The following is a 56,080-nucleotide window of genomic DNA, read 5'->3' on the forward strand; positions in this document are numbered from 1 at the left end:
AAAAAAGTGATCAACCGAATCAAACGAGTTGAAGGCCAGTTAAGAGGCGTCGTTCGAATGATGGAAGAGGGAAAGAGCTGTGAAGAGATTGTTACACAACTTTCTGCAACGAGGTCAGGAATCGATCGTTCCATAGGTCTCATCGTTGGATCGAACTTAGAGCAGTGCCTTCTAGAGCAGCTTGAACAAGGAAATTCAACAGAAGATACAGTGAAAGAAGCAGTTCAACTGTTAGTTAAAAGTAGATAAAAAATTTTAAAAACAAATATACCCCTGTTGGTATAGAGGAGGAAATAAAGATGAATGAAACAAAATCAACAAACATTGTCCTTTTTAGTGGTGATTACGATAAAGCGATGGCAGCTTATATTATTGCAAATGGTGCAGCTGCTTATGATCATAAAGTAACGATCTTCCATACGTTCTGGGGTCTGAACGCCCTTCGAAAAGATGAGCATGTTAAAACGGATAAAGGTTTTCTTGAAAAAATGTTCGGTAAAATGATGCCTCGTGGTGCAGATAAGATGGGTATTTCAAAGATGAATTACGCAGGTATGGGGCAGAAGATGATTAAGAATGTAATCAAGAAGCACAATGCGATGGAATTGCCACAATTGATTGAGATGGCTCAAGAACAAGACGTTGAGCTTGTTGCTTGTACGATGACGATGGATCTACTTGGTCTACAAAAAGAAGAGCTCTTAGATGAGATCGAGTATGCTGGCGTAGCAGCTTACCTTGGTGATGCAGAAGACGGTAACGTAAACCTGTTTATTTAATTGGAGGGGTAAGATGGAATTCCTAATTGTTATAGCGATTGTGTTAATAGGTTCAATCCTTTTGAAAAGAAGTGGAAAAGGCGTTCATACTATTAGTACCGAACAAGCAAAATCGAAGTTTGGAAATCGTGATGTACAGTTCATCGATGTAAGAACGCCGATGGAATACAAAGGCAACAAAGTGAAGGAATTTAAGAATATGCCTCTCGATCAGCTTAGTAAGCGAGGCAAAGAGCTTGATCCAAAGAAGGAAACTGTCGTGCTTTGTCAGAGTGGCATGAGAAGTGCCCGTGCATGTAAGGTGTTAAAGAAGCAAGGGTTTACCGATCTTTATAATGTTCGCGGTGGGTTAAACGCGTGGAGATAAAGGAGGAAGGTCATATGTCAGGATATGTGAAAGATATTACGCCAGACGAATTGAACGAGATGTTAGCGAAAGGCAAAAAGATGAGCATCGTTGATGTTCGTGGTCCGGGAGAGGTTGCAACAGGTAAAATTCCTGGGGCTTACAACATTCCTGTGAATGACATTCAGTCTAGAATGAGCGAACTCGACAAAGAAACAGAGCATATCATCGTTTGTCAATCTGGTGGAAGAAGTAGTATGGCATCGATGGTATTAAAGTCCAACGGCTATAACGTCTTGAACATGACAGGCGGAATGTCGGAGTGGACCGGTGCAACAGAATAACCAAACATTCAGGAGGTATCGTTATGATTCAAACAGATCACGTATTAGATGCTAAAGGGCTTGCTTGTCCTATGCCGATTGTCAAAACGAAAAAAATGATGAAAGATCTAGACCCTGGAGTTGTTCTCGAAATTCAGGCAACAGACAAAGGCTCAAAAGCTGATATCAAAGCATGGGCTGAGAAAGTAGGGCATCATTATCTGGGAACTGTAGAAGAAGATGATGTGTTGATCCATTATTTACGCAAAGCTTCTGATCATGAAACGGTTCCAGAACAAAAGCATCCTCACGTTATCTTAAATGAGGAGTTAACTGGATTACTTTCTGAGGATGGTTACACCCTCTTAGATGTTCGTGAACCAGCTGAATATGCGTTTAGTCATATTCCTAATGCGATTTCTATGCCACTTGGAGAAATCGAAGATAAGATGAATGAACTTAATCGTGATAAGAAAGTACTCGTTATCTGCCGTACCGGGTCAAGAAGCGATCTAGCTGCTCAAAAACTAGCTAACAGTGGTTTTGAGGCGATTAATGTGATGCCTGGTATGTCAGGTTGGACTGGCGAAACAACGTCAAAAGTATAATTTTTTTTACTAACAAAAATACGGTTGGGGGTATAAAAGATGAGCTTGAAAAAGATGCATGCAAGTGAAGTAGCATCTAGAATTATTAATAAAAACGATCTCTTTATTCTTGATGTACGAAATGAGGATGCATACGCAGACTGGAAAATTGAAGGTGAGTCTGTAAAAAGTATGAACGTCCCTTACTTTGACTTGATCGATGGAGTAGAGGAGATTCTTGAAGATCTTCCTAAAGATAAAGACATCTTGGTTGTTTGTGCAAAAGAGGGGTCTTCTATCTTTGTAGGGGAAGAATTAGTAGAAGCAGGTGTTCAAAACGTTTCTTACCTACCTGGTGGAATGAAGGCTTGGAGTGAATACCTTGAACCTGTAAAAGTAGGTGATCTTCCAGGAGGAGCACTCTATCAATTTGTGAGACTCGGTAAAGGTTGCCTTTCTTATATGATCGAATCAAATGGGGAAGCTGCAGTGGTTGATGCGAACCGTATGATCGAGAACTACACATCTTTTGCAGAAAAGAAAGGCCTGAAGATTAAAGCTACGTTTGATACTCATCTTCACGCGGATCATATTTCTGGAGGTAGAGAATTAGCTGATCAAATGAACGCGTCCTACTATCTTCCTGAAGAAGATGCAGGAGAAGTCACGTTTGAATACACGCCTCTAAAAGAGGGAGATGTATTTACAATTGGAGAAGTAAAGCTCGAGCCACTCTATTCGCCAGGTCATACGATTGGAAGCACGTCCTTCATCGTTCAAGATCAGTTCCTACTAACAGGAGATATTTTGTTTGTTCATTCGATCGGACGTCCTGACCTTGCTGGTAAAGCAGAGGATTGGGTTGGCGATTTAAGAGAGACGCTGTATAACCGATATAAAGACATGGCGGGCGAATTAACAGTGTTGCCAGCACACTTTTCAAAGATTGAAGAACTTGGTGAAAATGGTGAAGTGTCAGCGCAACTCGATGAACTTTATCGTGTGAATGACGGGTTAAACGTAGAAAAAGAGGAAGATTTCCGCACGATGGTAACTGAAAACCTTCCTCCTCAGCCAAATGCTTATCAAGAAATTCGCGAAACAAATATGGGTAAAATCAGCCCTGATGAAGAAGCGCAAAGAGAAATGGAAATTGGACCAAACCGCTGTGCGGTAAAATAATTAGGAGGTTATTAACATGAATGCACAAAAAACATTAGACGCAAAAGGACTAGCTTGTCCAATGCCAATCGTTAAAACAAAGAAAGCAATGAAGGAAATCGAATCAGGAGAGATTCTTGAGATTCAAGCAACAGATAAAGGTGCAAAAAGTGACTTGACTGCATGGGCAAAATCTGGAGGACATGAACTTCTTAAGTCAGAAGAAGAAGACGGCGTATTCTCTTTCTGGATTAAAAAGGCGTAAGTTAAGATATGGGGTACTGTTCAGTGCCCCTTCTTTATTGTGAGGTGAGTGCATATGGATTTTGGTTTTATTATTACAATATTTTTAATTGGATTTGTAGGCTCATATATATCAGGTATGGTTGGGATCGGTGGATCGATCATCAAATATCCGATGCTCCTGTACATTCCAGCACTTCTCGGTTTTACAGCATTTAGTGCTCATGAAGTTTCAGGAATCAGTGCTGTTCAGGTGTTCTTCGCTACCATCGGAGGTGTGTTTGCATACCGTAAAGGTGGATACCTCAATAAACAGCTCATTCTATATATGGGAGTAAGTATACTGATCGGAAGCTTTATCGGTGGTTATGGATCTAACTTAATGTCAGAACAAGGCATCAACGTTGTCTATGGCTTATTAGCAGCGATTGCAGCGGTCATGATGTTTATTCCTAAAAAAGGCATCGATGATATTCCACTAGATCAAGTGAAGTTTAACAGATGGTTATCTGCAAGCCTGGCGTTTATCGTTGGGATCGGTGCAGGCATCGTAGGAGCAGCCGGTGCATTTCTATTAGTTCCGATTATGCTTGTTGTTCTTAAGATTCCAACAAGGATGACGATTGCATCATCACTTGCAATCACGTTTATTTCTTCAATCGGATCAACTGTAGGAAAGCTAGCGACAGGACAGGTTCTGTTGTTGCCAGCGGCGATCATGATCATCGCTAGTCTAATCGCAGCGCCTCTTGGTGCAAACGCTGGAAAAAAAGTGAACACTAAGATCCTTCAATGGCTGCTTGCAGCTCTAATTCTAGGAACGTCGATCAAAATATGGGTGGATCTTCTAATGTAAAAACAGCTGACTCGTGTCAGCTGTTTTTTCTAGGATTGTTTTGCTCTAATCTCAACTTCTTTTACTTGATGGCCATCGATTTCCAATACTTTAAACTCATAATCCTCGAAGGTTAACGTTGTTCCTTGAACGGGTTCCATGTCATGTGTAAGCACCCATCCTCCGATCGTGTCCACTTCGTCATCTTCAATCGTTAAGCCGAGATACTCATTTATATCACTTATAAGGGCTTTACCATCAACGATAATACGACCGTTTTCTTCTTTACGAATCGGTGGTTTTTCATCAGAATCAAATTCATCTTGGATTTCCCCAACGATTTCTTCAAGGATATCTTCTACTGTAACGAGACCAGCTGTACCTCCGTACTCATCCACCACGATCGCGATGTGACTATGTGTTTTTTGCATCTTTGCAAGTAACTTTTTAATAGGAGTCGACTCGATCACATGATGAATCGGATGAATGTAATCTTCTAATGAAAGGTCCTCTCCCCACTTGTATTGAGTAAGTACTTCTTTTATATTGACGACACCTACAATCTTATCTTTATCGCCATCCGCAATAGGGTAGCGGGTATACTTTCCACTTTTCATGATCGAGAGGTTCTCTTCTGTTGTGTTATCAAGGAATAAGCAAGTCATTTCGGTTCTCGGTATCATGATTTCTTTTGCTAATCGTTCATCAAATTCAAAGATGTTATTGACAAACTCCATCTCTGATTGATTAATTTCGCCACTCTTGTAGCTCTCTGACAAGATGATGCGAAGTTCTTCTTCCGAATGGGCTTGTTCATGTTCATTGGCAGGGGGTAACCCAAGAGCTCGAACGATCCATCGAGCAGATCCGTTCAATGTCCAGATGAATGGATACATGATCCAGTAAAACCAAATGAGAGGTCTAGCCGTTAGTAAACTAACCTTCTCAGCTTTTTGAATGGCGAACGTTTTTGGTGCTAGTTCTCCAAGGACGACGTGGAGGAATGTGATGATAATGAATGCGATTACGACCGAAATCGTACCAACCATTGCTGGAGGAAGTTCGATCAGTTCAAAAACAGGGTGCAGGAGATGCTCAACAGTTGATTCCCCTAGCCAACCTAATGCAAGGGCTGTAATCGTGATTCCTAGCTGACATGCAGAAAGGTAACCATCAAGATTTCCTAATACTTTTTGAACGGATTTCGCTTTTTTATTTCCTTCTAGTGCTAAAGAGTCGATTTTGGTTTTGCGTACTTTTACAATAGCGAACTCAGATGCAACAAAGAAAGCTGTCAACAAGATCAAAATAATAACGACAATAATTTTTATGATTTCCAATAGAGCCCTTACTAACGTGTAAGGGTTCACCTCCTATACAATGGGTTACATCATTTATTATAATTTTCCTTATTAATGTGATGTTTAAACACCAAGTTACTCTATAGTTTCTTCAGAAATATGTTATTTATCAGTGATGGCTTTTGTTAGCCTTCATTCTTCATAGTGATGTATGATGAAGCATAACCAAAGTAAAGGAGAGAAAGCGAAATGGCTAAAGTAATCGTGATCTATAAGAAACCTACTGATGAAGCGAAATTCAGACAATACTATGAACAAGAGCATATTAAGCTTGTTCAGCAAGTTCCTTACATCCAGAAGGCCGATTTAAATTATGTGACGGCAGCATTGAATACAGAAGAGTCTTATTACCTTGCTGCTACGATTGAGTTTGAATCGAAGCAACGAATAAGTGAAGCGTTGCAATCTCCTGAATGGGCAAAAGTTACGGAAGACGCTGAAAATATGATGGAGTTTTTGTCTGAGCCACCATTAGTGCTCATCACAGAATAAGAGCCTAAAGGCACATCCTGGTTTCCACAGGGTGTGTTTTTTGTTTATTTTCTCTTATTAGAAGGGAATGGTGGACTATAAAATTCGATTGATTTAAGAGAGGAGTTATCGAATTGAAGGCACTTTTTCTTAATTGCTCACTAAAGAATAGTAATGAACCTTCAAACACGGATGCGCTCTATAAAGAAGCAGAGTCGATCTTTCATGAAGAAGGGGTGGAGTCAGAGACAATAAGGGCTGCTGATTATAACATTTCATACGGAATTTCAGAAGATGAAGGAGATGGCGACGAGTGGCCCATCATTTTTGAAAAAGTGAAAGCGGCAGACATCGTAATAATCGGAACGCCACTCTGGCTAGGTGAGAAAAGCAGTGTAGCTACTCTTGTTATCGAACGGTTGTATGGCGGAAGTGGAATAACGAATGAGAAGGGGCAATCGGTCTATTACAACAAAGTTGGGGGTGTCGTCATCACTGGTAATGAAGATGGAGCAAAAAACGCGGCAAGATCCATCTTATATGCATTTTCACATATAGGATTTACCGTTCCTCCTAATGTTGATACGTACTGGGTCGGTGAAGCAGGACCAGGTGCTTCATATATTGAAGCGAATGGGCATAAGAACGATTTCTCTGTCGGTCATGCCAAAACGATGGCTCATAACCTCATTCACTTTGCAAACATGTTTCAAAAACATCCAATTCCTGCCGAAGGAAACACAATGGAATAAGTATTAAAAAGTCCTCATACGCTGAGGGCTTTTTTTCATGGTGAAAGAAAGGTCTCACTCTTCAATTCAAATCTTCATATTCTATTTATACAAAATGTATGGGGGGAACTTTTATGGATGAACTGATTATCTTTCTAATCCTATTTATTCTCCTAGTTATCATTTTGCTTTTTGTAGCGGATGTGTTCTGAGCACGTGAAGGTATATAAATCTTGCTAAATATGGTTAGATGCCCATCCCTTACATTCAATTTGCACATATAGTATTAGTAACCTTCGAGGAAAGGGGGTTTTCAAATGAGCGGTGGAAAAGAAAACGTGCGCCCTGCTGGATACGGTAAAGGGTTCGCATTGATCGTAGTATTGTTTATCCTTCTAATTATTGTTGGTGCAGCGGCAGTAGGAGGAGCTAATACAGGACCATGCTGCTATGGAAAAGGTGGTTATGGCGGTTACGGCGGTTACGGCTACTAAACCTTTCTTATATCTCGATTAGAAGGGAGGTTTTTTTATGAGCTATGGATGTGGTCAAGGTTTCGCGCTAATCGTTGTTTTGTTCATTCTATTGATTATCGTAGGAGCAGTTTGGGCTTACTAATATAATGAGGGCACCCTATAATGGGGTGCTTTTTCTACTGCTCCATTTACTTATAATTACTTAATTATTTTCCTGTATTACTTAAAAATATTGATTTAATCATTACATAGACTTATAATGGTAGTGAATGGAAGTGGGGGTTGCCGATGTTTCAAGAAGAGCGCATGCTATCGATTCTTGAATATCTTAAGAAGAACGAAAGGATTTCAGTCGAACAGATCTGTGAGCTATTTCAAATTTCTAGAGATACTGCAAGGAGAGATCTTGTTCGATTGGAAGAAGAGGGTGCCGTAACGCGTACGAGGGGTGGAGCAGTATTGCCCCAATTACGTCACGAAATAAAATCCTATCAAGACCGACTTTCTCTAGTGACCAATGAAAAACATCTTATAGGGAAAAAGGCAGCAGAAACTATAAAACCTGGTGATATCGTTATTCTAGATGCTTCAACTACTGTACAAGCTTGTGCTGAATACTTGATTGAAAAGCGCGCTGTTATCCTTACAAATTCGATTCATCAAGCTGACATCCTCTCTAGAGGAGAAAACCTCGACATTCACCTTCTAGGTGGGAAGCTTGAAAAGGAGCACTTCTTTCTTTATGGATCGAGTGTTGTTGAAAAGCTAGCGTCATATAATGCAGATGTAGCATTTATAGGTGTGGTTGGGATCACAGAGCAAGGCCTGACCATTGCTCATGAAGAGGATGGCATGGTGAAGCGGAAGATGATTGATCAAGCGAAACATGTCGTCGTTCTTGCTGATTCGACGAAGTTTGGACAATCAGAGTTTTTTACATTTGCGAAGCTTGAAGATATCGATGTGATCATTACTGATAAGATGCCAGAACGGATGTATCAGCAAATGCTCGAGAATCATGGTGTTGAAATAGTAATTGCTGAAAGCACATCCTAGCTAGGCTCTATAAATAAACTGGACCGGCGTAACCTAACGGGCGTGACGGTCCGTTTGTTTTTTTAAGCAAATTTATTGGAGAGAATACAAACACCTGTTATGATTTAACTGTAATAATTTATTTTACAAATCGAGGAGATCGTTATATATGAAATTAAGCGTTTTGGATCAATCCCCAGTCTCAAAAAATAAAACAGCGGTCGAAGCTTTAAAAGAAACTACGGAACTTGCGAAAGAAACTGAGAAGCTTGGTTACCATCGATTTTGGGTATCTGAGCACCATAGTACAAAAAGTCTTGCGGGCTCTAGTCCCGAAGTGTTGATCGCTCACCTCGCAGCGAACACGAGTCATATGAAGATTGGATCTGGAGGGGTGTTGTTGCCCCATTATAGTTCGTATAAAGTGGCGGAGAATTTTAGGATGCTTGAATCTTTAAACCCCGGTCGTATCGACCTAGGTTTAGGTCGTGCACCAGGCGGTATGCCGAACGTTACAAGAGCATTAGCAGACGGCAACCGTAGAGATATCGACCGGTATCCTGAACAAATCGATGAGCTTACGAATTACTTAAATGGGCGTGCTTCTTCTTATCATGTTCATGCGACACCACTAGGAGATACGAAACCTGATATTTGGTTACTAGGATCAAGCGGTGGTAGCGCAAGAATCGCTGCGAATAAAGGATTAGCATTTTCGTTTGCTCATTTTATTAACGGGAATGGTGGAAGCAGCGTAGTCGATAAATACATGGAGCGTTTTTCACCATCAGAGTATAACGACACACCAAAGACAAACGTAGCCGTTTTTGTTGTATGCGGCGAAACAGAGGAAGAAGCAGAGTATTTAGCTTCTAGTCTTGATCTTGCTATATTATTAATCGAACAAGGAAAATCAGGTACTGGCTTCCCATCACCGGACGAAGCGCTGCAATATCCATACTCTGTGTTTGATAAAGCAAGAATCAGGGAAAACAGAAATCGTATAATCGTTGGCGACCCTAAGCAAGTAAGACAGCAAATCGAAGAGTTAGGTAACATGTATCAAACCAATGAGGTCATCGTAAATACGATAACGTATGATTTTAACGCGAGACTGAAATCGTATCGTTTACTTGCAGAAGAGTTCGGTCTTTGATCGAAGCTCTTGACAAATCTAACTGTAATATTTATTATTACATTATGCGATGACGCAGTTGGAACACGATAATCTTCCATAAGGAGGGAGAATAATGATGAACCAACTTCATCAACAATCTCAATTTACTAAAGGTGAATGGGTGAAAGGCAAATCAGTTCACGATGAGTTAGTGAAAGGATTTGTAGATTCAGTAAATGATTATCTAGGAACGATCAAAATATATGTGCATGAATGTGATAACCCAGAGACAGTCGGAAAGGTTATCGAGACATTTCAAAATAGGGTTTCATTGTTGGAAAAGCAGGATTTTGAGCATGACGAAACGTATCTTTTAAACCTTATCGATCTAGCTCTTATTACAAAAGATAAGAAATGGTTTTTAGAACTTTCGGCGCAGCTCAACGCTGTACGAAATAAGTCAAAAGAAGCGGTTGCCTGTTAAAATTTTCTTGCAAGGTACAAAAGGAGTACGATAGGATGGAATTGAAGAAAGTGTTAGGGGGCGCTAAAATTGAATAGTGATTTTACTCTTGCAGTGCATAGTCTGGCTTTATTAGCGATTAAGCCTGGACAAATGTCAACAAGTGACTACCTTGCTGGCAGTGCATCCGTCCATCCTGTACGTATGAGAAAAATTCTTAGTTTATTAAAGAAAAACGGATACATCGTCTCTAAAGAAGGTGCTGGTGGCGGCTTTACATTAGCATGCAAAGTCGAAGATGTTACGCTTGATAAGATCTACTCGTTAACGTCGATCGGTTCATTGAAACCTAAGTGTACCGACGCAAATCAGTATTGTCTTGTGGGAGCGAATTTATCAGAAGTCCTTGGTGACATCTTCACCGATGCTGAGGATCATTTGACATCATTTTTGAAGAAATACACCATTCGTGATATTATACAAAGCCTGAAGCAAAAACAATTATAATAATTGTTTTTGTTTTTGGGATAACTGTAACAAAATAAATTCTAATTATTCGGGGGTGAGCGAACATGGTAAGTTTGGCATTGAACAAAAGTGAAACGAAGTTTGAAACAAAGGATTGGAATAAGTTAGAGCGATCCGGGAGAAAGTTGAAGCGGAATGAAGGAAGGTTCTTAATTCGACCTAAACATACGAATCGTGATGTCTATATCATTCGCCAAGGAAACGTAGCGATTTATCAGCAAGACGAAAAAACGCCACTTGCAGTTCTTGGACCGAATGATGTACTTGGGAACAGATCGATCTTTGTGCATCAAAACCTTTATGCCAAAGCTATAACTGATGTTGAGCTCATTCAACTCGATCAAGCATCTTATCGCTCTTTGTACCTAGCATATCCAGAGCTTGCAATTAAGCTTACGACAGAGCTTTCAAAATTAAAGTTAAAGCTTGATTTTCCAGATCAACTACCAAAGTCGATTTTTGCAGTGTTGAAAAGGAATACAAAATCCTTGCTGAACAAAGCTCCGACTAAAAAAGGTAGATACTGCCACAACTGCTAAACAATGATGTTTTATAACTGTAATAAAATATGTTACATTATAATAGATAAGAAACTTAGAGATAAATGGATTGGAAAGGGAGAGAACAGATGACAACACAAGTTGAACAAAAGCTAGATGCTCTTGAAGTAATGAAAGAGCGTCATTCCGTAAGAAAGTATGAAAAAGGGGTTAAGATCCCTGATGAAGATATGAATGAAATTCTAAATGCGACGATTGAAGCTCCATCATCTTGGAACCTTCAACACTGGAAGTTTCTCGTGATTGAAGATAATGAGAAAAAAGAAAAACTTCTTCCGATCGCTTTTAATCAGCAACAAGTTGTAGATAGCTCTGCTACCATCGTAATTCTTGGAGATACAGAAGCAAATCTTCATGCAGAAGAAATCTACGGTCAAGCTGTAGAGAATGGTTTTATGGATAATGCAGTCAAGGAAACACTGGTTTCTCAAATCAATGGAGCATATGAAAGAGAAGGCTTCGCATACAGTGAGGCAGTAAAAAATAGTTCCCTAGCTGCTATGCAGCTTATGCTTGCAGCGAAAGCAAAGGGATACGATACGATTCCGATGGGCGGCTTTAATCCACAAGCTCTTATCGACGAATTCAATATCCCATCCAGATATGTCCCTGTTATGCTGATCTCAATCGGCAAAGCAGCGGCTGAAGCACATGCATCTGCTCGTTTCCCAGTAGAGCGCGTAGTGATCAAAGATAGCTTCTAATAGAACCGATTAAGAAAAGCGGCACCCAACTGGGTGCCGCTTTTTTGTGAATGATCACATGCTTTGAGATTGAGCTTCTCGTTTTTCTTCTTTTACTTTTTCAAGGAAACGTTTCGTTTCGGCAACGACGACTCCAGAAAGACCTAATAGTCCGATCAAGTTTGGTAAAGCCATCAAGCCGTTAAAGATATCAGCGAGCAGCCATACGACATTAAGCTTAAGTGTTGTTCCAACAAATACAGCTAGAACAAAAACGAAACGGTAATATTTGATCGAACGTTCCCCAAACAGATAAGAGAAGCACTTTTCCCCGTAATAAGACCATCCCAATACTGTTGAGTATGCAAAAAGAATCAAACCGACCGTTACGATTAATGCACCAGGTACTCCTAGGAACTTCTCGAAAGTAGCCGTTGTAAGTGCAGCACCGTTAAGATCGCCCATATAGAGGTCACCCATTACAAGAGCGATCCCTGTAATGGAACAAACAACGATCGTATCGATGAATACTTGGGTCATGGATACGAGTGCCTGGCGACCAGGGTAGTCCGTTTTAGCAGCAGCTGCAGCGATTGGAGCGGAGCCTAGGCCAGCTTCATTCGAGAAGACTCCACGAGCTACACCATAACGGATTACAGCACCAATAGCTCCCCCTGCTACAGCTTCACCAGTGAAAGCGTCAGAGAAAATTAACGATACGGCAGCTGGAATGAGATCGATGTTCATAAGGAGAACGATTAAGCCACCGATCACATAGAAAAGTGCCATAACCGGAACGAAAAACGCTGTAACCCGTCCAATGCTCTTAATCCCACCAAGAATAACGAGACCAGTTAGAACCATTAAAATAAGACCTGTAATCCATGGAGCGATTCCAAACGTTGCTACGGCGTCAGCAACAGAGTTCGATTGAACCATGTTTCCTATTCCGAACGCTGCAAATGCTCCGAAAAATGCAAAGATCATTCCAAGCCATCTCATGTTGAGTCCTTTATCTAAATAGTACATCGGACCCCCTGACATCTCTCCGTTCGAATCTACCGATCGGTACTTTACTGCCAGAATAGCCTCAGCATATTTCGTAGCCATTCCGAATAAAGCACTGATCCACATCCAAAGAACAGCTCCTGGTCCCCCTACGAAAACCGCTGTTGCTACCCCAGCGATATTTCCCGTACCGATCGTAGCAGCAAGTGCTGTCATCAGGGCCTGAAAGTGTGAGATGTCCCCTTCAGAGGATTTATCTTGTTTCTTAGTAAAGGCTTGCTTCAATGCATAAGGTAGCATCGTAAACTGCAAGAATCCTAGACGAATGGTGAGATATATTCCTGTTCCTACTAAGAGGATCAAGAGAGGCCATCCCCACACGAATCCGCTAATGTTATTTAATACTGCTTCCAAAATAATATCCCCTTTCATATGTAGTTCAATACTAAATATTCTAACAATTTACCATAAAAACCTTTTTAATTACATAAATCGACTCATTTTAGTTCAAAAAAAACATTCGCAATTAGTTGTAGCGCTTTCATGTGTTTATTTGTATTACTTATGAGGAAAATAACAGAGGTGAATGGATATAAAGGAGGAAGATAGTTGTGAAAGTACTCGTAATCGGTGCAAACGGACAGGTAGGCACACATGTAATAAAAAGCCTTGCAGAAAAAGGATACGATCCAGTAGGGATGGTTCGAGATACTGACCAAGTGAAAGCCATTGAAGATGCGGGTGGAAAAACTGTACTAGGTGATCTAGAAAAAGATTTTTCCCATGCGATGTACGGATGTGAAGCAGTCATCTTTGCAGCTGGTTCAGGTCCACACACTGGCGCAGATAAAACGATTCTTATCGATCAAGAAGGGGCGATCAAATCGATCGATGAAGCAAGTCGTCAAGGGATAAAACGCTTCGTGCTCTTAAGCACAGTAGGTGCTGATTATCCAGAGCAAGGGCCAGATAATATGAAGCCTTACTTGTATGCAAAAAAGCGTGCAGATGAGTATTTAAAAGCCACAAACTTAACCTACACGATCCTTCGACCAGGAAGACTTTCGAATGATCCTGCTACTGGGCAAATTCGCGCAGCAGAAACGCTCGAAGATAAATCAGGACAGATTCCACGAGAAGATGTGGCTTCCGTATTAGCTGAAATCGTAGAGAATGAAAATACATTTAATAGAACGTTTGAAATCTTAGATGGTGATCTTACAATAAGCGACGCTCTAGGACAATTGTAAAAGGAATTTCTAGTGAGAGACCTGTTGAGGGTCTCTTTTTTAATGGGATAAACGAATGATTTAATCGGACTAGTTTGTTTTACTAATTGACGAAAAATTAATACTGATGGTAATGTATAAAGGTCGTCAGTTGAAAGCGTTAACACGTTGGAGGAGTAGAGGAAATGGACATCTTAGAACTGCTTAAAATAGTAAATGGATTTTTGTGGGGAGCACCAAGCTTAATCCTATTGTTCGGAACTGGTGTTTTCTTGACACTTATCCTTAGAGGACTTCAGTTTAGAAAGCTAGGTTATGCATTTAAGCTTGCTTTTACGAAAGAAAAATCGGAAGACAGCTCTGCTGAGGGAGATGTTAGTAACTACAAAGCACTTATGACATCTTTGGCTGCTACCATCGGTAACGGAAATATAGCCGGTGTAGCTACTGCGATCACAATCGGAGGTCCAGGTGCTGTTTTTTGGATGTGGGTTGTAGGACTGGTTGGCATGGCGACCAAATACGGTGAAGCCCTTCTTGCGATGAAATATCGTGTGAAAAATGATAAAGGTGAGTATGCCGGTGGACCGATGTACTATGTTGAACAAGGTCTTGGAGCAAAGTGGAAGTGGCTTGCGATATCATTTGCATTATTCGGTGCGATCGCTTCTTTAGGAATTGGAAACAGTGTTCAATCGAATACGATTGCGAGTGTAGTTGATGAAAGCTTTAATATCGATGGATGGGTAACTGGAGTAATCGTTGCAGGACTTACCTCTCTGATTATTTTCGGAGGTGTAAAACGTATCAGCTCCGTAGCAGGATTCTTTGTTCCGGTAATGGCTGTTCTCTACATAGTTGGAGCATTAATCATTATCGTTCTGAATGTTGAAGCAATCCTACCTGCGATGAAGTTAATCTTCACCTACGCATTCTCCCCAATTTCAGCAGTGGGAGGTTTTTCAGGCGTAATCGTAATGGAAGCTGTTAAATCTGGAGTTTCAAAAGGAATTTTCTCAAATGAGGCTGGTTTAGGTACAGCGGCTCTTATCGCTGGTAATGCAAAGGCAGAGCACCCCGTGCGACAGGCGCTTGTAGCTATGACAGGTACTTTTATCGTAACGATCATCGTTTGTACGATGACGGCGTTAGTATTACTCATTACTGGATTTTGGGATCCAACAGGTGGAGAACTCTCAGGTGTCGTCCATAATGCGGATCTAGAAGCAGGTGCATTGACTACAGCTGCCTTCGGATCGAGTCTAGGTATTATAGGAGAGTACATTGTAACCTTCTCAGTCATCTTTTTCGGGTTCTCAACGATTATTGGTTGGTATGTGTATGGATATAAATGTTTCGAATACCTTGCAGGTACAAAATTTACTACGTACTATGGATTTGTCTATATCTCCGCATGTTTTATAGGAACAGTGGCTAATCTGACTACTGTTTGGGCATTTGCTGATATGGCGAATGCACTTATGATGATTCCAAACTTAATCGCCTTACTACTATTGTTTAAAGTGATTAAATCTGAAACAGATGACTATTTCAATCGGTATTTAAATGAGGTAGAAATCAAGAAAGCTAGTTGATTGCATAATGAAAGACGCTTCGACCTATTGAATAGGAGAAGCGTCTTCAGTTTGTCGAGCAACCTATTTCATTATTCGGTGCTCCCGATGCCGTAGTCGATGAAAATCGCATGCTTTCCGCGGACGAACGTCCAAGCCCGAGGTGAAACCCACACCCCGGTCTCGGCCGCCCGTACGACCGCAGGAGTCCGCGATTGTCTCTCCTACTTGATGAGAATTTATCCAAAACGACCTTTCCGTCCAATGGTTTAACAGGCAGATAGTTCACTATCCATCAACATTAATTAGAATGGAAATGATCGACTACTTTCGAGACTTTCTCTACACTCTGAAGACGCTTCGTCCTATAGAATAGGAGAAGCGTCTTTTTTCTGTTTTATTACTATTCTGCTTTGAGCTCAGTGAACACGACGAGGCGTTCTTCGTGTGTTCCATGAGACTGACTGAAGTTACCGGTGCACGTGATGAGGTTCAGATTTGCATCATTACTTGGTCCAAAGATTTTTTCAATAGGTGCATTCTGAAATGGGTACCTTTCTTTCCCTGTTACAACGAACGTAAGTGTTTCTCCATCCTTATCGGTAACGTATACTTCATCACCTTCTGATAGATCTTCAAGGTGATAGAAAACAGATGGTCCAGATTTGCTATCTACATGTCCTGCTATGACGGAATTTCCGGTCGTGCCAGGCTTGAAGCCAGGTTCAAACCATCCGACATTTACGTGGTTGGATGGAACACCCATCTGTCCGTTTTCCAAAATACCTACATTCTCAACTTTTGATTTAACTTCAATAGAAGGGATCTCGACAGATACAGGGATTATACCTTCTTCACTCGACTCTGGAATTCTATTTGCATTTTCATCGATCGATTGTTTTACGTTGTCATACGCTACGTCACCATTTTCAATTTCTACTTTCTTAACTGGTTCTGAACCTGTTTCAGCTGTTGATGAATAGTTATTGGTATATCCAGCAATCAGAAGAAAGATGATGACTGCAGTAACTAGAGACATGACTACTTTCATCGTATCACCTCGTTTGCTCTATTGTGGATTTAATAAGCTAACGATATCAATGGATGTTTGGATCACTTTTTTTTCTTCTACGATTGCGTATGAAGAAAAATAGGGTTAAAGCTGCAAGTGGCACGAGCACAGGAGATAATCCAATGAGCACAACAACTGTCTTAGAGAAGAAGGATAGAATTCCATTTGCTGTATTCATAAACAACTGTTTTGCTTCGGCGATCGTACTCTTATCACCTTCTCCGAAAGCAGGGACTTTAATTTTCTTTTCTTCTAATGAAACAGTCACGGTCGAATAGTCACTTTGATTGTTTAAATAGTTCATACGCCCTTTTAACTGCTCGATTTCTTCTTGAACTCGAGACAAATCGTTTGATATAGCCAACAGATCCTCCGTTTTTTCAGCTTTTTCTAAAAATGATTGGAGCCTATCTCTCACATCTTCTTTTGCTTTCAGCCTTGCTTCTAAGTCTACAAACTCTTCTGTAACATCAGTTCCAGTAACCGATTTTTCTGGTGTACCTTTACCAATTGTTTCAGCTTCATCAAGAAAAGGGTAAAAGTTATCTTGAGGGACCCTGACTGTCATCGAACCGTAGTTGATCTCTTCTTCAGAGAACGTTCTTGATTCTACAATATACCCACCGTTTGCTTCGAGTAGCTCTTTCAATCGGCCTGTGGCATCAGAAAGATCATCTACAGTTAAAGATAAATTAGCGTTAAAGATAACTTTTCGATCTGTTTGAAGTTCTGGCATCTTCATCGTTTCGTTCGAAGAGCTGGATTCAGAAGCGCTTTCTTTTGTTTCGCCTGCACTTCTATCCATCTCTTCTGAGAGTGGCTCTCCACTGTCACCACTTTCTGACTGTTGATTAGAGCTGCAGGCAGTAAGTATAAGGATTGCTATAACAAAGCTAAATAGTAAATACTTTCTCATTCCTTAACCCCCTAGATCACTATATACAACATAACGTGTTGATAACGGAATAGGTTACAAGTGATCATTCACAATTCTTGCTAAAGGAGGTTTTTACTTTTTTATTTCCATTCTTTGAAAGTTCAATCGCTAAAGACACGTTCATTACGATTGGTGTTATCATAGGTATCCTTTTGTTTAGGTTCATCGTTAAAGCGCTGTTCTTTAAAAGAAAAGGTTTAGAAAAAAAGGAGAGTAAGCATGCAGTCCTCTCATTCCTAAACTGGCTAACGCTATATGCCATCATCGTTTTCTTGCTTCTCTACTTTTCTGAGTATGCCTGGATGAGCCGTGAGCTGTTCACGATCGGTGATGTTGAAATATCTTTGCTGCTTCTTCTCATCGCATTGTTTATCATTACGCTTGCGAACAGGCTGTCAAAGATATTCACCTCACTACTGATGCCCCCTTTGTATGACCACTATCGATTAGATACGGGGTTGCAATTTACATTTAATCGAGTGTTCCATTATACCTTGATGGTAATAGCAGTGATTATTAGTTTGACTACTGTTGGAATCGATTTAAGCGCATTGACCATCTTCGCAGGTGTATTAGGCGTAGGAATCGGCTTTGGTATGCAAAACATTGCTAACAATTTCATTTCAGGTCTTATTATATTATTCGAGCGCCCCATCAAAGTAGGTGATCGCGTGATAATTAATGACATTATCGGAGATGTTGAGCAAATTAAAATGCGAGCAACAATTATACGGACGCTTGATAATGAACGAATCATCATGCCTAACTCTTACTTTATAGAAGAACAGGTCGTTAACCACTCCTACGGAGATAATCGATTGCGTCTCGTCGTACCGATCGGCGTTGCTTACGGTTCAGATGTTGAACTTGTAAGAGAACTGCTCCATCAAGTTGCAAAAGATGAGAAAGAAGATTCAATGTATGTACTTGAAAAACCAGAACCGTTTGTAAATTTCATCGGGTTCGGTGACTCATCCTTGGACTTTCAGTTGTTCGTTTGGATTTCTTCTCCAAAAGCGGCGGTCGTGACAAAGAGTAATCTTAATTTCCGAATAAATAAGGTGCTTGCTGATCATCATGTTGAAATTCCCTTTCCTCAACGTGATTTGCACGTGAGGAGTATGGATGACAACGTCATTGAAAAGCTAAGGAAATAAAATCACACAATTTCACACACTTTTTTCGCAATTTCTTCCACAATTATTGTCCATAATTAAGTGTGTAAGGATAATAATTTGAAGGGAGATCGAAAAAAATGAAAAAGTGGTTACTAGGTATTGCAGGTTCAGTTGTACTTGCAGGTGGAATAGCTGGTGTGAGTGCAAACGCGGCATCTGAAGAGGGTGCACAAGTAGACGGTACTGAGGTAGTTCAGGAACAAGGACAGGTGAAAGGGCATCACCATAAGCGAGGTTTTCATAAAGAAGAAAAAGGAAATGAAAATCATGAATTAATGGGATCGATTTTTGAGAAACAAGAAAAGCTAATCGATTTATTGCTCGATAAAAATGCCTCAGCAATTGATGGCGTTGAAGAATTACAAACTGAGTTAGCCGACGTAAATGAGCAGTTAAATGCACTTCATGAAGAAGCAAAGGCTGCTCATGAGAAATTGAAAGCACAAAAACAAGAATGGAAAGATAGTGGCGAAAGACCTGAGCTTACAGATGAAGAGAAAGATGAAATGAAAGCAAAGTTCAGTGAAATGAAAGAGAAACGTGAAGAAGCATTGGCATTAGCGAAAAAGAAAGATGAAATACTTACTGCATTAATTGAAAAGGTAAGCTAACGTAAAGAGATAGGGTTTCCTATCTCTTTTTTTATTCTCATGATTTTTGTGATAAGTGATTCATGATCTCCTTACTTTCTTCTTCACTGAGCAATCCCATTTTATAACACAATTGTGTATATCCGGCTAGTTTCTTTAAGCATGTGTGCTGCTTTTTACTCATAAGCTTATCTCCTTTTTCCTTAAGGAAACATTTTTAGGTATAAACAATATATGCTGAAAATGAAAGATAGTGTTAGGCTATAGAAAGACTTTATACCTAATCACACATTGATTGATTTTTTCTTCTTGTTAGATTACAGAATGTGCGGTAAGATAAATACATCGATATTTAGTGTTTTATTTTTAGATTAGATACTATATATAGACTTTATGGTAGTTAATTAAATAGTGATTGAGTATGCGGTGTCGTGAAACGACTTAATAGGGAATCCGGTTTTAATCCGGAGCTGTCCCCGCAACTGTCGTGTGGACGAAGCAAATGCCACTGGATGATGATCCGGGAAGGCTTGCTGAGGAAGAAGCACGTAGCCAGTAGACCTGCCGATGCTCAGAAACGTTTCTATTCTTCGGGGATTGAGGATGAGAAGTGGCAGAAAGGATGCAGGGTTATCCCTGGATTCTACCCTTGTCGTATTCTCAAAAGCTCACTCATAGAAGAGTGAGCTTTTTTATTTTGCTAAAAAAAGGAGAGGGTTAGATGAGTTTAACGATTGCTCTAGAGGAACATGAGATCATAATAGAAGCCAAAAACATTCTTAAGCGTTTTTCAAATCTTGATAGTGAAGGGTTTTTTAACAAATTAGGAAGCGGTATATCTGGAGAAGTGTCGGACGGCGATGTTGAACACATGTTGATTTTAAATGCGCTCGAGCGCATTTCAGCCGAAGAACCAGATTGGACATATGTAGCAGCATCTTTTCATCTTCAGTCACTTTATGACAGAGCTTTGGAAATTCGTGGAGAAGAACAGGTGTATGGTAAAGGGACATTTCATCGCCTATTGAAACGACTTACGGGCCAAGGAATCTACAACGCGGATCTCCTTAAAAACTATAGCGAACAAGAAATTGAACACCTTGCAGCAAACATAGCTCCAGATCGTGATCATCTTTTTACCTATATCGGCTTAAGAACGCTTGCAGATCGATATCTCACAAAAGATTTTGAAAAAAACACTATGGAACTTCCTCAGGAGCGCTTTCTCATTATCGCGATGATGCTGATGATGAAGGAGTCGGAAGATAAACGTTTGGAACGAGTGAAGGAAGCCTACTGGGCCATTTCAAATCTGTATATGACAGTTGCTACACCTACTCTCGCGAATGCAGGGAAAACATATGGTCAACTTAGTTCGTGTTTTATCGATACGGTAGATGATAGCTTGCGAGGCATCTATGACAGCAACACTGACATTGCGACAGTGTCAAAAAACGGAGGTGGAATCGGTGCATACCTCGGGAAGATTCGAGCTAGAGGCAGTGACATAAAAGGATACAAAGGTAACTCTTCTGGTGTACTTCCATGGATGAAGCAACTGAATAACACTGCAGTAAGTGTGGATCAGCTAGGACAGCGACAAGGTGCCGTCGCCGTTTATCTCGATGTTTGGCATCGAGACATCATTGAATTTCTTGATGCAAAGCTGAACAACGGTGATGAGAGGATGAGAACACATGACCTTTTTACGGGGGTGTGTATACCGGATGTATTTATGGAAACCGTTGAAGAACGTGGTGAATGGCATTTGTTTGATCCTCATGAAGTTCGGAAAGTGATGGGCTTTTCACTTGAAGATGCGTACGATGAACGTGAAGGCGATGGAGATGGAGATTTTAGGAGAAAATACGCGCAGTGTGTAAACAGTGATACATTATCTCGTAAAACTATACCAGCCATCGATATTATGAAACGCGTTATGAAATCGCAGTTAGAAACAGGTACGCCATTTATGTTCTATCGAGATGCTGTGAATCGAGCGAATCCGAATAAGCATGCAGGTATGATCTACAGCTCGAACTTATGTACTGAAATTATGCAGAACATGAGCGCGACGACTGTGGAAGAAGAAATAACAAACGAAGGAAAGATCGTAATTACCAAAAATCCTGGCGATTATGTGGTATGTAATCTATCGAGTATTAATTTAGGTCGAGCAGTTCCAGCAGGTGTTCTTGAAAGGCTAATCCCAATTCAAGTTCGAATGCTTGATAATGTGATCGATTGCAACACGATTGAAGTCCCACAGGCTCAACTTACAAATGAAAAATATAGAGGGATCGGACTTGGGACTTTCGGTTGGCACCACCTCTTAGCGAAGAAGAAGCTCGTTTGGGAGTCGGATGAAGCTGTTGAGTTTGCGGATCATCTTTATGAAACGATCAATTATTTAGCGATTGAAGCGAGTTCGGAATTAGCTCGTGAAAAAGGTAGTTACTCGATGTTCGAGAAATCGGACTGGCATACTGGCGCTTATTTTGATCGTAGAAACTATCACGATGAAAAGTGGAAAACACTGAAAGAAAAAGTGAAGAAGCAAGGTCTACGCAATGCTAATCTACTAGCTGTTGCACCGAATAGCTCCACAAGTTTAATAGCAGGTTCCACAGCATCGATCGATCCAATTTTTCGTAAAGAGTATTCAGAGGAAAAGAAAGATTACAAGATTCCTGTTACAGCACCTGATTTATCACCTGAAACGACCTGGTATTATAAGTCGGCTTATTATATCGATCAATTATGGAGCATTGAACAAAATGCTGCGCGTCAACGCCATGTCGATCAGTCTATTTCGTTTAACATCTATGTTCAAAACACGATTAAAGCCAAAGAGTTGTTGAACATACACATGACAGCATGGAAAAAAGGACTAAAAACCACTTATTACGTGAGAAGTACATCAGTAGATATCGAAGATTGCGAAAGCTGCTCAAGTTAGGAGGAAGAAGTATGAATACAATCCAAAAAAGAAAAATCTATGATATTTCAGCTCCCAATCGCTCTAGTGGGATTATTAATGGCAAAAGTTCGAACGTTTTAAACTGGGACGATACAAGATTCAATTGGACGTATCCAATGTATAAAAACATGTTGGGTAATTTTTGGACGCCGTTTGAAATCAACATGTCTTCAGACGTTAAACAGTGGGACTCCTTATCCAACGATGAACAGGATACGTTCAAGAAAATTATTGGTCTACTAGCGTTTCTTGATTCCATTCAAACCGATTATTCGAGTAAAGTAGCTGATTATTTAACAGATTCTAGTTTATCTGCCTTAATGCAGGTTCTTTCTTTCCAAGAAGTTATCCATAATCAATCTTACAGCTATGTGCTTTCATCACTAGTTTCAAAACAGGAGCAGGATCGAATCTTTGAATATTGGAAGCATGACGAGATCTTACTTGAGAGAAATGAATTCATTGCTTCAGGTTACGAGAGGTTTGTAGAAGACCCAACGCCTCAAACGTTTTTTGAGTCGATCGTATACGACGTTATTTTAGAAGGCTTGTTTTTCTATGCGGGATTCGCGTTCTTCTATAATCTCGCCCGCAATCAAAAGATGGTATCGACCTCGACTATGATCAATTATATTAATCGTGATGAGCAGCTACATGTCACATTATTTGCGAACATTGTAAAAGAACTGTTCAATGAGCAACCTCACCTGAACACGGAGGAAAACCATCGATTTATTAAGGATACATTTAAGAAAGCGGCGGAGTTAGAGATGAAGTGGGGGGAAGCGATCATAGGAAATAAATTTATTGGGATATCACAAAATGAGCTTAATGATTACATTAAGTTTATGACGAATAAACGTGTCAACCAACTTGGAATCGACCGGCCATTTGAAGGCTATCGAGAAAATCCGATGCGTTGGATTAAGGCGTATGCAGATGTTAATTCTGGAAAGAGCGATTTCTTCGAACAGAAATCCAGGCAGTATACAAAGGTATCGGATGATAATGGCTTTGATGAGTTGTAGAAGAACTTACTTATCTTAGTAGGTTCTTAGCATGTAGAGAAAGTAAGGTTTTGGATTAGTCGTTGATAGACAAAGGGATGGTCAGGATCTCTGTTAAACCATTGGGACGGGATGTTCTTTTTGGATATATTCAAATTGAGTAGGAGAGACGATCGCGGACTCCTGCGGTAGAACGGGCGGCCGAGACCGGGGTGTGAATTTCACCTCGGGCTTGGACGTTCGTCCGCGGAAAGCGTGCAATCGACTACGGCATCGGGAGCACCGAATAATGACATAGGTTTCTCGACAAGCTGAGATCAAGCTGTGAACCTACTTACCTAGTAGGTTCTTTTTTATAGCTTCATATCAAACTCCTCCAACAAATCCTTTAATGCTGGGCGCTCGTTTCCGTCTCTACCTACAACATGTGTTGCCTGTGTTAGTGAATTTAGCACCGCTTCTTCAGTAGCTTCACCTACCGCTCGGAATGCTAGGTCGATGTCTTCTTCGTGGATCGTTTGAAGTTGTAACGGTTCTGAAGATTTCTCGTGTGGAATCTTGTTTGCTGTGGAAAATCCAATGATGATTTCGCCGCTTCCAGTCGTAATGATGGAACCTGTCCTCGATAAGCCCGTTACGGATCGTTTGATGATCCGATTTAGCTGCCGCTCCGAAACAGGAAGGTCTGTGGCAACGGTCACCATAATTGAACCCTTGTCTTTTTCTTCCCATTTATGTAATAGATTTGCTTTGAGCTCTTCACCGATTGCTTTTCCATCGATACGCAGGTCTCGTAATATACCGAAATTGGTTACGACAAGAACACCTAGTGTATAGGTGCCATGCCCCATTTCCATCATTCTAGATGAAGTTCCAACCCCACCTTTTAACGAGTAACAAAGCATACCAGTACCTGCTCCAACTGCGCCTTCTTCTACATGTGTAGAAGCGTTAGAAATTGCTTCAAAAACATGTTCTTTCTTCACGTATTTTGCTCGGATATTGTTAAGAAACATGTCATTGCATTCTCCAATGACAGGATTGACCGTTCCTGTTGAATGACCGATTTCAGGGCATCGATCGAGCATGTATTCGATGAGTGCATCTGATGCTGTTCCAATGCTAAGTGTGTTTGTTAACAGAATTGGCGTTTCCAATGTTCCAAGTTCGGTCATTTGAATCGTACCCATGGTTTTTCCAAAACCATTGATCACATGAGTAGAAGCCATGCATTTTTCTCTAAATGTATTCCCTTGATGGGGAAGGATAGCTGTTACGCCAGTTTGCATCTCACCGTTACTTAACGTAGCATGTCCAACTGTAACCCCTGTCACGTCGGTTATAGAATTTAGCGGTCCCGTTTTTAATTCTCCTATAGAAATACCATAATCTCTTACTCTTTGATTCTGCATTTTACCCCACCTTTCTAATTACCATCATACTCTTCTTGTACAAAAAGGAAACGGTTATCCTGCTGCCATTTCTAAAGGTGAATCTCAATAAGCGGCCACTACGATGTGCTATAATTAATAGAGAAGTGTTAGTGTATTTTCATGAAAGTGTTCATAACCATGAAATAGTGGGTAAGATTAAGTCGAAAGAGAGTGGAACGTAATGGGACGAAAATGGAATAACATTAAAGAAAAAAAAGCTTCAAAAGATGCAAATACGAGTAGAATTTATGCCAAGTTCGGTCGTGAAATATATGTAGCAGCTAAGCAGGGAGAGCCAGACCCAGTAGCAAACCAGGCACTACGACTAGTACTAGAACGTGCGAAAACATACAATGTACCAAAAGCAATCATCGATCGTGCGATTGAGAAAGCAAAAGGCGGATCTGAAGAAAACTATGACAACCTTCGTTATGAAGGATTTGGCCCAGACGGTTCGATGTTGATCGTAGAGACACTAACAAACAACGTGAACCGTACTGCTTCAGATGTGAGAGCGGCTTTTGGAAAAAACGGTGGAAACATGGGTGTGAATGGTTCTGTAGCTTATATGTTTGATCCGACAGCTGTATTTGGTATCGAAGGAAAAACGGCTGACGAACTGCTTGAGCTATTGATGGAAGCAGACATCGACGTTAGAGATTTACTAGAAGAAGAGGATGCTGTGATCATCTATGCTGAACCTGATCAGTTTCATGCAGTTCAGGAAGCGCTGAAAAACGAAGGAATCACTGAATTTACTGTTGCGGAATTAACAATGCTCCCTCAAAATGAGGTCGACCTTCCAGCAGAGTCACAGGAACAATTTGAAAAACTAGTAGACGTGCTCGAAGATCTTGAAGATGTACAGCAGGTATACCACAACGTTAATTTAGGAGAGTAACTGTAGACAAACAGCCTGGCGAATTGCCAGGCTGTTTGTTTATTTTGTAGAGATGGTTACGTAATCAGAAATCATTCTTCGATGACTACCAACCATATTATCAGGTAGAGAGGTTGGATCAAAAAACGCATAGGACAAGCTTTCTTCTTGTTTTGAAGTTAATTGACCAGTGTAATGATCCGTATGATAGGCAGCTGTGACAGAGTAAAACTCATCTCCATTATCAGCTACAGTAAAAAACTCTGAACCAGAGTACATTTGAAAAAGAGTGAGTGAACGTATTCGTAATCCTGTTTCCTCCTTCGCTTCACGAATAGCGGTTTCTTCTGTAGATTCTCCAGGCTCCATCAACCCACCAGGTAACCCCCAACGTTTTTTCTTTTCATTCCTTTTTTGCAATAGAATAGCCCCTTCTTTATTACGAATGATCACGACTGACCCCACTAGGATAAGAGGGCGTTTACCAACGAGGCTTCGTAATTCCTCAACGTATCCCATCATAAAAAACCCCTTTCTCTCATCATTATAAATGAAAAAAAGAACCTTAAAAGAACAAGGTTATATTAGAAAAAAAGATGAATAAACTAAATTATGTGTTAATTTTCATAAAATTTTAACAATTAGTAAACTTATCTTATGTATTGCTGATGTATAATCATTAGCATACAGACAGAAAGTTGGTGGGTTATTGTGAAAAAGCACAAGAAATTAACGTTTAAACAGCTTGTCGAGCAAAATAAAGCAGAGCTTCTTAAAAATGAGAAGGAGTTAGCAGAAATAGAAAAGCGTCTAGATGATAAGCATTCATAGTGAAAAGCAGTCCTTTTTCGGGACTGCTTTTTCATTTTCAAACATTCTAGAAATGGAAATTTATGCTACGATTAGAGAGGAGGGAGGTAAGACTATGAAAAATCTAATCAGCGTAAATGTTGGGATGCCAGTTGAAATGAGTTACAAAGGAAATGTGATGGAATCAGGTATTATAAAAGCAGCTACTCATGAGCCGGTTTATGTATCTACAGTGCAGGTAGAAGGGGATGGACAGGCTGATCGTGTTCATCATGGTGGACCTGAGAAAGCGATCTGTGTATACCCTTATGAGCATTATCCTTACTGGGAAGAGAAGTTGAGTCGTAAACTATCTCCTGGAGCATTTGGCGAGAATTTTACCATCTCCGGTTTAGATGAAAATGAGGCGAGAATTGGTGATATCTACTGTATAGGAGAAATCTTAGTACAAGTAAGCTTACCAAGGAAACCGTGTTATAAACTCGCAAGTAAGTTCCGTGTTGACGACATGGTAAAACAAGTAACTGACAATGGATTTAGCGGATATTATCTAAGAGTTCTTCAGGAAGGTTATGTATCTGCTGGTGAAAAGGTAAGCATTCACAAAAGGCCAGATCATGATGTGAGTGTTGCGATGGTAAATCGTTTAACATACCATGACAGAAAAGATCGGAAGGGTCTTGAGCAGGCGATGCTAGCGAAAGAGCTTTCAGAGGATTGGTATAACAAGCTTAATAAACAGTTAAGCGCGCTCTAGGGCGCGCTCGTTATTTTTTTGCCATCCGATAATAAAAATAACATAGCATCACGATTGTTGCCGCAGTTACTACATATTTTACGATATCCATATGGACTCCTTAATAGAAAAGGCTGGAATCAAATGATTCCAGCTTTTGTAGGTTTAGACTACTTTTTCTTTTAGTGCTTTACCTGGTTTGAAAGCAGGTGTTTTTGAAGCTTGGATGAAGATTTCTTCTCCAGTTTGCGGGTTACGACCTTTACGAGCGGAACGTTCTCTTACTTCGAAGTTACCAAAGCCAACGAGTTGAACTTTTTCACCTTTTGCGAGTGCCTCAGCAATCGTATCCATCAATGTGTCTATCACTCTTGCAGTATCCTTCTTTGACATCTCAGCTCTCTCAGCAACGGTGTGTAGTAGTTCTGCTTTATTCATAGTAAATCATCCTTTCTAACATTACTAGTTTATCTATCTATGTCTTAAGCTTGGACATTTCACGTTTATTCTATACATATATTTTTAATTTATTTCGTGATTAACATAAAAAAAGAGATTCAGTTAGAATCTCTTCGAATTAGTAATTTAGCTGTTTGTACTCTTTCTCAAGGTCTGTCAAAGTGCACTGGTAAAGGTGTTGATCAGAAGTGGAGTATGCACCTGCTTCAACCAGCTTTGAAATGTAAAAGTGTTTCCGTTGTTCAATGGCTTTTCTTAGCTGATTCGCTTCCAAGAGTACACCTCCCTTAATGGTTCTTTTATTCCCAGTATGTCCTTGAATAATGTATTCTAATCAAAAACTGAATGTGACAATTTGGACATTTTACAGGTTTATTATGGGTGGCATGGAGAATACATAAGTAAAGGGGGAGATCTAATGATAAAGACGTGTTTATTCTGTAAAAAAGAATATGAAATTAAACCTGGCCATCCCCAATACCGTAAACTGCTAAGAAATAAGTCGTCTTCATTCACATGCGAAAACTGCAACCGAAACCTTCAGATGGAAGCCTCAGCAACCACCGGGCTCAAACCAGAAGACATTGAAACAGATCATGATCGAATGTTGAAAAAGTAGGTGTACGAAATGTTAGAAAAGATTGAAGCGCTTCAATGGGACTATGAACCATCGTTTGTACCTGAATGTATTCGCTTTGTTTTAAAAGAAGACCTAATTATGATAAAAAACTTGAATTCTACGAGTCTTCATGCGAACAGAGTGGTTAGGTACAAGCAGTCTGTCGATGATGCAGCCTCTGTATTTCAGTATTTTGAGGGACGGCCCTTTTCTTGGTGGGTCATAAATAATCCAGACCTTGAAACGAAGCTGAAAGAGCTTGGAATGAGCCACTATGATACATATGTTGGTTTAGCAAAGCCAATAGAAGATGTTATAGAAAGACCGTCACATTTTCTTATTAAAAATGTAGAAACAAAAGAAGATGTGTTCTTACACGCTAAACTAAGCAGTGAAGTATGGGGTTATGACCAAAATAGTTTAGAAGCAGCGTATAAAGAGAGAGTGAGCTACTTAAACCTTCCTGATCGTCGAGGAGGATTTATAGTAGCATTCGATGATGAGAAGCCGGTAGGCTACTCAAGCTATCGCTATAGTCATGACGGTCTTACTCTTTATATGACTGGTGCTGGTGTGTTGCCGTCATACAGAGGGAGAGGGATTTACCGAAAGATGGTGGAAGATAGACTAGTGGAAGCTAGAGAGAAAGGGAGCCGTTTTGCCGTTACGCAAGCGAGACTTGGAACCTCAGAACCTGTTTTGAGAAAGCTAGGGTTTCAAGAACATGGCATATTTAAGCAGTATATTAGTGAAGAGAAAACATAAGAAAAGAGCTCTGGTCCGTGAACTGTAACCTTTAATTTGGACAGTCTATAAAAAGAGCCTATGCTGTTAGTAAATGACCTCGGTATTGAACCGGGGTCATTTTATTTAATCCCCACTGGTATCTTCTATGGTTATAGTGCTTGATATAATCATTTACATCTTTCTTAAGTTGAGTGAAACTACTACAAGATTTATGATCGACTCGATCTTTAAAATGACCAAAGAATGACTCCATAGGAGCGTTGTCCCAACAGTTTCCCTTCCTTGACATTGACTGTGTTAGCCCAATGTCGCTTACTCTTTGTTGGAAAGAGGGATGCGTATAATGAAAGCCCTGGTCTGAATGAATTAATGCATCTGAACGAAGAATGCCCTCAGCGTTTTTGAGTTTTTCTAAGGTATGATAAACCAGATCCATTCCAAGAGAAGTGGATACGTGATGAGCTACAATCTCATTTGTCGTACTATCTTTTATGCATGAAAGATATGCTTTTTGTCCTTTACCATAATAAATGTACGTAATGTCTGTTAAGAAAACGAGTCCAGGCTTTTCCTGCTTGAATTCACGATTGAGAAGATTCGGGTATGTCCGATGTTCCTGAGTCGCTCTAAACATTCGCTTATAAGGTTTTGCCTGTCTAATTTTTGTCACAAGCTGAAACTTCTTCATCAACCTTCGGATTTTTTTATGATTCATGATGACGCCATAATCATTTTCTAAGAACATTTTGATTTGAAGTGCACCTGCTTTTTCATTTTCCTTTTGGAAGATAAACCGGATTAATGTGACATCCTTATTATCTCTTTCATCTCTTAGTGATTTATAAGGACCACTCTTACGCCATGCATAAAAACCACTTCGACTCACACCGGCAAGATCACACAAGAAAGAAATGATATTCTTTAGAGTGAACTTACGGATAATACCGTCGATGAGTGTATAAACCTCTTCTGGAGTTACTTTCTCTTCTTCAACGCCTGCCTTTCGAGTTCGTCTAACTTTTTTAGAAATTCGTTTTCAGCCTCTAAGTATTTAATACGAGCTTCGGCTTTCTTTAATTTATCTTCTGCAGAAAGGTCTTTAGTAGATTTATTACTACTGGCTTTACCTCTATGTTCTCCTTCAAAGCCCAATTCTCCATATTTATCATAGGTTTCACGCCATCTTTGTAGAGCACGTTTGGGTTGTTTTTTACCAATTACATTTAAGTCAAATCCATGTTCCTCAAAGATTTGACTAGGAAATTTCCCTTTTTGGTATTCCTTGATCGCCATCTTCTTGAATGATGGTTGATAGCTAATTGAACGTTTTGATACACGTAAAACGTTCGGGTTATCCTCAAGCTGCTTCATTTCTATATGGGTGAAGATACGTTTAGCCATTTACTCACTCCGTTCCTTTGCTTTGTTTCATTATAACGGTTTTAATTTCAAGAAATAGAAAAACCCGAATAATGGGGGCACTTTTTTATAAGTGTCCATTATTCGGGTTACAGTTCACCGCCCAGAGCTCTTCATTAATGTTCACGAGCAATCTCGTGGTTTGACGAAGCTGACTTCAGTTTGCCTGCAAGAAGCACTAAAGCTGTTACTAGTATCATAAAGGTCCACTCGATGAACGCATTGTGATTGATAAAGTCACCGATGAAAGGCTCGTGTAGAATCATCTTAGAAGCTGTCCATGCAAGAACTCCCGCTCCGATGAAGATGATAACTGGATATTTCTCCATGAGCTTAAGAATAAGTGTGCTTCCCCAAACGACGATTGGAATACTGATGATCAATCCGATGACAACAAGTAGGAAATCTCCGTTTGCCGCACCTGCAACTGCGATCACATTATCAAGGCCCATAGCAGCATCAGCAATGATGATCGTACGGACAGCCGCCCACAAGTTACTTGCTGATTTTACTTCTTCATCTTCTTCTTCCTCATTCAATAGTTTATATGCAATCCAGAGTAATACGACTCCACCGATAAGAAGGAGACCAGGTATTTTTAGCAACCAAACGACTAGGAGTGTTGCAACTGAACGAATAACAATTGCACCAAGTGCGCCTAACCAAATGACTTTCTTTTGCTGTTGCTCTGGTAAGTTACGAGCAGCCATACCGATAAGAACGGCGTTGTCACCAGCAAGTACGATATCGATCATAATGATGCTCAGCAACGCCATAAAAAATTCTGCTGAAAATAAATCCATGAATACACCTTCCTCATAAAAATGATAGCAAATAAAAAAATCCTGCCATGACGACGGACAGGATGATAAAGAAGGGTCCTTTGTCCGGCATGCGGGCAAAGGTCTCGCTAACAGTCTGATAGACTGCCAGTGTGGCCGGAGAAACATCGTTTCTCGTCATGACGACCATACTGTAGCTAGCTACTCCCCTTTGAACGATATAATGTTTAGCACCGTTTCATTATACAATCCTTTCTATGAATGCGCAATGTGAAGTTTCCTAATGTGAAAATATAGTAAACTTCATTTGAGTTATGTAAAGGTGCTAGGTTGTGCTCCCTCTTATCTGGAATAATGAACTTGAGAGGATAACGTATCCTTTCAGTCTTTCTATTTCACTTGAAAAAGGAGCTGTTCTGTTGTTGAAAACCTTTGTTCTAGACACCAATATTCTTTTGCACGATGCTCATTCCATCTTTCAATTTGGAGAGAATGAAGTGGTTATTCCTGCGATCGTTCTCGAGGAAATCGATTCCAAGAAGCGACTTATGAATGAAGTGGGCAGAAACGCACGTGAATTTGGAAGAATATACAAAGAACTTCGAAATGAAAATAAAGGTAGACTAGATCAGCCGATCGCTCTTGATTCAGGAGGATCATTTAGAATAGAGCTTAACCATCGTTCTTTTGAAAAGCTTCAAAGTGAGTTCAGAGAGGATTCCAATGATAACCGAATCATTGCAGTTGCGATTAACTTAAGCTACGAACCGTCTAGAGAAGTTACGTTAGTTTCAAACGACATGCTTATGATTGCGAAAGCTGATGCGCTAAAGAAATCGCTTGATCTTTCTACGTTCTTCCCGGAATTATATGAAAGTGACCGTTTAATTCAAGACATCGATCGATTACATAAAGGATATGTAGAAATAAGCGTTCCACCAGATCTCATCAATGCACTTTATGAAGAAGAGCTACTTCTTGAAAGTCTAGGTGATTACGTAGAGGGCGAGGTCTATCCTCAAGACTTTATCATCATGAAGGATCTGTTCGGTAGCAAGCATTCAGGAATTGGAAAAGTCGTTATGGGAGATCATGGCTTGGTTGTGAAGGGAATCCAAAAGGATTCTTATAATGCCTGGGGAATTTCGCCGAAGAATGTGCAACAGCGCATGTTGATGAATTTGTTATTTGATAAGACTGTATCATTGGTCTGTGTCACTGGAAGGGCAGGAACAGGAAAAACGCTCCTTGCACTCGCTGCAGGTCTCAGTCAAACAGAGGATGAGCAATTTTATCAGAAGATCTTAATTTCGAAGCCGGTCGTACCCGTTGGAAACGATATTGGCTTCCTTCCTGGTGAAAAGGAAGATAAATTGCGACCGTGGATGCAGCCGATCTTCGATAATCTAGAATTTCTTTTTGATACACGAACGGAAGCTGAACTAGAGAATATTTTATCAGGCCTTCATACTCTGAAAATAGAAGGGTTAACATACATTCGAGGCAGAAGCATTCCAAATCAATTCATCATTATAGATGAAGCACAGAATTTATCTCCTCATGAAGTGAAAACGATCTTGACCAGGGTCGGCGAAGGGACAAAAATCGTGTTGATCGGTGATCCGGATCAAATCGATCATCCTTACCTTGACTCAGTTAACAATGGACTGACGTACGCTGTAGAACGGTTGAAACAAGAAGACGAAGTAGGCATCGCACAGCTTTCAAGTACAGAGCGCAGCAGCCTTGCTGAGAAAACAGCCCGCCTCTTATAGGTCTAAGGAATCAGTCGCATCTCGAAAAAAGGAAAGAATTAGCACATATAGGACTGGACAAAAACGCCCTTTTTATCAGATAATTCTGTTAACGTCTCGTGAAGGGGGTACTTATGAACGAGGTAAAACTAATACCATTTGAAGTAAATGAAGTAGTCAGTAAAGCTGATGAGGCTTATCCAGACGGTGTAGAGATGATTCAGGCTCCTGAAATTTGGGAGGAATCTGATCGTGGAAGAAACAGAATAGTGGCTGTAGTCGACACGGGATGCCAAGTTGATCATCCTAACCTCAAGTCTAGAATTATTGATGGAAAGAACTTTACGAAAGATTATAACGCGGACCCGGATAACTATGATGATAACAATGGGCATGGCACTCATGTGGCTGGAACGATCGCCGCTGAGAAGGGTGCGGACGGAATCGTAGGGGTTGCTCCAGAAGCAAAGCTTCTAATCGTGAAGGTATTGAATGGTGAGGGAAGTGGCACGTACGAATCCATCATAAGCGGAATTCGTTATGCGATCGATTGGGAGGGCCCTAACGGTGAAAAGGTGAATGTTATTTCGATGTCGTTAGGTGGCCCATCTGACTTACCAGAGCTTCATGAAGCGATAAAAGACGCGATCGATCAAAACATATCGGTTGTATGTGCGGCAGGAAATGAAGGAGATGCAAGAGCTGACACACCAGAATATGCTTATCCTGGAGCTTATAACGAAGTGATCGAGGTAGGTGCTTCATCTTTTAGTCGTACGCTAGCACCATTTTCAAATACGAACGATGAGATCGACCTTATTGCACCTGGTGTCGATATTCTCTCTACTTTCCCTGAAAGCAAATACGCAGTGTTGTCTGGTACCTCAATGTCAGCACCGCATGTATCTGGAGCGTTAGCACTGTTAATGAATTTATCTGAGAAAGAATTTAACAGAACGCTAACGGAACCTGAAATCTATGCCCAGCTCATCAAGCGGACCGTTCCAATCGGATATAGGAATAGTGCAGAAGGAAATGGTCTTCTTGCGCTAAACCTTGTTAAACAGCTTGAAGAGCTGTTTAACATTTACACAACTGCTTGGAATTCAAAAAGGTAAATGTAAAAAACCTCCTAATTTTTAGGAGGTTTTTTAATGATGAATGTATTCGTTAGAACTGGTTATGTTCAAGTAACGCATTATATTTTCGAATAAAATACGCATCTTCAATGCTGGTTGAAACCAACGTGAAGGATTTGAATGGCTTTGATTCTGATAGATACTTTACGATGATACCATCTTCAACTCGCTTCATATACGTGATTCGATTCGTATCCAGGCCATGGACTTCGGTGTGCTTCACTTTACCTTGCCAAACTCGAATCGCATTGCTCTTCCAACAATTCACTGTACCATCGAAAAGGACCTGTCCTTCACTAAGCCAAATAATGTTATCAGCAATTTCTTCCCATTCATTTAGATCATGCGTTGCGACGAGAACGATCTTATTTGTACCATACCGTGATAAGAGAGAGACTACGTTCTTCCTTTCTTGACTGTCCAAGTAATTTAAAGGTTCATCGAGTAGTAGAAAGGAAGGCGAATCTAGAAGTGCTTGTGCAATCCCTACCCGTTGCTTCATACCTTGAGAAAGAGATTTTATCTTGTTCTTTTTTACATCCGCAAGGTTCATAGCTTGAATCGATGCTTCTACTGCTTTCGCATTCGATATCCCTTTTAATTCGCTCATGTAATTCAAGAACTGCTTCGTCTTCATTTCTTCATACAATTCTACACCTGTTGGAAGAAAGCCGATTTGTTTACGAATATAAGGTAATGCTTCACTTACCGTTTTTCTTCCATACGAAATGGTGCCTCGATGTGGCTTTAGAGCTGTGGCGAGGAGTTGAAGGAAAGTAGATTTTCCAGCTCCGTTCTTTCCTACTAAGATGGTGATACCAGAATTAAGTTGTAAATGGTGAACGTTTAGAGTGAAACTTTTCCTAGTGTATGTTAGTTGATCAATTAATATCATCGAATGACCTCACATGTATTGAAGGTGTAAGCTTTTACGATACGATAAAAATAGTAAGAGTCCTCCTATTACAAAGAGGGCAAGGTAGGCAACTCCTAGTAGGAAATTAGAAAATCCATCATTTATTTGATATATCGAATAGGGCAAGGCAATGAATGTAAACACCCATCCTGCAAGTGCAGAGACAAAACCAGCTATAACGCCTTTATGGAACATAATATAGGCTAGTAAGCCAGTCAAAAAGAACAAAGGTGCGACCCATTGAAGTAAGAACATTCTTGGTTCAACGTAAATATTCTCAGTTATAATCACTACGGTCGAGACAAAGGCAAAGCTGAAGTTCACACACAGAACAACGAGTAATTTACTGAGTAGTAATAGTGCAGGTGGGAATGGAGTGACGGATTCAATCATTCTCATTTCCTTGTTCCAAGACTTGTAGCTATAAAGAATCCCAAACAATAAGTAAATAGGAACAAGCAGTGGAAAGAAACCGTCTGGGTCACCGCTTCCAGCTGTTATCAATGTTAACATTGCAAAGATACCGAGACTGATCATCCAATAAAGCCAGTGGTATGAGCGAAATTGATTTAAGCATTGTTTGAAGAGCGACGGTTTTTCAGGCTCTGTATCAAAGTCAAATTCCATGTCATGTTGCTTTAGTTCATCGAAAGAATCCTGAAGGGAAAGAATCAGCTTTTGCGTATCTTCTGAACGTGGTGATGTTGCCATATACGTTTGAAGCGGCTGCTTCATTTCTTGTTCAAGTTCTTCTAGTTCATGATCGAGATCGCGCATGGCTAATTTCCTCCTTTCGCATAATGGATGCCTTTAATTTCTTTAATGCATGATAAAGGTTTGATTTAACCGTTCCTAAAGGTAATTCGAGTGTTTCTGCAATTTCCTGGTATTTTAAATCTTGATAAAATCTTAAGTACACGATTTCTCTTTGAGTGTTTGATAGTTCATCAAGCTTTTCGAGAAATTCTTTTCTCGATTCTTGTCGTTCGAATAACTCTACTACTGAAGGATCTCCGCTTTCTTGATCAGGGAGTTTATCGATCACCTGTTTTTCTGATTTGAAACTAGAACTTTTCCAGTAGTCTCGACATTGATTCGTAGCAACTTGATAAAGCCATGGTTTAATCTTTTCTGGTATTTTTTTTGTTTTTAATTGGGTTAGTAACTTCAGGAACGTTTCTTGTACAACATCTTCTGCTTTTTTACGGTCCCGAAGCATTCGCTCTAAATAGCCTAGCAAAGGGGCATGATACCTGTGGATCAATGCTTCAAAAGCAGCTTGATTTCCTTTGGACATTCCAATAACTAATTCTTCATCAGTCATGCCCTTTCTCCTTTCATCGTTTAGTGTTCATCACATCGTTCCAAACTTCCATCCATTCTTCAAAGCTGATGGTCGATGCTGGCTCAATATATAGATCATAGCCGGTTGGATAGCCATTTCCACTCCAGTTGGCATGGTAAATTCGATTGAGCACCTCTTTTACTTCTTCCTCTTTTCCTTCATGCATTGCAGTTTCAATCATATCTAACAATTTGTCTGTTTGAATGATTTCTTTGCTGTAATTGCGCTCATCCTGTTCATCTGTAATATTGGCGAAAGCAGATCTTGTTTCAAAAGCCTCTTCCTCTTTTCCGTGTTCAAGTTCATACACATAATTGAAAGCAGCTTTAATCGTACTTGTTAGTAAAGCATCTTCAGGTCTATAGTTTCCAGAAACAAAGTTATCTTCATGAAATAAGTTGACGATAACAAAATCATTGATCGTTGCATGATGATTTAAGCTGTTGTAGTCATTCATGATGTAGTTTTGATCGATAAAACCATCCTGACGGAAGTAACCGCTCCACCTTAATTGATCCAAAGGCAAAAAGAAGAAGTGGTGTACAGGATCGATCTCATCATCTAAAAATTCGTCAAAGTAGGTGAGACGAGTGTCTACCTCTTTCATAAACTCCTTAGAAGCATCCTTACGATAAGGCGCAGTTACTAAGCTAGTGTGGTAATGATCTGCTTCAATCTTTGTTAAAAAGCCACTGAAGAGATCGAGTCGAGCAGTTTTACCAGAGAGGGTGTGCGTTTCACCGGAAGACTCTACATGTTTAATAGAGCCATAGACGGTGTTATCGACCCCGGTCACATTCACGTGGAAATCAGTAGGTTGAAGTAAACCAACGTCAGTGCGAGATTCACCATCTGAATCAACCAAATATTGATGTGCTGGTAAAGGGTACCAGGCCGTGTGTGATGGCATAACGATCTGGTTGTCCATGGCAAAACCGGGGTAATACTCTTGACTGCCTCGATGCGTCCATAATTCATAAACCCCTCCGTAGTTGAAATGAATCGTTGGGTTATTCACCTCGTTTGGAAGTGTGATCGTAACAAAATCACCATCTTGTTCAAATGCAATGGATTCTTGATCAACCTTCACATCATTTAAAGAGAACACGCGGTTCAGCGTAAATTTTATTTCATCGTTATCAAACTGGTCATGTTGAAGAGACACAGCTGCTTTTAGATCAAGCGTAGAGTTTGGTGTTTGATCGATATCAATTCGATAGGATAGGATTTCAAAAAGCTCTCGCTTGTATATGCTACTTTCTTGAGTAGCGGTATCTTGCTTTAGATACGGATCCCACATATAGATCGAACTATTATCACTCGTTTGTGAGAACGTGGGTGAACCTTTTGCCACGTAATTAAAAGCAGATATTCGTGCATCCCAAAATTGATTATATGGGATATATGCAAGGATTGCGCCAAGTAAACTAAACGAGCAGACAATACTCCAAAGTTTATCGTGTTCATTTGGCCGCTTACGATTTAGGAAGAATAGTGTTCCCATCAGTAGCATGAGAGAGAATGAAAGGACAAAGAGCCTTTGTAACTTTATTTCTTCCTTCATGAGTTCAATTCCCCACACGCCATTTACCAAAATAGAATCCAAGAATAGATAAGATAAATGGAAAGGCTTTAAGTAGAAATTTCCAGTATCGTTAAAGTTTCCAATTCCGTTAAGGATGTAAACCTCCATGAAAAGAGTTCCGAAAATCCACGCGCAAAATGCGATCAAGTAGACGAAACGATTTTGAATGATGACGGATAGTATCATACCTAGAGCTAAGCTAATGATTAACGAAACTTCATATTGAATGATAAAAAATCGTAAGACTTCTATCGTTTCAGCAAATGGAAGCTGTTGTCTTATTGATATAGCGCTAAAAGTAAGAGCCATTAAAAAAGTGAAAAAGGACATGTAAGTGATACCTGCAATAAATTTTGCAGATAGAAAGACAAAGTTGGAAACAGGTAATGCTCGGTGCCATTCGAAGGATTCATTCCCAATATCACGACGCATCAAGTAGACACCGATTAAAATACTGAGGCCGATAACGAGAATAAAGATCGTAGAATGTGTCGTTCGATAAGCAGAAACGTACAGGCTATCTGAACTACTAACATTCTCAACGGTCATGCTCACAATCAACCAGATGAGGAATAAAAAAGGCATCGGAAGTAAAAACCAACTTCTATATAGAAACGAAAGTTCAAATTTCCATTGAATTAGCCATTTCATCATCTTGTATCCCACTCCGCCATCGTCATATAGCCTTCTTCTAACGTAGGATCGACGGCTTCTGCAGATTCAATCGGTGCGACTGGAGAAATCGCTCTATATAAATGCCCGTTTTTTGTTTGTTTTGTAAATGTGATCTGAAGGCCGTGTAGGATGTTTGAATTTCCTTCCGACAATTCGAATTCCCACACAAAACCTTCTCCCTTACGTTGTAGCTCTTCGGGCGTTCCGTGAAAGATCAATTTTCCTTTCTTTAGAACCAATAACGTATCACAACTAGCCTCGATATCCTCGACAATATGGGTGGAAAGCAAAACCGTCTTATGATGTGGATAATTTGCAATCAGTTGTCGGAACCTTAACCTTTCATCAGGATCTAAACCGGAAGAAGGTTCATCAAAAATAAGGACATTTGGATTTCCATACATGGCCTGTGCAATCCCTAGTCGCTGCCTCATTCCATTCGAATACGTTTTAACTTTGGATTCTTTTTGGTCCGTTAAATTCAACTCTTGTAGTAGCCTGTTTTTTTCTTCATTATGATCGACGTTCGTATAGCGCTTTAGGTTTCCTGCATAGTCGAGAAACGATGCCCCAGTAAGCTGAGGATAGAGTTGAAAATGTTGAGGCAAGTACCCAATTTGCTTTCGTACTTTCGTGGTTTCTTTTTTGACAGAGAATCCTTTAATCTTCACCTCACCTGAAGAAGGGCGAGTAACGGTAGATAGAATCTTTAACAAAGTAGATTTTCCAGCACCGTTTGGTCCAATGAGTCCAATTACTCCTCCATCAATTGAGATAGTTAAGTTATCTAAAATCGACTTGTTTTTAATTTTTTTTGATAGGTTTGTTATCTCGATCACAGCTTCCATCCCTTTATGATGTAGTTCTACTCTTATAACGAGATACTACTATTTTTTGTTCAAGTAAAAATAAAAAAACACTCCTGTACTCTTAGTGTACAGAAGTGCTTGATTAAAGGGGAAGGACGTAAAATAAAACACAGAAGAAATGAGCTACCGTTCCTCCTATAACAAAGATGTGCCAAACTGCATGGTGATACTTAAAAGCTCTCCATACATAAAAGACAGCACCGATCGTGTAGAGTAAGCCACCGATGATCAGTAGCGTCATTCCGTTCGGATGAAGGTTTTGAAGTAGAGGGTTCCATGCTAAGACGATCAGCCATCCCATAATGACATACACAATTGTAGAGATGAACAAGAATTTCTTTACAAAGAAAGCTTTAAAAACTGTTCCTCCGATAGCAAGGCCCCAAACTATTCCGAATAAAGTCCAACCGAGCCATCCTTGAATAACGATGAATAAAAAAGGTGTATATGTTCCTGCGATAAAAAAATAAATCGCAGAATGATCTAGAAACTCGAAGAAATCTTTTGCTTTACCAGGTGGAAAACTATGAACCAATGTAGACGCTGTGTATAGAAGCAACATCGTTGCTCCAAATAACGTGAAGCTGACAATGTGCCATGCCGTTCCCTGAAGAGATGCGAATACAATCAAGATGACGAGAGCAGCAAGGCTAATCAATACACCGATACCATGAGTGATATAGTTTGCTCGTTCTTCACCTACTGTAAATGTATGGGTAGTCATGAATTCCATCATTCCTTTTTATCAGTTATAGGAAGTATACATGATTTGTACGCATCATCATATAGGTCATTGTAGTTAATTCTTTTTACTTCTTTCTTCTTCTGCCTGTTTTAACAAGTGATAGGTATAGAAATCTTTTTCTTGAACGTTTTCTTGAACCGCCTCCATAACCAAAAATTCTTCAGCGATCTCCTCTCGGACGGATGACAGTAACTTCTCACTATCATGGGTAATCAGTTTTTTTCTTTCATTCATAAGCTCGCTCTCCTTTTGGTAAATAATGATAGTATCAGTCTCCCATTGCCTCTGAAATTTATTCTCTTTAGGAGAGAGGGAATGTCCAATTTTGTTGAATTGAGAAAAAATACATGTTTGTACCGTGGTACTTGTCCAACCATTCCTGCATTTCATACATAAGATATGTTGAGAGTGAGTAGTGGTCCCCCCCTTCGTAAAACTCACTCTTATGTGACCCATATTTGAACCAGAGCTAGCCTCTGGTTTTTTTTATTACATATGCCTTTTATGTCTTTTGGACCTCTAACAAGATACTTGCTACTTTCGAATGGTATGAAGAGGAGGTATGTACTTTGCTTGAAATTGTAGAAATGGGTCAAAATCAGAATGGTAGAGAGTTCACGATCAGAGAACTCATCAAATTAATAGAAGAACATTCTCTCGATCCTGCTTATGAACAGAATGGTAACTTTATCTTTCCTTACAAACCGGTTCGCGATGCGAAACGATATCAAGGATGTCGGGCGTTCTTTGGAGATTTTGCAATGATTTCTTGCAGGTTCTTTATCATTACGGATGAAACAGTGCTGATCGATGAACTAATTAAAGTCATTAGAGAAAACCAGCAGCGAATAGATTATGCAAGGTTAAGGGACTTACAGGTGAACGGACGGGTCTCACCTTAAAGATGGACGGGTCTTTATGCTATAATCGATGAAGATTACATTGATCGGAGTGATAGCATGAGTCTAGAAACCTTGCAAGAACAAGTCGATGGATTAATGGAAAAGTATACAGAGCTATTAGTGGGTGAGAGCACACCAGAACTAAAGGAAAAAGTGAAAATTTGGGCGATGTATACGCACCTTTCAAAAACCATGCCCCCACTTGCAAAGCATTGGAACCAAACCTATCCAGATGCAAAAGATGCCATGAAAGAACTCGTAGCGGAAATTAAGATGCTAAATGAAGAAAACCGCAAATCTCAGAAAAAAGACGATGAATGAGAAGCTAAGGTATAACTAGTTTTCTTTAGTCTCGCTTTCAATTAAAACCTCTCCATAACGTTGATTGGAGCGGAAGGATGCTCGACTCCTGCGGGATGAGCGGGACAGGTGTGACCCCGCAGGCGCCAGAGCGCCGAGGAGGCACACCGCCCGCCCCGCGGAAAGCGAGTATCCTGGAGCGGAAATCCCACAACATCATTTGAACAAGGCTTGAACGAGTTTCTCGACAGTCTATAACTAGGGCATATTCGCCCTAGTTTTTTTATGGTTTTACAAAATTGATAGCTTGTTAGAGTATCCAAATAACAGAGCTAGCAATATAATAGGTAAAATATGTTTTTCGACCCCTTTATGTTGGGTAAGGTTAAAGACACAGGGATAACAATAGAAAAAATTAACAAATATTATTTGAGAGAATTTCTTACAAAAAACGTCGTATTCATAGGATTTCGTGGTAGAATAACAGTAAAGGGAGAATATGGCGCTTTTTGAGAGTATTTGCCGATTTTCACTAACATATATTTTTTAACACGCTATGAATGCGTTTTCATGGAGGGGTTATGATGGAACAAGTAATGCGTAATTTCTTTCTACACATGGGAAAGAATAAAGTTGCGACAAAAGTTGCTAAGAAATATGGCATGCGATTTGGCGCAGGTAAGTTTGTAGCTGGTGCATCTCTTGATAGCTCTGTTAATGCAATAAAACAGTTAAATGCGAAGGGTTTATCCGTAACGATCGATCATCTTGGAGAATTCGTTGATACTGAAGCTGAAGCAGCCGAGATGACGAAGCACTGTATTGAAGCGATTGAACGTATTGCTGCCGAAGGACTTGATTCTCAACTCTCTCTCAAGCTCACTTCAATGGGGCTTGATATTGATTACCATATGACGCTCAAGAACATGCGTGAGATTCTGAAAGCTGCTGATAAGCACGATGTATTTGTAACGATCGATATGGAAGATTATGAGCGCTGTGAAAGAACGTTAAATATTTTCACAGAATTAAAGAAAGAATTCGAGAATATCGGGACGGTTTTACAAGCTTACTTGTATCGTGTTTCTGATGACCTCGAGAAATTAAATGAGTTATCTCCAAACCTTAGATTAGTAAAGGGTGCCTATAAAGAAGCGCCGACAGTAGCTTTTCCTGCTAAGCGGGACGTTGATATTAACTTTAAGAAGATCATAAAAATGCACCTGTTAAATGGAAATTATACTGCGGTTGCTACGCATGATGATGCCATCATCGAGTATACAAAACAACTAGTCGAAGAACATAATATTAGTCGTGACCAGTTTGAATTCCAAATGCTGTATGGCATCTGTGTAGAACGTCAGGAGCAATTATTAAAAGAAGGCTACAAGATGCGTGTATATGTACCATATGGACAAGATTGGTATGGCTATTTCATGAGACGTCTTGCTGAACGTCCGGCAAACGTAGCGTTTGTACTCAAAGGAATGATGAAGTAAAAGGAAGGCGAAATTTTTTGCCTTCCTTTTTCACAATGTTTCGATAAAAAAGAGAGTAGAAATCAACAAACATTATATTGCTAAATTTCAGAAAATACTTTATAGTAAAGACAGAGGAATTGAAAAGTGAATTCGCTTCTTTTTTTGAAACAAAAATGAATGAGCATTCATTCAATAGGGAGGTTCATTATGTCACGCAGCATTCATAAAGTTGCCGTATTAGGAGCAGGAGTAATGGGATCAGGTATCGCTGCACACCTTGCGAATGTTGGTATCCCAAGTATTTTACTAGATGTAGTCCCGAAAGAACCAAACGAAAAAGAAAAAGCTAAAGGGCTCTCGTTAGAAGATCGATCGGTACGTAACAGGCTTTCAATTGATGCGATCGCTAAGCTAAAAAAACAAAAGCCAGCCCCGCTATCTAAGAAAGAAAATATTCAATTGATCGAGCCAGGAAATATGGAAGACGATATGGAGCGATTGAATGAAGTCGATTGGATCATAGAAGTAGTCATTGAAAATCTTGATATCAAAAAGAAAGTCTATGAAAAAGTAGATCACTATAGACGTCCAGGTACGATCGTCAGCTCGAACACTTCTGGAATTTCTGTAGAAGCTATGGCTGAAGGTCGCTCAGATGATTTCAGAAGCCATTTCCTTGGTACTCATTTCTTTAACCCACCAAGATATTTGAAGTTATTAGAGGTGATACCAACAAAAGATACAGATCCAGCCGTCTTGTCTTATATGAAGACGTTTGGAGAAGAGACCCTTGGTAAAGGGGTTGTAGAAGCGAAAGACACACCAAACTTCATCGCAAACCGCATTGGAACTTACGGTTTATTAGTAACTGTTCGTGAAATGCTCAATAGAGGCTTTTCGGTCGGAGAGGTCGATTCAGTGACAGGTCCACTTATCGGTCGTCCAAAAAGTGCGACGTTTAGAACACTTGATGTTGTTGGATTAGACACGTTTATCCATGTAGCAAAAAATGTGTATGATCAAGTAACAGGTGAAGAGAAAGAAGTGTTCAGAACGCCAGACTTTATGGAAAAGATGAATCATAAAGGTTGGATCGGATCAAAAGCAGGCCAAGGGTTTTTCCTAAAGAAAAAAGGCGAAAAGGGAAGCGAAATTCTAGAATTAAATCCTGAAACGCTTGAATATGAACCGAGGAAGAAGCTTAGAACTGGCTCAGTAGAAGCTAGTAAACAAGCAAAATCTAAATCCGATAAATTGAAAACGGTTGCTTACGCCGAGGATCGTGCTGGTGAATTGGTGTGGAACATATTAAAGCCGGTACTGCTCTATTCTGCAGAGAAAACCTATGAAATTGCTGACGATATTCTAGCGATCGATCGTGCGATGAAATGGGGATTTGGCTGGGAAATGGGGCCGTTTGAAACGTGGGACGCACTTGGTGTCGAAAAGTCGATTTCAAGAATGAAAGAACAAGGTGAAGAGATCCCATCATGGATCGAAGAGATGCTTTCCTCAGGCAAAACGAATTTTTATAAGAGAGAAGGCGGGAAAACCTTCTTCTATCATAACGGTGAGTATAAAAAGGTTGATGAAAATGAAAAAGTAATCCACCTCAAGGGACTAAAAGAACAAAACCGTGTGATTAAGAAAAACACTGGCGCAACTCTTTTAGATCTTGGTGATGGTGTTGCTGGACTTGAATTTCATTCTCCAAACAATGCGATCGGAATGGATATCCTCCAAATGATCAATGAAGCGATCGATGAGACCGAGAAGAACTTTGAAGGTCTCGTGATCGGAAACCAGGGCAAGAACTTCTGTGTTGGAGCAAATGTTGCGCTGATGTTGATGGAAGCACAGGATGATAACTTCTTTGAAATCGAATTGATCGCACGCAAATTCCAACAATCGATGGGGCGAATCCGGTATTCCAAGAAACCTGTTGTAGCAGCACCATTTCAAATGACATTAGGTGGAGGTGCAGAGGTTGTGATGCCTGCTGCTTCGATTCAGGCATCATTTGAAACTTACCTTGGCTTAGTTGAAGTGGGAGTTGGATTAATCCCAGGCGGAGGCGGAAACAAAGAGCTTTATCTCAGAAAACTTGAGCAGGCTGGTGGAAAACCAAACTTAATCGATGTTGCTGCTGATGTATTTGAGACCATTGCGATGGCAAAAGTATCAACTTCAGCTCATGAGGCAAAGGATCTGGGTTATATCAGAAATAAGGATGGCATCAGTGTAAATGCTGACCATGTTCTCCATGATGCAAAGAAAAAAGTTCTCTTTCTAGCTGAACAAGGCTATCAGCCGCCTGTTTCAAAGAAGATACCAGTGTCAGGTGAAGCAGGGTATGCTGCAATGTTGATGGGTGCGAAAACAATGCAGTGGAGTGGCTATATTTCTGAACACGACCTAAAGATTGCCTCTAAACTCGCACATGTAATCGCAGGCGGTAAAGTGAAAGAAGGAACGCTTGTCGATGAACAATATCTTCTCGATATTGAAAGGGAAGCATTCCTAAGCCTATTGGGCGAACCGAAAACGCAAGCTAGAATGCAGCATATGTTGATGAAAGGAAAGCCGCTACGTAACTAGTTTTGGAGGAGGGAAGCACGAATGAAAGAAGCAGTGATCGTGTCTGGTGCAAGGACACCTGTAGGAAAAGCAAATCGTGGAACACTTGCAGAAATGCGTCCAGATGATTTAGGAGCAATAACAGTTGCTGAAACCTTAAAACGAGCTGGTAATTATGATGGGGATATAGATGATGTCATTATCGGATGTGCGATACCAGAAGCAGAACAAGGATTAAACGTGGCACGTATGATCGGTGCTCGAGCGGGTCTAAAAGAAACCGTCCCCGCTATTACGATAAATCGCTATTGTTCTTCAGGATTACAAACAATTGCATATGCCTCAGAACGTATCATGCTCGGTCAATCTTCATCTATTTTGGCAGGAGGCGTTGAATCGATGAGCCTCATCCCGATGGGGGGGCATGTGATCAAACCAAACCCTTCTCTTGTTGAAGAAAAGCCAGAGTACATTATGGGCATGGGACATACCGCTGAAGAAGTTGCTAGAAGGTTCGAAATCAGTCGAGAAGAACAAGATGCGTTCGCATTGAGAAGCCATCAGCGAGCAGCCAAAGCGATTAAGGAAGGCAAGTTCAGAGACGAAATCGTCCCTGTTGAAGTAACGAAACGCTGGATCGACGGCAATAACAAGCTTCAAGAAAATAAGGTTTTATTCTCTCAAGACGAAGGCGTTCGTGAAGATACTTCCCTTGAAGCACTTGCAAAGCTTCGCCCAGTCTTTAACGTAAGAGGCTCCGTTACTGCCGGGAACTCCTCTCAAACTAGCGATGGTGCAGCCAGTGTTCTTGTGATGGATAGAGAAAAAGCTGAGAGTGAAGGGCTAAAACCGATGGCGAAGTTTCGTTCATTTGCCGTAGCGGGTGTTGCACCTGAAATTATGGGAGTAGGTCCAATCGAAGCGATTCCAAAAGCTTTGAAGCTAGCTGGGCTGGAGCTTTCAGATATCGGATTGTTTGAGCTGAATGAGGCATTTGCTTCACAGTCCATTCAAGTAATTCGAAAGTTAGGTCTCGATGAAGACAAAGTAAATGTAAATGGTGGAGCGATTGCGCTTGGGCATCCGCTAGGCTGTACAGGTACAAAGCTCACACTAAGTCTTGTTCATGAAATGAAAAGACGCGGTGAGCAGTTTGGTGTCGTAACGATGTGTATTGGTGGCGGAATGGGAGCTGCCGGAGTATTTGAACTACTATAATACATGATCAATTAAAGGAGGAACACCTGCATGTCTAATACAATGAACAAAACAGTCAAAGGCGGAAGCTTTCTAGTAGAGGATCATCTTGCAGAAGATATTTTTACACCGGAGGATTTTTCTTCAGAGCATACGATGATGGGGAAAACAACGGAAGACTTTATTGTGAAGGAAGTCGTTCCAGAATTAGAAAAAATCGAAAACCATCAATTTGATATCTCCCGTAAGTTGTTAGAAAGAGCTGGTGAGATTGGACTTCTTGGAGCAGATGTTCCAGAAGAATACGGTGGACTAGGCCTTGATAAAATCAGCTCATCTGTTATCACAGAGAAGTTCGCACGAGCACGCTCGTTTTCACTAAGCTATGGGGCTCATGTAGGGATCGGATCGCTTCCTATCGTGTTCTTCGGTGATGAAGATCAGAAAAAGAAGTATCTTCCTGATCTAGCTTCAGGAGCTAAAATAGCTGCATACGCATTGACAGAACCAGGTTCTGGTTCTGATGCACTCGGTGCGAAGACGACGGCTAAGTTAAATGATGACGGCACGCACTACATTTTGAATGGTGAAAAACAGTGGATTACAAACTCAGCTTTCGCTGACGTCTTTATTGTCTATGCGAAGATTGATGGTGAACAGTTCTCAGCATTTATTGTAGACAGTGAGCTTGAAGGTGTATCGACTGGTCCAGAGGAAAAGAAAATGGGAATCAAAGGTTCCTCAACGAGAACATTAATCCTTGATGAAGTAGCGGTACCAAAAGAAAATCTGCTCGGTGAAGCCGGTAAAGGCCACGTTATCGCATTTAATATTCTTAATGTAGGTCGTTATAAGCTAGCGGTTGGAACGATCGGGGCTATGAAGCGCGCGATTGAGCTTTCTGCAAAATACGCAACAGATCGTAAGCAGTTTAAGACGCCTATTGCGAAATTTACTCTTATTCAAGAAAAACTTGCAAATATGGCCGTATCCACTTATGCAAGCGAGAGCTCAACATACCGTACGGGTGGTCTTTTTGAGAACAAACTAGGAAACCTATCTGATGAAGAACAGAAAGATGGAGCAAAAGTGGCAAAAGCCATTGCTGAATATGCGATCGAATGTTCACTAAATAAAGTATTTGCTTCAGAGGCGTTAGATTATGTCGTAGATGAAGCCGTTCAGATTCACGGTGGATATGGATTCATGTCTGAGTATGAAGTGGAAAATATGTATCGAGATTCACGCATCAACCGAATCTTTGAAGGAACAAATGAAATTAACCGCCTTCTTGTACCTGGAACGCTTATAAGAAAAGCGATGAAAGGTGAACTTCCATTGATGGAGAAAGCTACTGCCCTTCAAGAAGAACTGATGATGCTCATGCCGCAAGAAATTGGGGATGCCCCACTTGAGCAGGAAAAGCATCTTGTTGCCATGGCTAAGAAAATTATGCTGATGGTTGCTGGAACAGCAGTTCAGAAGTATGGAAAGAGTCTTGAAAAAGAACAAGAAGTGCTGTCTAATGTTGCTGACATCATCAGTGAAATTTACTCGATGGAGTCTGCAGTACTTCGAACTGAGAAAGCGATCGATCAAACAAGTAGTGACAAACAGCAGCAAAAACTTCTATTAACAGAAGTTTTCTGTCAAGAAGCGCTCAATCGAATCGAAGCACATGCGAAAGAGACGCTTGTTGCTGTTGAAAGTGGAGATACGTTAAGAATGATGATTTCTGCTTTAAGAAAACTAACACGTCACACGCCAATCAACGTTATTGCGAAAAAACGTGAGATTGCTGCTAACATTTTGGAACAACAGCGTTATGCTGTTTAACTAATATTTTTCAAACCCTATTCTCTTAGATTCCCTCTTGAAAAAGAGGGATTTTTTTTGACTGAATTGGCAAGATAAAACTTAAGGCGAAAAAGAGGATTTACACCTTATATGACGAAAGATGTTTTAGGCACGTCATAATTTGTTGTAGGGAACTCGTATGGTACACTTAGTTTGTACTATTGAACAGGTTTACGAGGAGGAAAAGGATTGTCACTTACTTTTTATGCTTATCCTAAATGCGGAACGTGCCAGAAAGCAAAGAAATGGTTTCAAAGTAATGAAATTTCTGTAGATGAAGTTCACATCGTTGAAAATCCCCCCACAAAAGAGGAACTCGCAGTCTTAGTGGAAAACAGTGAACTTCCTATCAAGAAGTTCTTTAACACGAGTGGAAAGAAATATCGCGAGCTTGGAGTAAAGGATAAGATTGCTTCATCCTCTGAAGACGAATTGTTGGAACTGTTAGCCTCAGATGGTATGTTGATCAAAAGACCGATCGTTACAGATGGAAAACACGTAACGGTTGGGTTTAAAGAAGAAGTTTTTGACGAAACTTGGGGACACTAATAGTTGATTAATTAATAATAACTATTATAGGATAGTTATTGTAAATAATAATAAATACTTACCTTAGTTTAGGGATAGTTCAGGGAGGAATTACTAATGAATTTACCAAAAGATTTCCGTTACTCAGAAGAGCACGAATGGGTACAAGTACAAGAAGATGGCAATGTCCGCATTGGGATCACTGATTTTGCACAGTCAGAACTAGGAGACATTGTTTTCGTAGAACTTCCTGAAGAAGGCGACAGCCTTGAAGCTGACGAACCTTTTGGCAGCGTTGAATCAGTAAAAACGGTATCTGAGCTTTACGCACCTATTTCAGGAAAAGTCATTTCTATTAATGAAGACCTAGAAGATAGTCCTGAATTTGTAAATGAGTCTCCATATGAAAAAGCTTGGATGGTTGTAGTTGAGCCATCTAATACTTCTGAGCTTGATGAGCTTATGACAGCTCAAGCATACGAAGATATGGTAAGTGAAGACTAATCAACACTAAATAATTCCAGCTTTTCGAGGGAATAGTTTTTTCATCATCGCGAACCCTATTGAATGCTTGTGTTTCCATTTAAAGATTGCCTGTACTTGCAAATCTGGTGTTAGGTATAAGGAAAGACACTATAAAAAGGGGATGAATACGATGAATGATCAGTCTCGTCCTATGGAAAAGATCGACGTTACAAGCAGAGTCCATGGTAAGCTTGATCAAAGTTCGATGAACTTGTATTTGAACAAGGAAAAAATTGGTCGTATACTCTTCACGAATCAAGGCAATCAGTATGAGTTTGCCGAGGGCTTTGAGTTTGACCAAGATAAGATTTTTCAGTATCAGCGAGCAATGGAGAAAAACGGAAAGTACGTCGAAGACTGTGACCTCGGATGGTGTTAGAAAAAAACCGGCCCAAAAGGGCCGGCTTTTTTATGCTTTGTTTTTTCGAATATATTTTATCGTAGTTAATAATCCATCTGCTGAAGGACGGCCGAATGGACTGGATTGTAGATATTGCGCCATCAATTTTCCTTCATCATCGATAATAAAAATAGCAGGCTCACCATGCTCGCCATGATCTTCATAAGGATCTTCTTCAGTATGCATGAATACTCCAAAGGAATCGATCGCTGCACGTTCATGATCTTGTAGCACTGGAAAATCAAGACCATGTTTTTTCTTCATGCTTCGAAGTGAATCTAACTCGTCACTTGCGATTGCGATTACGTGTACATCTAAATCGTCAAAAGATGAGATGTTTTCTTGTAACTCTTCCATTTGCTCGTTACATACTGGGCACCATTGGCCTCTAAAGAACACGAGCATATGCCATCTCTTATTGTCTTCCTCTAAATGTTTGTCTAGTTGAAAAAGTCCTCCCTCAGTATCAACGAGAGAAAATGTTGGTACACTCTGACCTAAAGATAATTTAGCCACTATACTCACTCCTATATCAATGTCTTATGTATGGGTTTCCACCTTCCTGTTCTCTTAAAACCTCTTGAGATGGTTTAACGTGCTCAAAGGTGAGGGAAAATAAAATATGGAAAAGAAAAAGAACCTTTGGAGGGAAAAATTATGACTTTGTCGAATCAAGAACTACAGGGATTTAAAAAAACCCTTCTCATCCAGAAAAAGGAAATATTAGAGAGAGGTGCAGCCGAGCATAATGAGAGTAATGGACTGGCTGAAGAAACGGGGGACTTAACTTCATATGACAATCATTTTGCAGACCTTGCAACAGAATTGGATGAACGAGAAAAAGAGATTACCATCGAGGATGCTGCGCGAGAACGATTAGAATTAATCAATACTGCCCTTGATCGCATCCGTGAAGGAAATTATGGGATTTGTGTCGATACTGGAGAAGAAATTGAAAAAGAACGTCTAGAAGCGATCCCATATGCGATACGAACGAAGGAAGCGCAAGATCGACTTGAAGATCGTAAAGAAGGAAATAGAACAGATACTGAAGCTACTTTTGCTACAGGTAGCGAAAGAGAAGATGACCGATTACGAACTGTAGATGATCTAGAAGAAGAACACGGAAATTCAACAAATGTTCCGTCATTAGAAGAAGAGCGTTCTAACGATTAGATTCAATAAGATTACTTTATAGAAAGTGAAACGATATGCCTTCTTATCCATATACTATAGTAAACGCAGTAGAGACGACAGCTTGAATGGAGAGTTGCGCCATGCATGATAAAGTGATTATTGTAGAAGGTAAGACGGATAGAGATCAGCTTCTTAGAATCTTAGATGAGCCTGTGGATATTATCTGTACGTACGGTACGATTAGCTTCGATCGACTCGAAGAATTAAGTGAAGAGCTGGTTGAAAAGGATGTATACGTGCTCGTCGATGCAGACGATGCAGGGGAAAAGCTTCGAAAACAATTGAAGCAGGAAATCCCTCACGCTGAACATTTGTATATTACGATGTTGCATCGTGAGGTGGCAGAAACACCATTAAATTATTTAAAACGTATTTTGCGAGCAGCAAAATTTAAAGTGATGACGGTATAAATACGATAGGGCTATTTCCCGAAGAGGGAGGAGTTCCCTCTTCGGTTTATAAATGAAGGAGTCTACAGATATGATAGAATTAGACAAAGAGGTTGAGATTGAAAGAGCCCAACAAGAATCACTTTCGGTGCTCTTTTTTTATACGCCTTTTTGTTCAACGTGCAAAATTGCCGAAAGAATGTTGAGCATTGCTAGTGAAGCTAATGGAATGAAGGAGCAAACGTATAAAGTGAACTTAAACTACTTTCCTGATTTAGCGGAAAAGCTAACGATTCAAAGTGTCCCAGCACTTACGATTTTTGAGAATGGACAAGCGAAAGAAACGATCTTTGCATTTGAATCAGTCGTCCGCCTTAATACTTTACTCCTAAAATACAAGAAGCGTTAAATTTATTTGATGAATTTTGACCAAAGGCACCATAAGTTTCTCAAAGCAAAAAGCGTGTCTCAGCAGGCATCTAGCAGTGTAGAAATTTGTTGAAAATTGTGCAATATTAATAATGATAAATTAATATAACAGACAGTAAAGAAACAGTAACATTGTCATTAAATTGTATTTTCGTTGCAGCTGATTGAGTGGTATAAATGAATAGAGAGTCGCCATTCGATTTTGTCGTATGGGGGCGAATTTTATTTTGCATTCTTTTTAATATTCAAATAACAAACATCTAAGAAGGAACCTAATAAGCGATCAATTTAAATTGACTGCAAGATGAGAGGTGTATGACATGACAACCATTTCAATCAGCACAAGAATAGGAAAATATAAAAGTAAAAATGACAATGTTACATTAGAAGATAAAATCGATCGTATCCAAAACGGCGATGAGTTTCTACGCAATAAGCTACTAGAAGATTATCAACCATTTATTAAGAAAATAACGTCAAAAGTCTGCAATCGATACATTAATCAGATGATGGACGAATTTAGTATCGGATTATCTGCTTTCAATGAAGCGATGGATCAGTATCAAAGAGGTCAGGGAAGCCGTTTCCTTACATTCGCAGATATGGTTATCCGTCGTAGGGTAATCGATTATATCCGTAAAGAAGCACGTCAAAATAAGTATATCTATCTCGAACCAGAAGAAGTGGATGAAGAAGGTAGATTAGAAGATAGTTTTGCTGAGCAGAAAGCAGCTCTTGACGTATATGAGATGGACAAGCAGCGAGAAGTTAGAATGTACGAAATTGAAGAATACGAGCAACTCCTGCAAAGGTTCAGTATTACGTTTAAGGTATTGAGTAAGAATTGCCCGAAGCATATCGATGCGAGGGATAATGCCAAAATGATAGCAAAACTTATTGCAGAGGATTCTACTCTTTCAAGCTATCTTCTCGAAAAGAAACAGCTGCCTATAAAAGATTTGCTGTCTCTTGTCTCATGCAGTCGGAAAACGATTGAACGTAATCGAAAGTATATAATAGCAGTTGCATTAATTTATCTAGGAGGTTTTAATGCGCTGAAATCTTATATACAGTAACAGAATGAGGGGGCCAGGGGATGAAAAACGGGGTTATTATGGAGATACGAGGCAGAAAAGCCGTAGTCCTGACACCCGAAGGTGAATTTACAACAATTTTTCTTAAACGAAATCATAACTTATCAATTGGCTCTGAAATTAAACTAGCAAAGAAACCTGAGAAAAATAAAAAAGGTTTCTTTATCCCCTCTATGCCTACGATGGCAGGAATGGCAACGATCATCATGTTGTTTGTTATCGTTGCAAGTGTGATTCCTGTTCCGAAAAATGATGCAGTTGCTGCATATGTTAGCTTTGATATCAATCCGAGTATCGAAGTAGGTGTTAATTCTGACCTGGAAGTAGTACAGTATCAGGCTTGGAATTCAGACGGCGAAGGGCTGAGTTTAGACCAGGATACAAAAAATATGCCACTTGCTGAGTTTGCAAATGTACTAATTTCTAAACTTGAAGAGAATGGCTTTTTAACTGATCAGGGAAAGCTGCTTATCGTAGCGAGTAATGTTGAAGAAAACAGTCGTTATCAGAAGGTGAAAAGTAAGCTTGAAGAAACGATTAATGGTTTGAAAAACAATGAGGTCCTTACAAAACAGGCTGTTGCAATCACTACGATTTTACATGCGGATCATCATACCCGTAAGATGGCAGTTGAGAAGGGTGTGTCTCCTGGAAAGTATATAACTTATCTGGCTGCACAAGATCGTGGAGTAACGATTTCTCTTGAAGATGCCCGCGACCTTTCTATTAAGAAATTAGATTCGCTCGAAAATCGCGCAACTGCATCAGAGGGTAATACAGAACCTATTGAAGACAGGTACGAGCTAGATAATAAAATTACTCAGCTTAATGATAAATCAAATAAAACGGTTGACAGCTCAGAGAATAAAAAAGGACAGAGTAACCAAAATTCTGAAGCAGTGGTAAAAGAAGAAAAAGATCCGATCGGTCAACTATCAAATAAGAACGAAAAGTCTTCATCTCAACCAACTGGAAATAACGATTCTGGTCGTGTGGATAAAGACTCTGAACAAAATGAGAACAACAACGAGAAAAATAGTGGATCCTCAAAAAATGATAAACAAAATGATGATAAAGAAGTCAGAGAAGATAAAGATAACAGAAAAGACAAAGACGATCTAGAAGATAGAGAAGATGATGAGGACGAAGAAGACGAAGAAGATGAAGAAGACGAGCGTGAAGACAATCGCTCAAAAGAAGACAATGATGATTAAGTAAGTGAACAGTGAGATTGACAGTTCGCCACGAATAACTTAGATTAACGCCATTATTTTATATTATTTTTAACAAAGCTAGGGAAATTTCCCTAGCTTTGTTTTAGTTATAACTTCATTCAAAGCATGATTGAGGGGAGGACTTTAACGATATCCAGGAAAGATGCCCTGTCCCCGAATGTTTGTACAACTTCGTGGTTCCTGTCTAGAAGGACAGTCGTTGGTACACCAGTGCACCCATAGTTATCGTACGTATCTCTACCATTATCTTTTAATTCTGGAAAAGGCAGATCGTTCTTGATAGCAAAATCTTTGCCTGCCTCTTCTGTTCTTTCACGTCCAGTCACATTTATTGTTAAGAATGCAAGTTTGTTTAAGTCTGCATGTTCATAAAATTGTTCTTTCATAGGTAGGTCCTTCATACAATCAGGACACCATGAAGCCCAAAACGTAAGCATAACCGGCTTCCCTTCATAGTCGGTTAATGAATACTTTTGATCACCTCTGACCTCTTGTAAAGAAAACGTAGGGGCTTTCACAAAAAGTCTCCTTTCGCATATAGATTTATGGTAACCTTATCAAAATTCTGGTTCTAATCAAAATATTTGATGCGTAGAGTGGATTTGTATAAACTTTCAGAAAATGTTTGACACTAATGCATTGCCTTGCTAAAATAATACTCAATCAAAGTAATTGAATATTCGTTCTTATCTAGAGAGGCGGAGGGACTGGCCCTATGAAGCCCGGCAACCGTCAAACCATTTGGTTTGAAAAGGTGCCAATTCCTGCAGGTATAATGCCTGGAAGATAAGCGGAGCTGATTTCTATAATCCAGCCTCTCTGTCTTTCAGAGAGGCTTTTTTATATTCAATGAGCGTGATGGGAGTGATCGGAGTTGAGAAGAGAGACGGTATACGAGGACCAACGGATATCCATTGGCTCGTTCGTTCTCGAATCAGGAAAAGAACTTGACGAGGTTGAACTTGCATATGAACGAGTAGGACCGAAGGAAGCACCAGTCATTCTAGTCTGTCATGCACTAACGGGCAATCAGTATACGGTTGGAAGGAAACAAGATGGTTGGTGGGAAGGTCTGATTGGTCACGGTAAGTATGTAGATACCTCTGAATTTCAAGTAATCACATTCAACGTATTAGGCGGTTGTAATGGTTCGACCGGACCATTATCTCGTAATCCGTTTACAAACCAACCGTATCAGGCGGATTTTCCATTCATAAGTGTGAGGGATATGGTTCATTCTCAAAAGCGAGCACTTGAAGCACTCGGTATCGATCGACTTCATGCCGTGATCGGTGGGTCGCTTGGAGGCATGCAGGTGCTTGAGTGGGGAATTCTCTACCCTGATGCGATGGAGCATCTTGTTCCATTAGCTGTGACACCATCTTTGAGTGCTTACGGAATTGCATATAATGCCATCTCAAGACATGCCATAACGACTGACCCTGAATGGAAGGGAGGGTATTATGATCAATCGCATCCTCCCGCATCGGGGTTAGCAACAGCACGTATGATCGGAATGATTTCATACCGAACAGATGAGATGTTTCAGAAGAAATTTGGAAGAAGGGTCATTGCAAAACCTGAAGATCACCATGAAGAGGCTCTTTACGACGTCGAATCTTACCTTCATTACCAGGGTAAAAAGCTAGTTGGTCGGTTTGATGCCAATAGCTATTTGTACTTATTAAAAGCAATGGATAACCATGATATTACCAGGGGAAGGGACGCACCGATTGAAGAAGTGAAGGCAAATGTTTTAGCAATTAGTTTTAAAGGTGATTT

At 40.1% G+C, this 56,080-nt stretch carries 66 protein-coding genes and 2 riboswitches (2 of these 68 running past the window's edge); of the genes, 46 read left to right on the forward strand and 20 right to left on the reverse strand.

The annotated features are described in order from the left end of the window. The 8 genes in view from ACXAEY_RS03890 to ACXAEY_RS03925 are tightly spaced (at most 54 nt apart) and all read left to right on the forward strand, a layout consistent with a single transcriptional unit that may run on beyond the window. On the forward strand, positions 1-249 hold the 3' portion of the coding sequence (locus ACXAEY_RS03890; RefSeq protein WP_270180005.1) for a metal-sensitive transcriptional regulator. It extends 12 nt beyond the left edge of the window; only the last 249 of its 261 coding nucleotides appear in the window; its start codon lies beyond the left edge, outside the window; its stop codon occupies positions 247-249. Between the two features lie 50 nt (positions 250-299). Continuing rightward, entirely contained in the window at positions 300-779 is a 480-nt protein-coding gene (locus ACXAEY_RS03895) for a DsrE/DsrF/DrsH-like family protein (protein ID WP_474810603.1), read from the forward strand. Positions 780-792: 13 nt separating this feature from the next. Continuing rightward, positions 793-1,146, forward strand: a complete 354-nt coding sequence (locus ACXAEY_RS03900; RefSeq protein ID WP_474810604.1) for a rhodanese-like domain-containing protein — start codon at positions 793-795, stop codon at positions 1,144-1,146. 14 nt (positions 1,147-1,160) lie between these two features. Beyond that, positions 1,161-1,469: a rhodanese-like domain-containing protein gene (locus tag ACXAEY_RS03905; RefSeq protein ID WP_474810606.1), complete on the forward strand. Its 309-nt coding sequence runs from the start codon at positions 1,161-1,163 to the stop codon at positions 1,467-1,469. A gap of 23 nt (positions 1,470-1,492) precedes the next feature. Next, positions 1,493-2,056, forward strand: coding sequence for a sulfurtransferase TusA family protein (locus ACXAEY_RS03910; protein ID WP_474810607.1), 564 nt, complete (start codon positions 1,493-1,495; stop codon positions 2,054-2,056). Between the two features lie 39 nt (positions 2,057-2,095). Continuing rightward, positions 2,096-3,217, forward strand: coding sequence for an MBL fold metallo-hydrolase (locus ACXAEY_RS03915; protein ID WP_474810608.1), 1,122 nt, complete (start codon positions 2,096-2,098; stop codon positions 3,215-3,217). Positions 3,218-3,233: 16 nt separating this feature from the next. Next, entirely contained in the window at positions 3,234-3,461 is a 228-nt protein-coding gene (locus tag ACXAEY_RS03920; RefSeq protein ID WP_270180000.1) for a sulfurtransferase TusA family protein, read from the forward strand. A gap of 54 nt (positions 3,462-3,515) precedes the next feature. After that, the gene (locus ACXAEY_RS03925; protein WP_270179999.1) at positions 3,516-4,295 is read left to right on the forward strand and encodes a sulfite exporter TauE/SafE family protein; all 780 of its coding nucleotides are present in this window, start codon (positions 3,516-3,518) and stop codon (positions 4,293-4,295) included. 29 nt (positions 4,296-4,324) lie between these two features. Here the strand turns inward: ACXAEY_RS03925 and ACXAEY_RS03930 are convergent, their stop codons facing one another. Beyond that, a complete protein-coding gene (locus tag ACXAEY_RS03930) occupies positions 4,325-5,614 on the reverse strand; it encodes a hemolysin family protein (RefSeq protein ID WP_270179998.1) in 1,290 nt (429 codons plus the stop codon). A 210-nt stretch (positions 5,615-5,824) separates the two neighbouring features. Here ACXAEY_RS03930 and ACXAEY_RS03935 point away from each other — a divergent pair, with 210 nt between their 5' ends. The 10 genes from ACXAEY_RS03935 (at position 5,825) to ACXAEY_RS03980 (ending at position 11,720) form a co-directional block, all read left to right on the forward strand. Beyond that, complete coding sequence (locus ACXAEY_RS03935) at positions 5,825-6,127, forward strand: EthD family reductase (RefSeq protein WP_270179997.1); 303 nt, start codon at positions 5,825-5,827, stop codon at positions 6,125-6,127. Between the two features lie 107 nt (positions 6,128-6,234). Next, positions 6,235-6,858: a flavodoxin family protein gene (locus ACXAEY_RS03940; RefSeq protein WP_474814730.1), complete on the forward strand. Its 624-nt coding sequence runs from the start codon at positions 6,235-6,237 to the stop codon at positions 6,856-6,858. Positions 6,859-7,154: 296 nt separating this feature from the next. Beyond that, complete coding sequence (locus tag ACXAEY_RS03945; RefSeq protein ID WP_318246488.1) at positions 7,155-7,331, forward strand: YjcZ family sporulation protein; 177 nt, start codon at positions 7,155-7,157, stop codon at positions 7,329-7,331. 37 nt (positions 7,332-7,368) lie between these two features. Then, the gene (locus tag ACXAEY_RS03950) at positions 7,369-7,455 is read left to right on the forward strand and encodes a YjcZ family sporulation protein (protein WP_224880103.1); all 87 of its coding nucleotides are present in this window, start codon (positions 7,369-7,371) and stop codon (positions 7,453-7,455) included. A 146-nt stretch (positions 7,456-7,601) separates the two neighbouring features. Then, the gene (locus ACXAEY_RS03955; protein WP_474810609.1) at positions 7,602-8,369 is read left to right on the forward strand and encodes a DeoR/GlpR family DNA-binding transcription regulator; all 768 of its coding nucleotides are present in this window, start codon (positions 7,602-7,604) and stop codon (positions 8,367-8,369) included. A 148-nt stretch (positions 8,370-8,517) separates the two neighbouring features. After that, the gene (locus ACXAEY_RS03960; protein ID WP_270179995.1) at positions 8,518-9,504 is read left to right on the forward strand and encodes an LLM class flavin-dependent oxidoreductase; all 987 of its coding nucleotides are present in this window, start codon (positions 8,518-8,520) and stop codon (positions 9,502-9,504) included. 94 nt (positions 9,505-9,598) lie between these two features. Next, the gene (locus ACXAEY_RS03965) at positions 9,599-9,949 is read left to right on the forward strand and encodes an IDEAL domain-containing protein (RefSeq protein ID WP_270179994.1); all 351 of its coding nucleotides are present in this window, start codon (positions 9,599-9,601) and stop codon (positions 9,947-9,949) included. 69 nt (positions 9,950-10,018) lie between these two features. Then, complete coding sequence (locus ACXAEY_RS03970) at positions 10,019-10,435, forward strand: RrF2 family transcriptional regulator (RefSeq protein WP_474810610.1); 417 nt, start codon at positions 10,019-10,021, stop codon at positions 10,433-10,435. Between the two features lie 65 nt (positions 10,436-10,500). Beyond that, a complete protein-coding gene (locus tag ACXAEY_RS03975) occupies positions 10,501-10,995 on the forward strand; it encodes a Crp/Fnr family transcriptional regulator (protein WP_474810612.1) in 495 nt (164 codons plus the stop codon). A gap of 89 nt (positions 10,996-11,084) precedes the next feature. Next, positions 11,085-11,720: a nitroreductase family protein gene (locus ACXAEY_RS03980; protein WP_270179991.1), complete on the forward strand. Its 636-nt coding sequence runs from the start codon at positions 11,085-11,087 to the stop codon at positions 11,718-11,720. Positions 11,721-11,774: 54 nt separating this feature from the next. Here the strand turns inward: ACXAEY_RS03980 and ACXAEY_RS03985 are convergent, their stop codons facing one another. Then, a complete protein-coding gene (locus ACXAEY_RS03985) occupies positions 11,775-13,139 on the reverse strand; it encodes an alanine/glycine:cation symporter family protein (RefSeq protein WP_474810613.1) in 1,365 nt (454 codons plus the stop codon). Between the two features lie 179 nt (positions 13,140-13,318). On the opposite strand from ACXAEY_RS03985, the gene ACXAEY_RS03990 reads away from it, so the two are divergent. Both ACXAEY_RS03990 and ACXAEY_RS03995 read left to right on the forward strand, forming a co-directional pair. After that, on the forward strand, positions 13,319-13,957 hold the full coding sequence (locus ACXAEY_RS03990; protein ID WP_474810614.1) for an SDR family oxidoreductase: 639 nt from the start codon (positions 13,319-13,321) through the stop codon (positions 13,955-13,957). Positions 13,958-14,121: 164 nt separating this feature from the next. Beyond that, on the forward strand, positions 14,122-15,531 hold the full coding sequence (locus ACXAEY_RS03995; protein WP_474810615.1) for an alanine/glycine:cation symporter family protein: 1,410 nt from the start codon (positions 14,122-14,124) through the stop codon (positions 15,529-15,531). A gap of 382 nt (positions 15,532-15,913) precedes the next feature. Here ACXAEY_RS03995 and ACXAEY_RS04000 read toward each other — a convergent pair whose 3' ends face one another. Further along, positions 15,914-16,561, reverse strand: coding sequence for a class F sortase (locus ACXAEY_RS04000; RefSeq protein WP_474810616.1), 648 nt, complete (start codon positions 16,559-16,561; stop codon positions 15,914-15,916). A 46-nt stretch (positions 16,562-16,607) separates the two neighbouring features. Next, on the reverse strand, positions 16,608-17,498 hold the full coding sequence (locus ACXAEY_RS04005) for a DUF4349 domain-containing protein (protein ID WP_474810617.1): 891 nt from the start codon (positions 17,496-17,498) through the stop codon (positions 16,608-16,610). Between the two features lie 77 nt (positions 17,499-17,575). On the opposite strand from ACXAEY_RS04005, the gene ACXAEY_RS04010 reads away from it, so the two are divergent. Beyond that, entirely contained in the window at positions 17,576-18,676 is a 1,101-nt protein-coding gene (locus ACXAEY_RS04010; RefSeq protein ID WP_474810618.1) for a mechanosensitive ion channel family protein, read from the forward strand. Positions 18,677-18,774: 98 nt separating this feature from the next. Further along, complete coding sequence (locus ACXAEY_RS04015) at positions 18,775-19,308, forward strand: hypothetical protein (protein WP_474810619.1); 534 nt, start codon at positions 18,775-18,777, stop codon at positions 19,306-19,308. A gap of 37 nt (positions 19,309-19,345) precedes the next feature. Here ACXAEY_RS04015 and ACXAEY_RS04020 read toward each other — a convergent pair whose 3' ends face one another. Further along, positions 19,346-19,471 (reverse strand): hypothetical protein, encoded by a 126-nt coding sequence (locus tag ACXAEY_RS04020; protein WP_270179983.1) that lies wholly within the window; start codon positions 19,469-19,471, stop codon positions 19,346-19,348. A 222-nt stretch (positions 19,472-19,693) separates the two neighbouring features. Further along, positions 19,694-19,870, forward strand: a riboswitch (cobalamin riboswitch). Between the two features lie 138 nt (positions 19,871-20,008). Here ACXAEY_RS04020 and ACXAEY_RS04025 point away from each other — a divergent pair. Both ACXAEY_RS04025 and ACXAEY_RS04030 read left to right on the forward strand, forming a co-directional pair. After that, the gene (locus ACXAEY_RS04025; protein ID WP_474810620.1) at positions 20,009-22,246 is read left to right on the forward strand and encodes a ribonucleoside-diphosphate reductase subunit alpha; all 2,238 of its coding nucleotides are present in this window, start codon (positions 20,009-20,011) and stop codon (positions 22,244-22,246) included. 11 nt (positions 22,247-22,257) lie between these two features. After that, positions 22,258-23,295: a ribonucleotide-diphosphate reductase subunit beta gene (locus tag ACXAEY_RS04030; RefSeq protein WP_474810621.1), complete on the forward strand. Its 1,038-nt coding sequence runs from the start codon at positions 22,258-22,260 to the stop codon at positions 23,293-23,295. A 332-nt stretch (positions 23,296-23,627) separates the two neighbouring features. On the opposite strand, the gene ACXAEY_RS04035 is transcribed toward ACXAEY_RS04030, so the two are convergent. Next, positions 23,628-24,686 carry a DmpA family aminopeptidase gene (locus ACXAEY_RS04035; protein WP_474810622.1) on the reverse strand — a complete coding sequence of 353 codons (1,059 nt, stop codon included), beginning with the start codon at positions 24,684-24,686 and terminating at the stop codon, positions 23,628-23,630. Between the two features lie 202 nt (positions 24,687-24,888). On the opposite strand from ACXAEY_RS04035, the gene ACXAEY_RS04040 reads away from it, so the two are divergent. Next, positions 24,889-25,608 carry a YebC/PmpR family DNA-binding transcriptional regulator gene (locus ACXAEY_RS04040; RefSeq protein ID WP_270179963.1) on the forward strand — a complete coding sequence of 240 codons (720 nt, stop codon included), beginning with the start codon at positions 24,889-24,891 and terminating at the stop codon, positions 25,606-25,608. Positions 25,609-25,647: 39 nt separating this feature from the next. Here ACXAEY_RS04040 and ACXAEY_RS04045 read toward each other — a convergent pair whose 3' ends face one another. Continuing rightward, positions 25,648-26,106, reverse strand: a complete 459-nt coding sequence (locus ACXAEY_RS04045) for an NUDIX hydrolase (protein WP_474810623.1) — start codon at positions 26,104-26,106, stop codon at positions 25,648-25,650. 192 nt (positions 26,107-26,298) lie between these two features. Between ACXAEY_RS04045 and ACXAEY_RS04050 the strand changes: the two genes are divergently transcribed. Together ACXAEY_RS04050 and ACXAEY_RS04055 are read left to right on the forward strand one after the other, a co-directional pair. Next, a complete protein-coding gene (locus ACXAEY_RS04050; protein ID WP_318246487.1) occupies positions 26,299-26,418 on the forward strand; it encodes an FbpB family small basic protein in 120 nt (39 codons plus the stop codon). Positions 26,419-26,512: 94 nt separating this feature from the next. Continuing rightward, positions 26,513-27,154 carry an MOSC domain-containing protein gene (locus ACXAEY_RS04055; RefSeq protein ID WP_474810624.1) on the forward strand — a complete coding sequence of 214 codons (642 nt, stop codon included), beginning with the start codon at positions 26,513-26,515 and terminating at the stop codon, positions 27,152-27,154. A 144-nt stretch (positions 27,155-27,298) separates the two neighbouring features. Here the strand turns inward: ACXAEY_RS04055 and ACXAEY_RS04060 are convergent, their stop codons facing one another. Both ACXAEY_RS04060 and ACXAEY_RS04065 read right to left on the reverse strand, forming a co-directional pair. Then, positions 27,299-27,571: an HU family DNA-binding protein gene (locus tag ACXAEY_RS04060; RefSeq protein WP_270179961.1), complete on the reverse strand. Its 273-nt coding sequence runs from the start codon at positions 27,569-27,571 to the stop codon at positions 27,299-27,301. 139 nt (positions 27,572-27,710) lie between these two features. After that, a complete protein-coding gene (locus tag ACXAEY_RS04065; protein ID WP_270179960.1) occupies positions 27,711-27,866 on the reverse strand; it encodes a Fur-regulated basic protein FbpA in 156 nt (51 codons plus the stop codon). Positions 27,867-28,010: 144 nt separating this feature from the next. On the opposite strand from ACXAEY_RS04065, the gene ACXAEY_RS04070 reads away from it, so the two are divergent. Together ACXAEY_RS04070 and ACXAEY_RS04075 are read left to right on the forward strand one after the other, a co-directional pair. Further along, positions 28,011-28,211 (forward strand): hypothetical protein, encoded by a 201-nt coding sequence (locus ACXAEY_RS04070; RefSeq protein WP_474810625.1) that lies wholly within the window; start codon positions 28,011-28,013, stop codon positions 28,209-28,211. 9 nt (positions 28,212-28,220) lie between these two features. After that, entirely contained in the window at positions 28,221-28,976 is a 756-nt protein-coding gene (locus ACXAEY_RS04075; RefSeq protein ID WP_474810626.1) for a GNAT family N-acetyltransferase, read from the forward strand. Between the two features lie 58 nt (positions 28,977-29,034). Here ACXAEY_RS04075 and ACXAEY_RS04080 read toward each other — a convergent pair. After that, positions 29,035-30,359, reverse strand: a protein-coding gene (locus ACXAEY_RS04080; protein ID WP_474810627.1) for an IS3 family transposase whose coding sequence is annotated in 2 segments (ribosomal slippage) — positions 29,035-29,975 and positions 29,975-30,359 — 1,326 coding nt in all. Because the reading frame shifts where the segments join, the coding sequence is not laid out codon by codon here. A 134-nt stretch (positions 30,360-30,493) separates the two neighbouring features. Then, positions 30,494-31,180 (reverse strand): TerC family protein, encoded by a 687-nt coding sequence (locus ACXAEY_RS04085; protein WP_474810628.1) that lies wholly within the window; start codon positions 31,178-31,180, stop codon positions 30,494-30,496. A 398-nt stretch (positions 31,181-31,578) separates the two neighbouring features. On the opposite strand from ACXAEY_RS04085, the gene ACXAEY_RS04090 reads away from it, so the two are divergent. Together ACXAEY_RS04090 and ACXAEY_RS04095 are read left to right on the forward strand one after the other, a co-directional pair. Beyond that, positions 31,579-32,934, forward strand: a complete 1,356-nt coding sequence (locus ACXAEY_RS04090) for a PhoH family protein (protein WP_474810629.1) — start codon at positions 31,579-31,581, stop codon at positions 32,932-32,934. 113 nt (positions 32,935-33,047) lie between these two features. Next, positions 33,048-34,031, forward strand: coding sequence for a S8 family peptidase (locus tag ACXAEY_RS04095; RefSeq protein ID WP_474810630.1), 984 nt, complete (start codon positions 33,048-33,050; stop codon positions 34,029-34,031). A gap of 52 nt (positions 34,032-34,083) precedes the next feature. Here the strand turns inward: ACXAEY_RS04095 and ACXAEY_RS04100 are convergent, their stop codons facing one another. The 7 genes from ACXAEY_RS04100 to ACXAEY_RS04130 all read right to left on the reverse strand — a co-directional run bounded on the left by ACXAEY_RS04100 (position 34,084) and on the right by ACXAEY_RS04130 (position 40,421). Next, positions 34,084-34,947, reverse strand: coding sequence for an ATP-binding cassette domain-containing protein (locus tag ACXAEY_RS04100; RefSeq protein ID WP_474810631.1), 864 nt, complete (start codon positions 34,945-34,947; stop codon positions 34,084-34,086). A 9-nt stretch (positions 34,948-34,956) separates the two neighbouring features. Further along, positions 34,957-35,745, reverse strand: coding sequence for a hypothetical protein (locus tag ACXAEY_RS04105; protein ID WP_474810632.1), 789 nt, complete (start codon positions 35,743-35,745; stop codon positions 34,957-34,959). Next, complete coding sequence (locus ACXAEY_RS04110; RefSeq protein WP_270179953.1) at positions 35,726-36,292, reverse strand: RNA polymerase sigma factor; 567 nt, start codon at positions 36,290-36,292, stop codon at positions 35,726-35,728. Before ACXAEY_RS04110 ends, ACXAEY_RS04105 begins: the two co-directional genes overlap by 20 nt. Before the next feature lie 13 nt (positions 36,293-36,305). Continuing rightward, positions 36,306-38,552, reverse strand: a complete 2,247-nt coding sequence (locus tag ACXAEY_RS04115) for an ABC transporter permease (protein ID WP_474810633.1) — start codon at positions 38,550-38,552, stop codon at positions 36,306-36,308. After that, entirely contained in the window at positions 38,549-39,412 is an 864-nt protein-coding gene (locus tag ACXAEY_RS04120) for an ATP-binding cassette domain-containing protein (RefSeq protein ID WP_474810634.1), read from the reverse strand. Before ACXAEY_RS04120 ends, ACXAEY_RS04115 begins: the two co-directional genes overlap by 4 nt. Positions 39,413-39,524: 112 nt before the next feature. Further along, entirely contained in the window at positions 39,525-40,166 is a 642-nt protein-coding gene (gene trhA, locus ACXAEY_RS04125) for a PAQR family membrane homeostasis protein TrhA (RefSeq protein ID WP_270179950.1), read from the reverse strand. 75 nt (positions 40,167-40,241) lie between these two features. Continuing rightward, entirely contained in the window at positions 40,242-40,421 is a 180-nt protein-coding gene (locus ACXAEY_RS04130) for a hypothetical protein (protein ID WP_270179949.1), read from the reverse strand. 335 nt (positions 40,422-40,756) lie between these two features. On the opposite strand from ACXAEY_RS04130, the gene ACXAEY_RS04135 reads away from it, so the two are divergent. The 9 genes from ACXAEY_RS04135 (at position 40,757) to ACXAEY_RS04175 (ending at position 49,933) form a co-directional block, all read left to right on the forward strand. Further along, positions 40,757-41,089, forward strand: a complete 333-nt coding sequence (locus ACXAEY_RS04135; RefSeq protein ID WP_270179948.1) for a hypothetical protein — start codon at positions 40,757-40,759, stop codon at positions 41,087-41,089. 57 nt (positions 41,090-41,146) lie between these two features. After that, positions 41,147-41,410 (forward strand): YusU family protein, encoded by a 264-nt coding sequence (locus ACXAEY_RS04140; RefSeq protein WP_270179947.1) that lies wholly within the window; start codon positions 41,147-41,149, stop codon positions 41,408-41,410. A gap of 563 nt (positions 41,411-41,973) precedes the next feature. Further along, positions 41,974-42,888 (forward strand): proline dehydrogenase, encoded by a 915-nt coding sequence (locus ACXAEY_RS04145; protein WP_270180621.1) that lies wholly within the window; start codon positions 41,974-41,976, stop codon positions 42,886-42,888. Between the two features lie 189 nt (positions 42,889-43,077). Next, entirely contained in the window at positions 43,078-45,468 is a 2,391-nt protein-coding gene (locus tag ACXAEY_RS04150) for a 3-hydroxyacyl-CoA dehydrogenase/enoyl-CoA hydratase family protein (RefSeq protein WP_474810635.1), read from the forward strand. Between the two features lie 21 nt (positions 45,469-45,489). Beyond that, a complete protein-coding gene (locus ACXAEY_RS04155) occupies positions 45,490-46,665 on the forward strand; it encodes an acetyl-CoA C-acetyltransferase (protein ID WP_270179945.1) in 1,176 nt (391 codons plus the stop codon). A gap of 30 nt (positions 46,666-46,695) precedes the next feature. After that, positions 46,696-48,480 (forward strand): acyl-CoA dehydrogenase family protein, encoded by a 1,785-nt coding sequence (locus tag ACXAEY_RS04160; RefSeq protein ID WP_474810636.1) that lies wholly within the window; start codon positions 46,696-46,698, stop codon positions 48,478-48,480. A gap of 210 nt (positions 48,481-48,690) precedes the next feature. Then, positions 48,691-49,050 (forward strand): arsenate reductase family protein, encoded by a 360-nt coding sequence (locus tag ACXAEY_RS04165; RefSeq protein ID WP_270179943.1) that lies wholly within the window; start codon positions 48,691-48,693, stop codon positions 49,048-49,050. 96 nt (positions 49,051-49,146) lie between these two features. Further along, positions 49,147-49,533 carry a glycine cleavage system protein GcvH gene (gene gcvH, locus ACXAEY_RS04170; RefSeq protein WP_270179942.1) on the forward strand — a complete coding sequence of 129 codons (387 nt, stop codon included), beginning with the start codon at positions 49,147-49,149 and terminating at the stop codon, positions 49,531-49,533. Positions 49,534-49,684: 151 nt separating this feature from the next. After that, a complete protein-coding gene (locus tag ACXAEY_RS04175; protein ID WP_270179941.1) occupies positions 49,685-49,933 on the forward strand; it encodes a YusG family protein in 249 nt (82 codons plus the stop codon). A gap of 30 nt (positions 49,934-49,963) precedes the next feature. Here ACXAEY_RS04175 and ACXAEY_RS04180 read toward each other — a convergent pair whose 3' ends face one another. Continuing rightward, positions 49,964-50,470 (reverse strand): peroxiredoxin family protein, encoded by a 507-nt coding sequence (locus ACXAEY_RS04180; RefSeq protein ID WP_474810637.1) that lies wholly within the window; start codon positions 50,468-50,470, stop codon positions 49,964-49,966. 141 nt (positions 50,471-50,611) lie between these two features. Between ACXAEY_RS04180 and ACXAEY_RS04185 the strand changes: the two genes are divergently transcribed. The 5 genes from ACXAEY_RS04185 (at position 50,612) to ACXAEY_RS04205 (ending at position 54,277) form a co-directional block, all read left to right on the forward strand. Further along, entirely contained in the window at positions 50,612-51,130 is a 519-nt protein-coding gene (locus ACXAEY_RS04185; RefSeq protein WP_270179939.1) for a TraR/DksA C4-type zinc finger protein, read from the forward strand. Between the two features lie 101 nt (positions 51,131-51,231). After that, entirely contained in the window at positions 51,232-51,561 is a 330-nt protein-coding gene (locus ACXAEY_RS04190; RefSeq protein ID WP_270179938.1) for a toprim domain-containing protein, read from the forward strand. Between the two features lie 70 nt (positions 51,562-51,631). Beyond that, on the forward strand, positions 51,632-51,949 hold the full coding sequence (locus tag ACXAEY_RS04195; RefSeq protein WP_474810638.1) for a thioredoxin family protein: 318 nt from the start codon (positions 51,632-51,634) through the stop codon (positions 51,947-51,949). A 340-nt stretch (positions 51,950-52,289) separates the two neighbouring features. Continuing rightward, complete coding sequence (gene sigI / locus ACXAEY_RS04200; RefSeq protein ID WP_270179936.1) at positions 52,290-53,045, forward strand: RNA polymerase sigma-I factor; 756 nt, start codon at positions 52,290-52,292, stop codon at positions 53,043-53,045. A 20-nt stretch (positions 53,046-53,065) separates the two neighbouring features. Beyond that, positions 53,066-54,277, forward strand: a complete 1,212-nt coding sequence (locus ACXAEY_RS04205) for an anti-sigma factor domain-containing protein (protein WP_474810639.1) — start codon at positions 53,066-53,068, stop codon at positions 54,275-54,277. Between the two features lie 119 nt (positions 54,278-54,396). Here ACXAEY_RS04205 and ACXAEY_RS04210 read toward each other — a convergent pair whose 3' ends face one another. Continuing rightward, entirely contained in the window at positions 54,397-54,816 is a 420-nt protein-coding gene (locus ACXAEY_RS04210) for a TlpA family protein disulfide reductase (protein ID WP_474810640.1), read from the reverse strand. 165 nt (positions 54,817-54,981) lie between these two features. Next, positions 54,982-55,091: riboswitch (SAM riboswitch) on the forward strand. Positions 55,092-55,172: 81 nt separating this feature from the next. Between ACXAEY_RS04210 and metX the strand changes: the two genes are divergently transcribed. Then, on the forward strand, positions 55,173-56,080 hold the 5' portion of the coding sequence (gene metX, locus ACXAEY_RS04215; RefSeq protein WP_474810641.1) for a homoserine O-acetyltransferase MetX. The gene runs 166 nt beyond the window's last position; 908 of the gene's 1,074 nt are visible here — the first part of the coding sequence; it begins with the start codon at positions 55,173-55,175; the stop codon falls past the right edge of the window.

Source organism: Anaerobacillus sp. ABA4_114, from assembly GCF_056159065.1.

Bases quoted from the DNA above. Each gene is read 5' to 3' on its own strand.
- ACXAEY_RS04190 (WP_270179938.1), top strand. From the start codon at position 51,232: ATGCATGATAAAGTGATTATTGTAGAAGGTAAGACGGATAGAGATCAG.
- ACXAEY_RS03960 (WP_270179995.1), top strand. From the start codon at position 8,518: ATGAAATTAAGCGTTTTGGATCAATCCCCAGTCTCAAAAAATAAAACA.
- ACXAEY_RS03905 (WP_474810606.1), top strand. From the start codon at position 1,161: ATGTCAGGATATGTGAAAGATATTACGCCAGACGAATTGAACGAGATG.
- gcvH (WP_270179942.1), top strand. From the start codon at position 49,147: ATGAATTTACCAAAAGATTTCCGTTACTCAGAAGAGCACGAATGGGTA.
- ACXAEY_RS04015 (WP_474810619.1), top strand. From the start codon at position 18,775: ATGAAAAAGTGGTTACTAGGTATTGCAGGTTCAGTTGTACTTGCAGGT.
- ACXAEY_RS04060 (WP_270179961.1), bottom strand. From the start codon at position 27,571: ATGAATAAAGCAGAACTACTACACACCGTTGCTGAGAGAGCTGAGATG.
- ACXAEY_RS04100 (WP_474810631.1), bottom strand. From the start codon at position 34,947: ATGATATTAATTGATCAACTAACATACACTAGGAAAAGTTTCACTCTA.
- ACXAEY_RS04160 (WP_474810636.1), top strand. From the start codon at position 46,696: ATGTCTAATACAATGAACAAAACAGTCAAAGGCGGAAGCTTTCTAGTA.
- ACXAEY_RS04040 (WP_270179963.1), top strand. From the start codon at position 24,889: ATGGGACGAAAATGGAATAACATTAAAGAAAAAAAAGCTTCAAAAGAT.
- ACXAEY_RS04185 (WP_270179939.1), top strand. From the start codon at position 50,612: ATGACTTTGTCGAATCAAGAACTACAGGGATTTAAAAAAACCCTTCTC.
- ACXAEY_RS04025 (WP_474810620.1), top strand. From the start codon at position 20,009: ATGAGTTTAACGATTGCTCTAGAGGAACATGAGATCATAATAGAAGCC.
- ACXAEY_RS04075 (WP_474810626.1), top strand. From the start codon at position 28,221: ATGTTAGAAAAGATTGAAGCGCTTCAATGGGACTATGAACCATCGTTT.
- ACXAEY_RS03980 (WP_270179991.1), top strand. From the start codon at position 11,085: ATGACAACACAAGTTGAACAAAAGCTAGATGCTCTTGAAGTAATGAAA.
- sigI (WP_270179936.1), top strand. From the start codon at position 52,290: ATGACAACCATTTCAATCAGCACAAGAATAGGAAAATATAAAAGTAAA.
- ACXAEY_RS04130 (WP_270179949.1), bottom strand. From the start codon at position 40,421: ATGAATGAAAGAAAAAAACTGATTACCCATGATAGTGAGAAGTTACTG.
- ACXAEY_RS03935 (WP_270179997.1), top strand. From the start codon at position 5,825: ATGGCTAAAGTAATCGTGATCTATAAGAAACCTACTGATGAAGCGAAA.
- ACXAEY_RS04140 (WP_270179947.1), top strand. From the start codon at position 41,147: ATGAGTCTAGAAACCTTGCAAGAACAAGTCGATGGATTAATGGAAAAG.
- ACXAEY_RS03995 (WP_474810615.1), top strand. From the start codon at position 14,122: ATGGACATCTTAGAACTGCTTAAAATAGTAAATGGATTTTTGTGGGGA.
- ACXAEY_RS04030 (WP_474810621.1), top strand. From the start codon at position 22,258: ATGAATACAATCCAAAAAAGAAAAATCTATGATATTTCAGCTCCCAAT.
- ACXAEY_RS04020 (WP_270179983.1), bottom strand. From the start codon at position 19,471: ATGAGTAAAAAGCAGCACACATGCTTAAAGAAACTAGCCGGATATACA.
- ACXAEY_RS04110 (WP_270179953.1), bottom strand. From the start codon at position 36,292: ATGACTGATGAAGAATTAGTTATTGGAATGTCCAAAGGAAATCAAGCT.
- ACXAEY_RS04195 (WP_474810638.1), top strand. From the start codon at position 51,632: ATGATAGAATTAGACAAAGAGGTTGAGATTGAAAGAGCCCAACAAGAA.
- trhA (WP_270179950.1), bottom strand. From the start codon at position 40,166: ATGACTACCCATACATTTACAGTAGGTGAAGAACGAGCAAACTATATC.
- ACXAEY_RS04155 (WP_270179945.1), top strand. From the start codon at position 45,490: ATGAAAGAAGCAGTGATCGTGTCTGGTGCAAGGACACCTGTAGGAAAA.
- ACXAEY_RS03965 (WP_270179994.1), top strand. From the start codon at position 9,599: ATGATGAACCAACTTCATCAACAATCTCAATTTACTAAAGGTGAATGG.
- ACXAEY_RS04035 (WP_474810622.1), bottom strand. From the start codon at position 24,686: ATGCAGAATCAAAGAGTAAGAGATTATGGTATTTCTATAGGAGAATTA.
- ACXAEY_RS03945 (WP_318246488.1), top strand. From the start codon at position 7,155: ATGAGCGGTGGAAAAGAAAACGTGCGCCCTGCTGGATACGGTAAAGGG.
- ACXAEY_RS03950 (WP_224880103.1), top strand. From the start codon at position 7,369: ATGAGCTATGGATGTGGTCAAGGTTTCGCGCTAATCGTTGTTTTGTTC.
- ACXAEY_RS03955 (WP_474810609.1), top strand. From the start codon at position 7,602: ATGTTTCAAGAAGAGCGCATGCTATCGATTCTTGAATATCTTAAGAAG.
- ACXAEY_RS03895 (WP_474810603.1), top strand. From the start codon at position 300: ATGAATGAAACAAAATCAACAAACATTGTCCTTTTTAGTGGTGATTAC.
- ACXAEY_RS04005 (WP_474810617.1), bottom strand. From the start codon at position 17,498: ATGAGAAAGTATTTACTATTTAGCTTTGTTATAGCAATCCTTATACTT.
- ACXAEY_RS04150 (WP_474810635.1), top strand. From the start codon at position 43,078: ATGTCACGCAGCATTCATAAAGTTGCCGTATTAGGAGCAGGAGTAATG.
- ACXAEY_RS04045 (WP_474810623.1), bottom strand. From the start codon at position 26,106: ATGGGATACGTTGAGGAATTACGAAGCCTCGTTGGTAAACGCCCTCTT.
- ACXAEY_RS03925 (WP_270179999.1), top strand. From the start codon at position 3,516: ATGGATTTTGGTTTTATTATTACAATATTTTTAATTGGATTTGTAGGC.
- ACXAEY_RS03975 (WP_474810612.1), top strand. From the start codon at position 10,501: ATGGTAAGTTTGGCATTGAACAAAAGTGAAACGAAGTTTGAAACAAAG.
- ACXAEY_RS04175 (WP_270179941.1), top strand. From the start codon at position 49,685: ATGAATGATCAGTCTCGTCCTATGGAAAAGATCGACGTTACAAGCAGA.
- ACXAEY_RS03920 (WP_270180000.1), top strand. From the start codon at position 3,234: ATGAATGCACAAAAAACATTAGACGCAAAAGGACTAGCTTGTCCAATG.
- ACXAEY_RS04070 (WP_474810625.1), top strand. From the start codon at position 28,011: ATGATAAAGACGTGTTTATTCTGTAAAAAAGAATATGAAATTAAACCT.
- ACXAEY_RS03910 (WP_474810607.1), top strand. From the start codon at position 1,493: ATGATTCAAACAGATCACGTATTAGATGCTAAAGGGCTTGCTTGTCCT.
- ACXAEY_RS04095 (WP_474810630.1), top strand. From the start codon at position 33,048: ATGAACGAGGTAAAACTAATACCATTTGAAGTAAATGAAGTAGTCAGT.
- ACXAEY_RS03915 (WP_474810608.1), top strand. From the start codon at position 2,096: ATGAGCTTGAAAAAGATGCATGCAAGTGAAGTAGCATCTAGAATTATT.
- ACXAEY_RS04115 (WP_474810633.1), bottom strand. From the start codon at position 38,552: ATGATGAAATGGCTAATTCAATGGAAATTTGAACTTTCGTTTCTATAT.
- ACXAEY_RS03985 (WP_474810613.1), bottom strand. From the start codon at position 13,139: ATGAAAGGGGATATTATTTTGGAAGCAGTATTAAATAACATTAGCGGA.
- ACXAEY_RS04105 (WP_474810632.1), bottom strand. From the start codon at position 35,745: ATGCGCGATCTCGATCATGAACTAGAAGAACTTGAACAAGAAATGAAG.
- ACXAEY_RS04055 (WP_474810624.1), top strand. From the start codon at position 26,513: ATGAAAAATCTAATCAGCGTAAATGTTGGGATGCCAGTTGAAATGAGT.
- ACXAEY_RS04145 (WP_270180621.1), top strand. From the start codon at position 41,974: ATGGAACAAGTAATGCGTAATTTCTTTCTACACATGGGAAAGAATAAA.
- ACXAEY_RS03900 (WP_474810604.1), top strand. From the start codon at position 793: ATGGAATTCCTAATTGTTATAGCGATTGTGTTAATAGGTTCAATCCTT.
- ACXAEY_RS04205 (WP_474810639.1), top strand. From the start codon at position 53,066: ATGAAAAACGGGGTTATTATGGAGATACGAGGCAGAAAAGCCGTAGTC.
- ACXAEY_RS04000 (WP_474810616.1), bottom strand. From the start codon at position 16,561: ATGAAAGTAGTCATGTCTCTAGTTACTGCAGTCATCATCTTTCTTCTG.
- ACXAEY_RS04085 (WP_474810628.1), bottom strand. From the start codon at position 31,180: ATGGATTTATTTTCAGCAGAATTTTTTATGGCGTTGCTGAGCATCATT.